Raw genomic sequence first — 55,329 nt, 5'->3', positions numbered from 1 at the left:
GCAGATGCAGGCGATCACCTGCATCCGGGCGATGAAGATCTTCGACGACACCGACGTCGCCTTCCTGACCGCGCCCTTCTTCCACATCGCGGGCCTGGGGTCGATCGTGGCGAACTTCCTGGTCGGCGGCGTGGTCGTGATCCACCCGCTGGGCGCCTTCGATCCGCGCGCGGTGCTCGACGCCTACGAGCGCGAAGGCGCAACCGTGGTGTTCAACGTTCCCCAGCAATGGGATCTGATCTGCGCCCAGCCGGATATCGCCGAGCGTGACCTGAAACTACGAATCATCAGCTGGGGTGCGGCTCCCGCGACCAGGGCGACACTCCTCGCCATGGCCGAAAGGTTCCCCGGCGCCCTCAACGTGGCCGTGTTCGGCCAGACCGAGACATCCCCGATCACGTGCGTCCTCAGCGGCGAGGACTCGATCCGCAAACTCGGTTCCGTCGGCAAACCGATCCCGACCCTCCAGTACCGCGTCGTGGACGACGACATGAACGACGTCGCACCGGGCGAGGTGGGAGAGATCGTCTATCGCGGTCCGACGGTGACCAAGGGGTACTGGAGGAAACCGCGGGAGACCGCGGAAGCCTTTTCCGGTGGCTGGTTCCACTCCGGCGATTTGGTTTCCCAGGACGAAGACGGCTTCATCTGGGTGGTCGACCGCAAAAAGGACATGATCATCAGCGGCGGCGAGAACATCTATTGCGCCGAACTGGAGAACGCGATCTCCGCGCATCCATCGGTACGGGAGGTCGCCGTGATCGGCCGGGCCGACGAGCGCTGGGGCCAGGTGCCGGTCGTGTTCGTCACCACCCCGCCGGACGCCGCACCGTCCTTGGCGGAACTGAACGAATTCCTCGACGGCAGGCTCGCGTCCTTCAAAATGCCCAAGGACCTCGTGGTGGTCCCCGAACTCCCGCGCAACGCGGGCGGGAAAGTGGTCAAGGGTTCGCTTCGCGACCTGGACGGGAAACGCGCACATCACTAGCGAATCACTCATCGGATGCCTACCAAGGAAGTTAGGTCAGTAAATGAGCGATCTCAGCAGGAGGAATGTTCTGTCCCTCGGCGTCGCCTTGGGGCTGGTCGGCGCCGCGAGTGTGGCGCCGGCTTGGGGCGCGACACAGACCGGTCCGGCGGCCGACCCGTGGTGGGTCTGGGACGACGAAATCGACCGCATCATGGCGAGGACGCTCGAAGCGGGCCAGGTTCCGGCGGTCAACACCGCGATGAAATCCTGGGTGGACAACAACGATCCGCTGCCCGGCGGCCTGCCCGCCGATCTGGCGGGCTTCCTCCAGGGCGTCCACAAGCTGCCGTCCTGGGCCGATCCCGCGAAGTTGCGCCGCGCGGCCGATTTCAACCGGCGCAAGGACACCTACCTGTTCATGCTGTACGGGCTCGGCAGCGGCATCATGAGCACCGTCATCCCACGTGAGGCCAAATCGGTCTACTGGTCCGCCGGTGGGGCAGACATGCAGGACCGCGCGGCCAAGACGTTCACCTTCGGCTACGACCTGAGCGATCTGAACGCTTTCGAGCCCGACGGCCAGTTCGTGGTCACCGCCAACAAGACCCGGCTCGTGCACGCCGCGGTGCGGCATCTGCTGCCGCAGTCGGCGCACTGGAAGGCCGTCGCGGACGAGCGGATCCCGATCAGCAACGGCGACATCCTGGTCACCTTCCACAGCCTCGGCACCTACGTGCACCGGAAGCTGCGCGAGTGGAAGGTCCCGATGTCGGCCGCCGACGAGGACGCCTTCCTCCACATGTGGCAGGTCGCCATCCACCTGCTCGGCGTACGGGAGGAGTTCATCCCGAAGACGTGGGCCGCCGCGCACGCGCAGTCGGCGCAGGTGCTCACCCCGATCCTTTCCCCGTCGCACGAAGGAAAAGAGCTCGCCGAAGACCTGCTCGGGCTGACCGCGCAGATCGATCTGGGCGTCACTCGCGGATTCCTCAACGAATTCGTGCGCTACGTGCTGAGCGACGCGATCGGCGACTGGCTCGGACTGCGCCGCGACTACGCGTCCGCCGCCCTCATCCGCACCGCGTGGCCCGCCTACATCGCCTTCCGCGAGGGGCTGATCCCCGTCATGCCCGCAGGGTTTTACATGTTCGACCAGCTGGTGCGCGCGCTGGCGATGTTGTTCCTCAACAAGGGCACCTCGCCGACGACCACCCCCATCACGATCCCCACCGGGAACCGGCCGGGCGCCTGACCGCACCGCCGCCTCGTGAGTGGTAAGGACGGTTCTAACCGTCCTTACCACTCACGAGCCCGAAATCCACCTTGGCGTGACAATTTTCCGCGTCTCAGTAGTTTCCACGACGCGCGCCCCGACGGGGTCCCGCTATATCTGGGAATCCGTTCCGGCCTCGGAACGGTTCTCCCGAGAGGACATGCGCGATGAAGCGTGGATCACAGTGGGGCGCCGCGGTTCTCAGTGCGGTGACCGCACTTGTCGTGGCGGCGGTACCGGCCGCCGCCGAAGAGAGTCCCTATGCCCGCGGCCCGGCACCGACGAAAGCCAGTATCGAAGCGGATCGTGGCTCGTTCCAGACCGCCACCGAGAAAGTCCCCGCCGGGCAGGGTTTCGGGGGCGGGACGATCCACTACCCGACCGACACCGGCCAGGGCACGTTCGGCGCGATCGCGATCGCGCCCGGCTTCCTGGAGTCGGAGGCGGCGATCGCCTGGTACGGCCCGCGGCTGGCTTCCCAGGGTTTCGTCGTCATCACGTTCTCGACCAAGAGCACCTGGGACACCCCGGACAAGCGATCCGACCAGCTGCTCGCGGCGCTGCGTTACGTCACCGACTCGAGCCAGGCCAAGAGCCGCGTGGACCGCGACAGGCTGGCCGTCATGGGGCATTCGATGGGCGGCGGCGGAGCGTTGATCGCGTCGCAGAAGGCGCCCACGTTGAAAGCGGCCATCCCGCTGACGGGCTGGAATCCGAACACGACGTTCTCCGACCTGAAGGTCCCCACCTTCGTCGTCAGTGCCCAGAACGACTTCATCGCCCCGGACGGCTCCCACTCCCGGCCGTTCTACCAAAGCCTTCCCGCGTCGCTGGACAAGGCGTACATGCTGCTGGCCGGGGCAGGCCACATGGCGCCCACGAACCCGAACGTGACCATCGCGAAGTACAGCCTTTCGTGGCTGAAACGCTTCGTGGACCAGGACACCAGGTACGACCAGTTCCTGTGCCCGCTTCCGGCGAACGACCCGAAGATCGCCGTATACCAGGGAACCTGCCCGATCGGCTGACACTCCGTCCCGCGGCCGCTGTGCTCCCCCGAGGTCACAGCGGCCCGCGGGCGGCGTCACGCTGCTCGACCCAGACGGCCAGCTGGGTCCGGTTGACGAAGTCGAGCTTGTGCGAGATGTGCTGCAGATGCGTCTCCACCGTGCGCCGGGCGATGACCAGCCTCGCCGCGATCTCCCGGTTGCTCAGCCCGGCCGCCACGAGCCGCGCGATCTCCGATTCGCGGGGCGTCAGCGGCGCGAGCACGGCCGGTTCGCCTACGGGCACGGACGGCGGACCGCTCAAGGCGTCATGTGGGTTCCGCCGCCGCCCCTCGGCGAACGCGGCGTCGAACCGCCCCTCCCCCAAGGCATCCCGGGTGGCCTGGTGGAACATCCGGTGGCTCATGGTGACGGCTACGTCGGGCTCGGCACCGCAGCGGCCCCAAAGCGTGGCGGCCGTCCCGAACAGTTCCGCCGCACGCACCCAATCCTCGCGCCGTGCGGCCACCCAGGCCAGGCCGTCCACCCGGTATGCCGCGGACAGCACGTCGGAGGCGCGGAGGTCGATCTCCAGCGCGGCGCGGATGCAGCGGTCCCCTTCGTCGAGGTCTCCGCCGAAACAGACCTCGGCGACCCCCAGCCCGAACAAGGCCATGGAGCGATACCGGTACTCCCCCGCTTCCTCGCACAGACGGCGCATCGAGCCCAGCAGCGCCCGCGCTCCCGGAAGATCCCCTCGGTAGGCCAGAGCGACCCCCTGGATGAACATCGGGTGCATCTGACGTCGTACGTCGCCTCGCTCACCGAACAGCCGCACGGCCTCAGCCGCACGGAACATGCTGTTCGGTTCGGTCGACAGCATTCTCACGAAGGCACTCGCGTGTGCGATGTAGGGAGCCGCGTCTTCGTCCTCGATCGCCTCGGCGGCGGCCAGCCGCCGCCGGGCACGCGGCAGGTCCGCGTGCAGCGCGGCGCACAGGGCCGCGATCGCCAGCCCCCTGGCCCGGCCGGGGGTCTCCGGCGGCGCCACGTCGAGCGCGCGATCGATCCAGTCCCGCAGTTCCCAAGCCGCACCGCGGGCCACCCAGTATTCGATCGTGCCGGTGGCCATCTCCAGCGCCACCGGGCTTTCACCGGGAGTGCGAAGCGACCACGACAGCGCTTCGCGGATGTCGGCGTGGGCGGCTGTCAGGCGGTCGTACGTCTCGTCCTGCCCCGGCCCGAACCAGGTGTCGGCGGCCTGGGCGATAAGCCGGGCATAGTGGTCACGGTGCTTCCTCGCCACGGCGAGCTCGTCTCCGGAATCGGCGAGCTGTCGTCCGCCGTATTCACGGAGGAGCCGGAGCATCCGGTAGTGGACCTTGTCCGTGCCGTCGATCCGGCCCAGCACCGATTTGTCGACCAAACCGTCCACCGCGTCCAGTACGGCCAGGGAGCCCAGACCGCCGTCCTCGGCACAGACGGCCTCGACCGCGGACAGGTCGAACTGCCCCGCGAACACCGAACAGCGTGCCCAGACGAGCCGCTCGGTCTCGGTGCAGAGGGAGTGACTCCACTCGATCGTGGCGCGAAGCGTCCGATGCCGCTCGACGGGCATCCGGAGGCCGCTGGCCAGCACCCCCGAGTTCTTCTCGACCCGATCGGCGATCTGCGACGGCGACAAGGCACGGATCCGGGCCGCCGCCAATTCGATCGCCAGCGGCAATCCGTCGAGGCCACGGCAGAGGCGCACGACATCCGCGACATTGCCTTCGGTGACCTCGAACGCGGGCAGGACATTGGCGGCACGCTCCGCGAACAGCCGTACCGCGCCGAACGTGAGCGCCGCTTCAGCTGTGGTGATCTCGTCGTCGGGGGGCACGGCCAAGGGCGGGAGCGTCAGAACCTGCTCACCGGCGAGCCCCAGGGAGCAGCGGCTGGTGGCCAGGACCACGAGGTCCCGGCAGTCGCGCAGCAACGCCGTCACCAGGTCCACGCTGCCGTCGCGGAGATGCTCGCAGTTGTCCAGCAACAGCAACGACCGCCGGGGACGCAGATACGCGACGACGGCGTCCAGGTCGGTGTGGCCCGCCGTGTCGTGCAGGCCGAGGCTGTCGGCGACCGCGCGCGGGACGAGCCGTTCGTCTCGCAACTCCCCCAGCCCGGCGACGGCGACGCCGCCGGGGAAGTCCCGGGTGAGCGAACTGGCCACCTGTGCGGCCAGCCGGGTCTTGCCCACCCCGCCGGCGCCGGTCAAGGTCACCAGACGTCCCGCGCCGAGCAGCCGCCGGACCTCGTTCTCGTCGACCGCACGGCTGACGTAACTCGTCAGGGGCCGCCGCCGGACCTCACTGTCGCTCGTCATGTCGTCATCACCCGCCGAACCGTTGATCCCCTATCGAAGCATGCCTGCCGGGGAGGCGTGGGCTGTTCACACCACAGCCCGGACCCTGCCGCATAATGCCGCGGTGACGACCTGACACTTGGGGGCAGTCCATGAACGACCGGCTGGCCATCTCCAGGGAGCAGGCCGAACGCACGCTCGGCCCGAGGGTCGCAAAACGACTCGACGCGTTCGACAACGGGACCCTCTACGTCTCGGCGGGCGGGTGGGCCGAGTTGCTGGCCTGGCTCGTGGACTTCGCCGTCTACCTGCTGGGCGCGGGAGCCGGTTTCGTGGTTTTCGCGGTCGCCACCCGGAACAGTGCGATCCCCGACAGCGCGGCCCTGCTGACCCTGCTCGGCCTGCTGATCGGTGTCCCGGTGCTTTACGGCCTGTTCTTCGGTAACGGCCGCGTTGTCGGCGCCGCGCTCACCGGGACCCGGCTCGTCCGGGTCAAGGACGGCGGGCGGATCGGCGCGGCGGCCTGCTGGGCCATGCTCGTGCGCACCCTGCTGTTCCCCCTCCTGCTCGTCGCGATGGTGCTGGCCGGATCGGGCGGTGTCGGTTCGGTCAGGAGGGTCAGCATCGACGAGGAGGCCACCCGGCGGCTCCGTAGCGGCTAGGCGATGTCCCACTCCGGCGCGTCGACGAAGTGGACGTCGTACCGCTCGTGCAGGCGCTCGACCTCCTCCGGCGCGACGTTCCCGCGCAGGATCTCGGGCAGGACGCGGAAGTAGCCGAACCGGTCGACCCCCGGCGCCAGCGTGATGAGGACATCCGCGGCCCGCTCCGGCGGCGCGGCGAACGCGTGCCGCACCCCCGGCGGGATCACCACGTATCCACCGCGCTCGATTGTGACCGTTTCCGCGCCGACCAACATGCGCAGTGCTCCTTCCAGCACGTAGAAGGCTTCCGCGGATTTCTTGTGATAATGCGGTCTCGTGCCGGGTTCACCGGCTTGGAGGGACAACCGGTTCGCGCCGAGAAAACCGCCCGTGTGCTCGCCGTCGGCCAGCAACCACAACGCGGGCTTCTCGATGACCTCCGCGTCCTTCTCCTGCATCACCCAGGCTTCGTTCGCCATCGCGTTCCCCATCTAGTTGAAGTCTTCAACCAAAGCTAGACCGAAGTGGTTGAAGCCGTCAACTGTTACCGTGTGTGCCGTGACCGACTGGCTCGACACGGAACAGCAGCGCGACTGGCGGGCGTTCATCGAAGGCTCCGTGCGCTTCATCGACCTGCTCGACCGGCGGCTGCGCGAGGAGCACGGCCTTTCCCTGGCCGAGTACGAACTCCTGGTGCGGCTGTCCGAAGCCACCGGCCGGTCGATGCGCATGGCGGACCTCGCGAAATCGGCGTACTACTCGCGCAGCCGGCTGTCGCACCGCGTCAGCGGGCTGGAAACCCGCGGGCTGGTCCGGCGGGAATCGGCCGCCGACGACGGCCGTGGTGTGCGGGCGCGGCTCACCGACAAGGGACACGAGACCCTGCTGCGCGCGGCGCCGGACAATCTCCGCACTGTCCGCGAACACTTCGTGGACGTGATCGCGCCGGAAGACCTCCAGGCCGTCGGCCGCGCCATGCGCGCCGTCACCGCGCGACTCGATCAGTGACGCGTCGCCGAAGGAAGCTCACCGAACCGCGCGCGGTACTCCCCCGCGAACCGGCCGAGATGGGTCATGCCCCAGCGATGGGCTATGTCGCCGATCAGGTCGCCGGTCGACAGGATGTCGTGGCGGATCCGGTCCAGCCTCAGGTCGCGGACGTAGCCCATCGGTGTCGTCCCGAGTTTCTCCCGGAACGCGTCGCCGATCGTCCGCGCGCCGCACCCGGCCGCCTGCGCGATCCGGCCGAGGGACATCGGCTCCGGCAGGTTCGCTTCGATGTACGCCACGGCGGCGCGCAGCGCCCTGGGCTGCGGCGTCCGGGAAGCGCCTCGCAGCACGGCGGTGTGGTTATGCGGCTGGGCCAGCAGAAGCGCGGTCACGACGCACCGCATCTGACTCCGCCGCAATTCCTCCCGCTGGAAGAGCGGATCGGCCGAGTCGAGTTGTGCGATCAAGGAGCCGATCAGCAGTCTCACCGTCCTCCCCCGCGGCCCGGACAGGTCCAGGGGAAGGTCGAACCGCACGGCGGAACCGGTCGGGCGCCCGGCGAGCGCCGCGAGTTCCCGCTGGACCAGCCCGGCGTCGATGCGCAGGGCCAGGAATTTCGTCCCCGGCCCTTTCGGGCGTAGTTCCTGGACGTCGCCCGGGTTGACCACCCCGGCCTTCGTCCGGCCGAGGACGGCTTGACGGCCGCCGCGGCTCGCGGAGATCTCCCCGGCCAGCCCCAGATTGACGAAGTACGAGTCCCCGCCGGGCAGCGGGCCGACCCGCACCGCGAGCGAGGAGGCGAAGTACCCGACCGCGAAATCCTCCACGACGACTCCCCGTACCTCGTGCTCGCTGCCGTCGAAGGGACCAAGTGGGCTGGTGGCGACCGCCCCGCCGAAGAGCCGAGCCGCAGAACGGAGCAGGTTCACCGGATTTCCGGACTTCGTGAGGACGAAGTCGCAGAGCGGGCTCGACAACGCCGATCACCTCCTTGTCGACGAGTCGATCATGTCACCGATCGCCCGCCGGATCCGGACAACGGCCGCCGGAAGCGGACAGGACGGCCTGGACAACCGGCTTAACTTGGCCGCATACAACGGCTTGGAGGGTCCATGGACGACAAGGACGGCACCCGTTCGGCACTGATCACCGGCGCGGGGATCGCGGGCTTGACGGCGGCGAGCGCGCTGGCTCGGCGAGGCTGGCGTGTCGAGGTCATCGAGGCGGGCGACGAGGCCGCCACCGCCGGCTGGGGGCTGAGCCTGACCGGCCCGTCGCTTCGGGCACTCGACGCGCTGGGGCTGGCCGAGCGGTGCCTCGCCCGCGGGTACGGCATGAGCGTGATCACCAACGTGGACCTGGACGGAGCGGAGACCACGATCGATCTCCCGCGCCTGATCGGCCGCGATCGTCCGGCCATGGCGGGGATCGCGCGCCCGGAACTGCATCGGATCCTGCGCGCGGAGGCACTGCGACTCGGCGCGCGAATCCACTATGGACTCGGTGTTTCCCGCCTGCTCCCGGGAAACGGAGGGGCGCGAGCCGAACTGACCGACTCGACGACGCGAACCGTCGACCTGCTCGTCGGCGCCGATGGCATCCGGTCCGTCGTCCGCGATCTCCTCGGCCGCTCCGCCCCGATCCGGTACCACGGCCAGATGGTGTGGCGGGCGCTCGTGCCCCGCCCGGGCTGGGCCACCGGCATCCACACCTTCGCCGGTGGCCGCCATCAGACCGGCGTCGTGCCGATCTCGGCGAGCCGCGCCTACGTCTTCCTCACCGAGAACGGGGTGCGGCCGGGCGTGCTCCCGGACGCCGTCCTCGCCTCGCGGATGGGGGAACTGCTGGCACCGTTCACCGGCCGGGTCGCCGAGATCCGGCCTCACGTGGCACGGTCCGATTCGCTCGTTCGCCGTCCCGTGCGGACCGCCTTCGTCGACGCGCCGTGGTCCGACGGGCCCAGCGTCCTCATCGGCGACGCCGCGCACGCTCCCTCACCGCAGATGGCCGGCGGGGCCGCGCTCGCCATCGAGGACGGCGTGGTCCTGGCCGAGGAGCTGGATCGCCGCCAGGACATCCGGAAGGCGCTGAAGGCCTTTGTGGACCGCCGCCGGGAACGCTGCGCGCTCCTGGTCGAGACCTCGGTCACGATCGCCGCCCTCGAGCAGGAGCAGCGGCATCGTGACGCGTATCCGCTCATCGAGGCATGTCACCGGCGGATGGCGCGACCGGCGTGATGCCCGTCTTGGCGGCAACCGGTAATGTCCGGATCATGAGCGACGCGCCGCCGACCCCTTCCGAGGCCTTCGACCTTCTGCTCTCCGGTAACCGACGCTTCGTCGCCGGCACCCCGGAACACCCGAACCAGGACGCGGTACGCCGCGCCGAAACCGCTCCTGAACAGAGCCCCTTCGCCGTCCTCTTCGGCTGTTCCGACTCGCGACTGGCCGCCGAGATCATCTTCGACCGCGGGCTGGGCGACCTGTTCGTCGTCCGCACCGCGGGCCACGTCGCCGGTTCGGAGGTGCTGGGCAGCATCGAGTACGCCGTCAGCATCCTCAAGGCTCCCCTGGTCGTCGTCCTCGGCCACGACTCCTGCGGCGCCGTCGCCGCGACCCGCGCGGCGCTGACCGACGGACTCGGCACGAACAGCTTCGTCCGCGACGTCATCGAGCGGGTCACCCCGAGTGTCCTCGCCGCCCAGGCCGCCGGGCTCACCGAGAACGACGACATCATCGACGAGCACATCCGCCACACCGTCGACCTCCTCGTCGACCGCTCCAGGCTGCTCGCCGACAAGATCGAGGCCGGCGAGACCGCCATCGCCGGGCTGTCGTACCACCTGGCCGACGGCAACGCGCGGGTCGTCACCACCCGGGGGTTGGAGTAGGCGCTGTCCTGTAAGTCTGTTCGATGGGCTTCGTGATCCAGGCGGTTCCTGGCGATGCGGGCGGTTCGGCCTCGTACCGGGTTGTACTCGGCTGAGCCCCCGTGCCGTCAGGGGCCGCTTGGGCGCGAAGACCGCGGACATGACTTGCAGGACAGTGCCTAACTCGGCAGGAGCGCTCCGGCCAGCGCGAGGACGGTTCCGGCACCGGCCGCGATCAGGATCGTGGTCACCACTCCGCGCCGTAACACGAACAGCAGGACCCCGGCGCCGGCGAGTACGGCGTACTGCCATGCCTGGGTCAGGCTGAGCGCGAGCGGGATCGCCGAGCCGAGGATGGCGCCGACGGCGGCCGGTCCGGCGCCGTCGAGGAACGCCCGCACGTTCGGGTTGCCGCGCAGCCGGTCGAAATGCTTGGCACCGAAGAGAATGAAGAGGAACGACGGGGTGAAGGCGACCAGCGAGGCGAGGATGCCGCCGGCGAGCCCCGCCGCGGCGTAGCCGACGACGGCGACCGTCTGCACCACAGGGCCCGGGGTGACCTGGCCGAGCGCGACCGCGTTGAGGAACTCCCCCGCGGTCATCCAGTGGTAGGTGTTCACCGCGTCGTCCTGCATGAGCGGGATGATCACGAAACCGCCGCCGTAGGACAGCATCCCGACCTTGAGCGCCACCCACGCCACCGACGCGAAGACGCCGACGCCCGCTGCCGCGGCGGCCAAGGATTGGACGGGGACGGCGAACAGGGCGGCCGTGGACTCGCCGCGGCGTGAGCGGTTCACGGTCAGCTCGATCAGGCCGCAGCCCAGCAGGACGAGCACCAGCCACGGACCGAGCAAGGCGGCCGACGCGACACCCGCGACGACGTACAGAGCCCAGCGCACGCGCCCCGTCGTGGCCGCACGCCGCCATCCCGCCGGGATCAGGCCGACACCCGCGTGCACCGCGACGGCGGCGACCGCCGCACCCGCTCCCGCACCGGCGCCACGGACCCACGCCGGCGGCGATCCGGTGAGGAACAGCGCGGCCAGCGCCAAGATCACGATGAGACCGGGCACGATGAACGCCGCGCCGCCGATGAGCGCCCCCGCGCGGCCGCGCACCCGCCACGCCGTGAAGATCGCCAGCTGGGTCGAAGCCGGGCCGGGCAACAGGTTGCAGGCGGCGATCGCGTCCTCGAACTCCTGATCCGAGAGCCAGCCCCGGCGCTGCACGCACAGCTTGCGGAGCAGGGCGATATGGGTGGGCGGACCGCCGAAACCGATGCAGCCGATCCGGCCCCATTCCCGCAGGACGGTTCCCAGGCCAGGTGTGGCGACGGCGTCCTGAGTGGACTCGTCCGGCATCGCGGGCTCCTGCTCGCCGTGCGGGGTCAACGGGCCGTGGGCTGGAACAGTTCGACCGGATTGCCCGCCGGGTCGTCGAACACGATCTGGCGGCCGCCCGGACCGGTCACGACGTCACTGCGGAACCGGACGCCCGCCGCACGCAGCCTGGCGACTTCGGCGTCGATGTCGCCGACGACGAGATGGATGCGGTTCCAGCCGCCCGGCGCCGGTTTGGTCCCGTCCGGCATCGGACGGCCCGCCGAACTCTCCGGACCGCTGAGCAGCAGCCGGAGATTTCCGCGCACCACGTCCGCGAACGCGGGCAGCACACTCGAGCGCACGGTGAATTCCAGGTGCCCGGTGTAGAACTCGACGGCCGCCGCGACGTCGTCGACCAGGTAACGCACACTCACCAGATCCGAAGTCATGTCCACTTCACCTCATCGTTCAGGTTCTTCAGCTGGGCGGTCAGGAACCCGATCCGCCGGTCCAGTTCGGCGGCGAGGCGACGGAACGCCGGATAGGTCTCGCCCGCGTCGTCGATTTCCCGTGCCGGGTCCGGCAGGCTCCAATGGACGACGCGCGGATGCCCGGGGAACTCCGGGCAGACCTCGCGGACCCGGTCGCAAAGGCTGATCACCCAATGGAATCGTCTGTTCCGTAGACCATCCACATGGGACGGCTCGTGGTCGAGGGCGATGCCGCGCTCGGCCATGGCGCGCACGGCGTCCGGATGCAGCGGTTTCGGATGGCTGCCCGCACTGGCCACCTCGACCGTCGAACCGGCCCGGTGCCGCAGCAGCGCCTCGGCCATCGGGGACCGTCCGCTGTTGCCGGTGCACACGAAGAGCACCTTGAGCCGGGAACCGGCGCTGTTCACGTCCGCCGGGTTCGGCACGAGCGCGGGATGCAGCGAACTCCCCGCCTCAGCAAGCGCGTCCGCGCACCGCCCGAGGTCCAGGTGGTAGTAGGTGTCACGACCGTCGAAACTGCTTCTCCGCCCCCTGACCAGCTCCGCCGCTCGCAGCTTGCGCAGGTGATAGGACACCAGGTTCTGCGGCTGCCCGACCAGTTCCACCAGTTCGCGCACCCGGCGGTCGCCGTGGGACAACTCGCGCAGCAGCCGCCAGCGCAGCGGATCACTCGCCAGCCGCACGAACGGCGGCGGCTCGGACATCTCAACGGTCGCCACGTGCCCAAGTTACATCAATACAGGTTGATATATCTAGACCTCGGCGCCCGGGAACGTTATCGTCGCGTGGTGCCGTCTCCCGAGATCGTGGAGTTGTCATGACCGCAGACCCGCCACACCTCCCACCCAGCGACGAAAACCTCGAGAAACTGATCGACGCGCTGACCGAACGCTTTCCCGCCCGACGCGAGGAGGTCGAAGCGATCGTCCACCGGCACTTCACCGAACTCAGCTCCCACGCCCCGGTGGACGCCTATCTCCTCCAGCTGACCGAAGGCAAGACCGCGGACGAACTTCGCACCCGCTACCCGGCGCATTGAGCTTCCGCATCACGATGGGTACTCGGCTGAAGGTGCTGCCGGTACGCGGGTGGCCGTTTCGCGTGCGCTGGGGCTCGTGAGTGGTAAGGACGGTTCTAACCGTCCTTACCACTCACGAGACCGCTCCCTCCCCGAAGAGTGTCCCTTGTGGACAGTCGAGACGGCGCGACGGGCACGTGACAGGGCAAGCCAGCCGAGGATCGCGGCGAGCGACCCGATCACCAGCGCGACGAAACCGCCGACGATTCCGTAGCCGGTGCCGGGCCCGCCCTCGGCGGCGGCCACGACGAAACCACCGCCCGCCATGCCGGACAGCCCCGCCGTCAGTGCCACGATGGCCGCGCGCCGGGTGGTGCCGGAGCGGAGACGGGCGAGGGCGAACCCTCCGGCGATCACCCCGATCACCCCCGCCAGCGCGGCCACCAAGGACCAGAGACGCCCGGGAGTCAGGTAGGCGGCGGCGAGCGGCTCGGACAGCAGATGGACCGACATGGGGCATTCCTTCGTTCGATGGCCGGATGTCCCTTGATGGTGTCCGCCGGGGCCGCCGAGGGCGTCCGGTGAACGCAGGCAATCCGGGCTGCCGCCGATGCGGCAGGAACGCCGGGACTACCGCGTGCGCGGTAGACCGCGGATGGTCCGCGTGGAGGAGTCGCCAGGGCGGGCAGCTGGCTAGGGTGCACGCGTGAGCAGGGTGTGGGACTGGGTGATCGCCGCCGGGGTGACGGCGGTCCTGCTCGTCACGGGACTGTCCGGTGTGGACTCCACGACGAGCCTCGACCCGCTGGGCCACGTGGTGCTGGTCGCCAGTGGCCTGGCGCTCGTCGCCCACCGCCGGGCGCCGGTCACGGTGCTGGCCGTGACCGGGGTGTGCGCCTTGGGATACCAGGCCCTCGGCTTCGAGGTTCCTGTCGTCGCTTACCTGGTCGCGGTCTACGCCGCCGTCCGGGCCGGTCACCGGGTCGTCGCCGTCGCGGGATCGCTGCTCATGGTCGCCGCGCTCCCGCTCTTCCTCCTGGCCTCCGCCAACGCCGTCACCGTGAGCGAGGCACTCGCACAGAGCCGGGACGCGCTTCAGCTGGCCTGGCTGATCGCCGCCGGAGCGGCGGGTGAGGCGATGCGCCAGGCAGAACGGCGGGCCGACGAGGCCGAACGCACCCGCGAAGAGACTGCGCGGCGCCGGGCCGACGAGGAACGCCTGCACATCGCGCGGGAGCTGCACGATTCGCTCACCCACCAGATCTCCGTCATCAAGGTGCAGGCCGAAGTCGCCGTCCACCTGGCGACCAAACGGGGTGAGCCGGTGCCGGAATCCTTGCTGGCGATCCGGGAAGCCGGTCGTGAGGCGTCCCGGGAACTGCGGGCGACCCTGGAAGCCCTGCGTGACGAGGGAACGAATGCGCCGCACGGGCTCGACCGGATCCCCGACCTGGTGGAACGCGCGAAGGCGACCGGCCTGGACGCGACGCTCGTCGTCGAAGGGCGGCGGCCCGGCCTGCCCGTGGCGGTGGACCGCACCGCGTACCGGATCGTCCAGGAATCGCTGACCAACATCGCCCGGCACGCCGCGGCCACGACCGCGTCCGTCCGGATCGACCACCGCCCCGGCGCTCTCGCCATCCGGGTCGACGACGACGGCTGGGCCGCTCCGGACACCGCACCGGTGCCCGGCGTCGGACTGCTGGGGATGCGTGAACGGGTCACCGCCCTGGGCGGCAGTCTCCACGCCGGACCGCGAAACTCGGGCGGTTTCTCCGTCCGGGCCGAACTGCCCGTTGAGCGAACCGCATGATCCGTGTCCTGCTGGTCGACGATCAGCCGCTTCTCCGCAGCGGCTTCCGCGCGCTGCTCGACGTCGAGGAAGACATCGAGGTCGTGGCCGAAGCCTCCGACGGGAGCGACGGCGTGGCGCTCGCCAGGAAGCACCTGCCCGACATCGCGCTCATCGACATCCAGATGCCCGTCGTCGACGGCATCGAGGCGACCCGGCGCATCGCCGCCGATCCGGCCCTGTCCGGCGTACACGTCGTCATCCTGACCAACTACGGCCTGGACGAGTACGTCTTCGACGCGCTGCGGGCGGGCGCGGCGGGATTCCTGGTCAAGGACATCGAACCCGAAGACTTCCTGCACGCCGTCCGCGTGGCCGCACGTGGCGACGCGCTGCTCGCGCCATCGATCACCCGCAAGCTGATCGACCGGTACGTCACCCTGCCGCCGGGCGCCGGCACGGGCACTGGGCTGAAGGAGCTGACCAACCGCGAACGCGAAGCCGTCACCCTGGTCGCTCGGGGCCTGTCCAACGACGAAATCGCCGACCGCATGGTGATCAGCCCGCTGACCGCGAAGACCCACGTCAACCGCGCCATGACCAAACTCCACGCCCGCGACCGCGCGCAGCTCGTCGTGCTCGCCTACGAATCCGGCCTGGTAGTGCCAGGCGACCCGGCTCCGGGCTAGCCCGATCAGGGCCAGCTGCCCGAGCCTCCCCGGGCGGACCGGACCGCTTTGCCGGTGCCGCGCGGAAAACCGTGTTTGCCGAGCCGGACCTCGGCCAGTTCGTCCGCGCTGGTCATCGTGAAGAACAGCGCGAGGAACAGGCTCAGCACGAGCGCGCCCAGCACCGGCGCCACCGGCAACGGCGTCAGCGTCACCAGGAGCACGAACGCGGCCACGAGCCACGGCAGCGCCTCGAAACAGATCCGGACGGCGAAGCGCAGCAGCCACGTGCGCGCCGTCGCGTCGTGCAGGACCCAGTCCCGGTATCGCTCGGGCAGCCGCCGTCCGTAGACGTACTGCATCCAGCGGATCGGACCTGGTCGTTCCATACGAATCACCTCCTGGTGATTACCCCTTTTCGCCTCGATTCATGTACGCGGCCGTGATTGCCGGAGAACCGAGCCGGGTAGCCCATCGACATGGCTGACGCGCGCACTCCGGCCCGCTCGTTCGCCAGGACTACGCTGTCGGCCCCCGGCCGGCTCGAAGCCGTCCTCGCCGGTGGCCGGATCCCTTTGCTCGCCGAGAAATGAACACCGAACCGGAGGAGGAAGCCCCGATGGCCACCTGCGAAGTCTGCGGAAACGACTACGAGAAGACGTTCGAGATCCAGACCGTCGAAGGAGCGAGGCATACCTTCGACTCCTTCGAATGCGCGATCCACCAGCTGGCGCCGAGCTGCGAACACTGCGGATGCCGCGTCATCGGGCACGGAATCCAGGTGGAGGACCGGTTCTTCTGCTGCGCCCACTGCGCGCGGGAAAGCGCGGTCGCCGGCGGCGAGAAGGCACGCGACGCCGTCGCCACGTCCTGAGCATTATGTCGTTCGGGTGACAAGGGCTCCTCGGGGGCATGGCGAAACCGAGCCAGGATATGCGGCAGGGCCACCGCCCGCCCTCCGAGGAGACAACGGTGGTGAGGTCGGGCAGACCCTCGTGTGCACGTTCTGCCGTCCTCACCGCGCGGACCGGGCCAGCCGCGAGGAACGCGACGGCACCGGCGCGCGCTGAAATCAGACCGCGAACCTCAGGATCGCGCCGACGCCCTCGGCCAGGCCCTCACCGCTGACGGGGACGAGATCCGCGCCTTCGGCCAGCACGGCCGCCGGAAGCGTTTCGTCCGCGCGACACCGCGTGAGAGCTTCCGCGCCGGTCCCCGACAGTTCGAGATCCTCCTTCGTGGTCGCGACCTGCGTCGGGTCGCCCGCGACCCAGACGAGCCGGTCGGCCAGCGACTCGCCGTCGATCAGCAGCGTCTCGACGGCGGCCGACCGCAGGGCCGCCGTCGTTCGCGCGAGCCCGTCCACCGCCGGCCCGCCGTCGCGCCCCTGTTCGGCGCGGAACCGGTCGATCACGTCCTGGCGACGGCGTTCCGCGTGCTCCGCCAGCACCCGCCGCACCTCGGCTTCGAGCGCCTCGGGCGCGCTCCCGTCCGCCCGGCCGCCTTCTTCGAGCTCGACGACCTTCGCCGTCCCCCGCGGCGGGAGTTCGTCACGTACCAGCGCCCGCGCCTGCACTTCGCCCGCGAGCACCAGCACCTCGGCGCCGACTGTGTCCGCGAGCTTGACCGCCTCCCGCGCGACCTCCGCGGCGTTGCGTTCCGCGACGGCTTCGACGCGATGCTGGATGTTCCAGTAGGCCGAGCCACCGCCGCGCACCTTGTGCACCGGGTGGTCCTCGCCCTCGACGGTCCGCTCCTCGGCACCGTCCTCGCCGACCGCGTACAGATCGGCGCCCGTCTTGTCCACGACCACCACCACATGCGGCACGACCGCCGGGGAAAGCCGCAGAAGCGGGAGCAGATACGGCTGCGGCGCGACCCGGACGACCTCACGGAGCGGCGGCTCCACGAGCTCCTCGTCGAGCACGATCTCCCCGCCCTCGGCGACCAGGGCACGCCCGGCCCTGCCTTCGGATGGCGGCGCGGCAGTCACGGCCGCGTCGAGCGCGCTGAGTGTCCGTTCCTCGGCGCCTTCGTCGGCCAGCTGCTTGCGGATCGACCGCCAGCGCAGGTCCAGTCGCGCGGCGGCGTCCTCGGTGTCGTGCGAGTTGTCGAAATAGACCGACGCGAACGGTCCTTCGCGCACGGTGACCTGCCGGAGCGTTGAAGTGTGCACGGTATCTCCTGTCTCGTCGGTTCCGCTTTCGATCTTCGGGTACCCGGGAGAAGGCCGGTGAATCATGGCTCTGGCGTCGGGCGGGAAGTCCGTGAAGGCCTCCTTGCCTACCCTGACGGTAGGGAAGGAGGCCTTCACGGACTTAAGAACGGCGAATTCTTCTTTCCGTCACAAGGGGGTCTGCCCGTAGAATGGGGCGATGTCGGGGGACGAGTCGAAGAAGACCGATGACGAGCCGGACTACAAGAAGTGGGGCGTCATCGTCGGCACGATCAGTGGGGTCTTCGCCATTCTGGCGGCCGTCAATACGCTGACCGGGTTCAATCCGTTGAAGGGCCTCGCGCCCTCCCCCACCAGCCAGACGTCGGCTTCACGGCCGCTCGCCGCGGCCACGAGCGTGCCGCGGACCACCGTGTCGCGGCCGATCCGGGAACCGGCGCGGACCACGGCGGAAGCGCCCGCCACCCGGGCCGCCCGGACGACGCCACCGGCACGACCCGATTTCCAGGTCCGCTCCTCGCAGTGGAACGGACCGTGCAACGACAACGCCTGCTCGATGAGCGCCGTCTTCCGCAACAACGGCGGCACGGGTTCCGGAACCGCGACGTTCTTCGTGCTGTGGCCGGACAAGTTCAGCTATCTCGCGCAATGTTCCGTCGTACTTCCCAGAACGGGCGAGAACGATTTCACCAGTGCCGGATGCGTCGCGAGCAGCGCGCAGTTGCAGAACTATTTCCGCACCCATCGCGGCGGAACCGTGCGCCTGTACGTCAAGGCCGAAAGCTGACCTGTCCGTGAAGGCCTCCTTGCCTACCCTGAAGGTAGTGAAGGAGGCCTTCACGGGCATCACGGGCGGCTAGGACGTCTTCGGCGTCGCACGCACGCCGTAGTGCATGTACTGCTCCCCGGTCGGCAGCGTGTAGAAGGTGACCGGCATCCACGTCCGCGTCCCGGGCTCTCGGCAGAGGAAAAGCGAGTCGGTCACCGGGACCAGATCGAACTCCTGCGTCTTCTCCGCCAGGAGTTCGGCGAGCGGTCCGGTGGCGGTCTGCCGCAGCCGCAGCCCCTCCCCCGCCGCCAGCACGTCCATCCGCGCGCCTGCCCGTTCGTAGCCGCCCACATGCCTCGACCCGTCGACGGTGACCGGAGTCGCGGGCGGTTCGAGCGGCCGCGGCATCGCCACGTCGGCGAGTTCGGCGACGATCTCCCGGTACAGCTCGACATACAGGTCCCGGGTGTTGCCCCCGTTGGTGAGCAACGTGATGGCGAGCCCCTGGTCGGGCAGGAGCCGGAGGAACGCCGACTGGCCGATCGTGTTGCCGTCGTGGCCGATGACGCGCTGCCCGCTCCAGGTGTCACGGATCCAGCCGAGCCCCCACGAGTCGCCGAGCGAATGCTTGTCGGGGATGTCGGTCTGCTTCTCGGCCATCGCGGTGGCCGAGTCCGTCGTCAGGATCCGTTCCCCCGCCGGGGTCAGCCCGCCGGTGAGGTGCAGCCGTGCGAAGCCGAGCACGTCCTTCGCAGTGGCGGTGATCAGCCCGGCGGGCCCCATGCTCCGGGGCAGTCCCCAGACGGGCGCCGGCGCCGGATCCTCGTCTCCGTTGGCGACGTGACCGACGGCCGCCCGGAAGAGCAAGGCCTCCTCGGGAAGGGTCACGGTGTGGGTGAGACCGAGTGGGGCGAACAGTTTCTCGCGCATCGCCGCGTCCCAGGTCAGCCCGGTGAGCTTCTCGATCACCCGGCCCATGACCACGAAACCCGAGTTGCAGTAGGAGAACGTCTCGCCGAGAGGATGGTTCTGCGCGGCCTGGTCGAGGATCTCGACGTAGCGTTCGAGACAGTCGTCGCCGCGGCCGGTGTCGGTGAAGACGTCGCCGTCGATACCGCTGGTGTGCGTCAGCAGGTGCCGCATGGTGACTTTCCCGGCCACACCGGGATCGGCCAGCCGCAGTTCCGGCAGGACGTCCGCGATCGGCGCGTCCAGTTCGAGGAGACCTTCGTCGACCAGCCGCATCACCACGGTCGCGGTCCATACCTTGGAGATCGAGCCGATCTGGAACACCGAGTCGTCGGTGACCTCGACCCCCGTCTTCGTGTTCAGCACGCCATAGGAGGCGAGCACCTCGGTGTCATCACCGATCCGGGCGATGCCGAGCGCCGCGCCGGGAACGCGGTGCTTGCGGGCCAGTTCGGCCAGCCGTCGCCGCCAGTGCGCCGCCTCGATCGGCACCCGTGAAGGCCCGTCGGCCGGCGCCGTGTACTGCTCGACCCAGCCGAGGACACGCCGGTTGAAGTCGAGCCGGTGCGACGGCGGCCCGTCGAGGATGAACAGGTGCGAGGCGTCCGGGTACAGCACCAGCCGGGACGGGACGCCCCGTGCGCGCAGGGCACCGAACCACTGCTCGGCCTGCCCGACCGGGCACCGGTCGTCCTTCGCGCCCTGGATGACGAGCGTGGGCGTTCGCACCCGCTCGACCTGGGCGAACGGCGAGAACCGCTCGTTGGCCTTGTCCCACGCCGGACCACCGAGTTCGCCGACGGCGAGGTAGTGCCCGGCGTCGGACGTGCCGCCCATGCTGGTCAGGTCGCTGACCACCCCACCGGCGACGGCGGCGGCGAAACGGCTGTCGCGGCTGGTCAGGTAACAGGTCATGAAGCCGCCGTAGCTGTAACCCGCCACGGCCAGCCGGTCGGCGTCGGCGATCCCTTCGGCGACAAGGTGATCCAGCGGTTCGAGGAAGTCCGCCGCGTCGGCGACACCCCATCCGCCGACGGCGGCGGTGTAGAAGTCCTCGCCGTAGCCGTCGCTGCCCCGCGGGTTGATCAGCAGTACCGCCCAGCCCCGCGCGACGAGCGCCTGGTGATAGAGATGGATCGAGTCGGCGGCGCCGTTCCAGGCGTTGTGCGGTCCGCCGTGGATGTCGAGCAGCAGTGGCGCGGCGCCGGATCGCGCCGGGTCCCGCAGCAGCCAGCCGTGGACGACGGTGCCGTCGCCAATGGTGAATTCCCTCTCCTCGTGGCGGAAAAGCTCGACCTCGGCCACGGAGGCGCCGTGCTTCGTGCGCACGTCGACGGCGCCGGTGGCCCGGTCGACGACGGCGACTTCGCCGAACGAATCTCCGGTGGCCATGACGACCACGACCCGCCCGGCCGCGATGTCCATTCCGGACACCACGCGATCCGCGCCCGCCAGTACCGCACGCGAGCTCTCACCGTCCACTTCGTACAGATGGGTGCAGCCGCGGTCCCGGACGCCGAACAACACGGCGCCGTCCTCCGTCAGCTGCGGCAGGGCTCCCGGATAGCCGGGGCCACCGGGCATCACGTTGCGGTCCAGGGACGCGGTCAGCTCGACCGGGGCCCCGCCGTCGAGCGGGACACGCCACAACCCGAGATGACCGACCTGGGTGTCGGCCCGGCCCACCACCAGCAGCGCGGCACCATCGGCGGACCAGCCGACCGTGCCCGCCATGCCCTCACCGGAGCCGATCAGCCGCGGCTCGGCGGTCCTGGCGGTCACGTCGACCACATAGGCACCGGAACGGAAGGTCAAGTCTGCGTCGCCGTCCTGCCCGGACGAGAAGGCGAGGTGCGTGCCGTCGGGCGACCAGGCCGGATCACTGGCGTGCCAGTCGCCGGAGGTGACCTGCCGGACTTCGCGCGTGGCGACGTCGAGGACGTGCAGATGCTTGCGGACGGTCTTGATCAGCCCGGCGCCGTCGGCCTTGAAGTCCAGCCGATCGGCCGCCACCGGGGCGTTCGGCGCGGCTTCTCCGCCGGCCAGGTCGACCGCGGCCGAGAAGGCGATCTTGCCGCCGTCCGGACTCCAGACCGGGGCGCCCGCCCCGAGCGGGAGTTCGGTGACCTGCTCGGCCTCCCCGCCCGACGACGGCAGGAACCACACCTGCGGCGGCCCGTCCTGGGCGCGGAGGAACGCGATCCGCGTGCCGTCCGGCGCCCATTTCGGCGCCATGTCGGCGGTTCCGCGGGTGAGCCGCCAGGCTTCGCCGTCGGTCGCGCCGACCTCCCAGAGCGTGCTCACGTTCCGGTCTTCGTCACGGTCCGCGGTGCGCAGGACGTAGACGATCCGGTCACCGTCCGGGGACAGCGAAGGCTGGCTGGGGACGGCGATGTCGTACAGGTCGTCGAGACCGAGACGTCGGGTCATGATGCGCTTGCTCCTCTGGAGGTCGTGAGCTCGTTGTCGCTGAAGTGGCAGGCCGCCGAATGACGCCGGTGTGCCGCGCCGTCGGCGGGATCCGCCTGGAGGCAAAGGTCGCGGTCGGCCCGCACGAGCGGGCCGACCGGGCAGCGTGGGTGATACCGGCATCCGCCGGGCGGATGGTGCGGGTCGGCGGGCTCGGCGTCGGCGGTCGCCTCGTCCGCGCCGGTGCCGAGCAGCGAAGCGGTCGCCGACGGCGCCGCGGCGAGCAGGTCACGCGTGTACGGATGCCGCGGATCCGTGAGCACCTGTTCGGCCGGGCCGACCTCGACGATCCGGCCGAGGTACATCACGGCGACGATGTCGCTGAGATAGCGGATCACCGCGAGGTTGTGCGAGATGAACAGCATCGACAGGCCGAGCCGCCGTTGCACGGACCGGACGAGGTTGAGCACCGCGCCCTGCACCGAGACGTCGAGCGCGGAGGTGATCTCGTCCGCGATCAGCACCTCGGGCCGCCCGGCCAGCGCACGGGCGAGCGCCACCCGTTGCCGCTGGCCGCCGGAAAGCCGCCCCGGCAGGTGGACGGCGCGTTCGGGATCGAGGTTGACCAGCTCCAGCAGCCGGGCGACCTCGTCGCGGCGTGCCGCGCGCCCGGGGAGGACGCCGCGCGGGATCGCTTCGATGATCGATTCCCCGATGCTCATCCGGGGGTCCAAAGAGGAATACGGATCCTGGAACACCATCTGCAACGGCGGGCGGCGGGGCAGTTCGCGGACGTCCACGCCACCCAGCAGAACCCGTCCGGCGCTGATCGGCGAGAGCCCGACGGCGGCGCGGGCCAGCGTCGACTTCCCCGATCCCGATTCGCCGACCAGTCCCACGACCTGTCCGGAAGGGACGGTCAGCCCGACCCGGTCGACGGCGGTGAGCCCGCGCCGTCCACCGTAGCGCACGCTCACCGCGTCGAAGACGAGATCGCTCACTCCGCACCTCCGGCGGTCACGGTTTCCTTGACAGGCTGGGAAAGCGGCGCCGGATACCAGCAAGCGACGCGATGCCCGGGTTCCACGCGCTCCAGCACCGGGTCCTCGAGACGGCACCGATCGGTCACCGCCGGGCACCGGTCGGCGAAAGCGCAGCCGTTCGGCACACGGTCCGGTTCCGGCGGGCGGCCGGGGATCACCGCGAGCGGCGCGTCACGATCGGTCTCGAGGTCGAGCGTCGCGGCCAGCAAGGCCCGCGTGTACGGATGCCGCGGTGTCCCGGCGGTCGGCAGGTCCTCCACCACCCGGCCCGCGTACATGACCAGCATCCGTTCGCAAGTCTGCGAAACGACCGCGATGTCGTGGCTGATCAGAACGATCGCCGTGTCCCGTTCGGACCTGGTCCGCGCCAGCAGGCGCAGCAGCTGCCGCTGCACAGTGACGTCCAGCGCCGTGGTCGGCTCGTCGGCGATGATGAGCTTCGGGTCGCCCATCAGGCCCATGCCGATCATGGCGCGCTGCCGCATCCCGCCGGAGAACTCGTGCGGATACTGCCGCGCCCGCCGTTCGGCGGCGGGGATCCGCACCGCGCGCAACCGGTCCACGGCCCGCTCGAAGGCCTTGGCCCGCGGCAGTCCCTGATGCTGTTCGGCGACTTCGGCCAATTGGCGGCCGATCCGCCTGGTCGGGTTGAACGAGGTCATCGGATCCTGGAAGACCATCGCCAGTGACGTGCCGAGCAGGCCGCGCAGCTCCCGTTCCGGGCTCGTCAGCAGCGGTTTCCCGGCGAATTCGAGTCTGTCCGCGGTGACCACGGCCGGCGCTTCGACCAGCCGCGACACCGCCAGCCCCGTCAGGCTCTTCCCCGAGCCGGACTCGCCGACGACACCGATCGCCTCACCGGCGCGGACGGTGAAACCCACCCCGCGCACCGGAACGGTCCAGCCCGCCGGGTTCGGGAACGCGACCTGGAGGTTCTCCACCACCAGCACGGCGTCGTCGCGACTCTCGGCGGCGTCTTCCCTGGCCGGAGCGACCGGCCGCGGTGCGAGCTTGCGCAGCCCGGTGCGCACACCGATCACCCCGGCGACGGTCTCCCCCACCAGATTGAAGGCGAGCCCCGCGAGGACGACCGCGACACCCGGCGCCAGCGCCGCCGCCGGATTGACGTAGATGCCGTTGAGTCCTTCGCCGAGGATCCGCCCCCAGTCGTATTCGGGGGCCTGCACACCGATGCCGAGGAACGACAAACCGGCGAAAGCGAGCAGTGCCCCGCCCGCGCCGATGGTCGCGTTGACCACCAGCGGTTCGCCGATGTTGGGCAGGATGTGCCGGAACAGCAACCGGATCCGGCCGACACCGGAGATCCTGGCCGCCGCGACGAAATCCCGTCCCGCCACCGAAGCGGCCATCGTCTGCGCCAGCCGCGCGAACGCCGGAGCCAGCGCGAAACCGACCGCCAGCACCGCGCCGTGCGTCCCGACACCGAAGATGACCGAGAAGAACAACACCAGCAGCAGCCCGGGAAAGGCGACCGCGATGTTGACCGCCGCGATCACCAGCCGGGCGAGCGGACGCGGCAGCACCGAGGGCAGTGTGCCGAGCACGAGCCCGGTCACCACCCCGATCACCGTGGCGAGCAACGCCAGCACGATCGACAGCCTGGTCGCCACCAGCACGCGGTAGAGGATGTCGCGGCCGAGGTCGTCGGTGCCCAGCCAATGCGCCGCCGACGGTCCTTGGCCGATCGCGTTCGTGTCGATCTCGAAAGCCTTGTCGTGCCACAGGATCGGGGCCAGCACCGCGAGCACGATCACCAGTGCCAGCAGTGCGGCCGAGCACGCGCCCAGCGGTGTGCGCAGCGCCCCGAGCCATTTCGCTCCGCGCGGATTCGCCATCTCAGTTCTCCCGGATCGTCGAACGCGGATCGAGGACGGCCAGCAGCACGTCCACCGTCAGGTTCACCAGCAGCACACCGATGCCGTAGACGAGCACGATTCCCTGCACCTGCGGGTAGTCCTTCTGCAGGATCGACTGCGCGATGGTGGAACCGAGCCCCGGCCAGGCGAACACGTTCTCGACCAGGACGGTTCCCGCCACCATCCCGGTCAGCATCAGCCCGCCCATGGTGAGGGTCGCGGTCACCGCGTTGGGCAACGCGTGCCGCAGGTACACCAGCCGCGCGGGCAACCGTTTCGCCCGCGCCGTGCGGATGAAGTCGTTGCCCAGTACGGAAAGTGTTTCCACACGGACGATGCGGGCGAGGACCGACGCCGGACCGAGCGCCAGCGCGATCACCGGGAGCACTAGCGCGCCCGGACCCTCGCTGCCCGCCACCGGGAACCAACCCAGCTGGACCGCGAAGAACGCCACCAGTGCCACCGCGACCAGGAACTCCGGGATCGCGGCCAGCAGGACCGTCGTCGAGGTGAACGCCAGTTCCCCGCCGCGACGGCGGCCGCCCCGGGTCAGCACGGCGAACAGCAGGCCCAGCGGGATCGCGATCGCGATGACCACCACGAAGGCGGGCAACGCCAGCTCCAGGGTCGCGGGGAGCCGGTCGCCGATGACGTCCGCGACCGGCACCCCGGTGGTCATCGACGTACCCCAGTCGCCCGAGAAGAGACCGGCGAGATAGTCGACATACTGCTTCCACAGCGGGTCGTCGAGGCCGAGCGCGGCCCGCCGGGCGTTCACCAGCTCGGCGGGCGCGGTCAGCCCGAGCGCCGCGCGGACCGGATCGCCGGGGATCAGCTGGATCATCAGGAACGCCGTGGTGACCAGCACCCACAGCGAAACCGCGAACCGGCCGAGGCGGCGGATCCCGAACGACAGCCAAGGACTGCTCCGCGGGCCTGCCGTCGCGACGGCGCTCGTCATCAGGAGTACATCCGGATCGACGACGGCAGGATCTGGCCTTGGTTCATCTCGAACCGCGCACCGTTCGCGAAGGTCGGGATGGTCGAATTCACGAACGGCACCACGTCGAGTCGTTCGAACAGCGCGGATTCGGCGGCCAGCCAGTCCCCGCAACCGGATTCGCCCGCCTGCGCCGACGCCTTGCCCACGAGCTCGGTGTACCGGGGATTCTCGATATGCGCGAAATTCGTGCCCTCCGGCGGTTTCGCGCCGGAGGCGAACGGAACGGCCTGGCTGGGCAGGACGAAGCCCAGCGGTGCCAGCGACACCTCCCAGTCACCGGTGCCGAACAGCACCTGGCTGGTACCGGGACCGTCGACGGCCTTGATCGTGGCCTCGACCCCGATGTTCTTCCAGGACTGCAGGACCAGCTCCGCGGCCGAGACCATCGTCGGCCCGACCTGGGTGCCGTAGACGACGGTGAGGGCGAGCCGCTTGCCGTTCTTGGTCCGCACTCCGTCCGGGCCGGGCGTCCAGCCCGCGGCGTCGAGCCCGGACTTCGCCGCGGCGACGTCGAAGGCGGGCAGCTTGCCGTTGATCGAATCACCCGGGCACGCCAAGGGTTCTCCGGTGACGAGTCCCTTGGCGGGCTGCCCGTTGCCGGTGGTGAGCACCTTGCCGATCTGGCCGAAATCGAGCGCCTGGGTCAGCGCCCGGCGCACCGCCTGGTCCTGACCGGGCCTGCCGGGTGCCTGGTTGAAGAAGATCTCCCCCATCGGCACGACGATGTCGGCGTGGAACAGCTTCTGCGACCGCAACCGCTGCTGGTCCTGTCCGGTCACTTGCGCGGCGCTGAGCTCCCCGGACAGCAGCAGGTTCGCCGTCGTCGTCATGTTCGGCACGACCCGGAAGACCACTTTTTCGGGCAGGCCCTGCTGTTCGCTCTTCCAGTCACCGGGGCCCCAGGTGTAGTCCTTGCGCCGGGTGAGGGTGTAGTGGTCGTTCGGCACGATCTCGGTCATGGTGAACATGCCGGTGCCGTGCTGTCCCTTCGCGACGGACGCCCGGTCCGCCATCCCCTTGGCGCAGACGATCGGCACGGCCGCCACGTTGCGCAACAGGAACGAATCCGGTGCCCCGCTGGTGACCGTGACGGTCCTGGCGGCGTCGTCGACGACCGCCTTCGTCCCCGCTTTGACACTGACGCCGGTCAGCGGGGACTTGGTCGCCGGATCGCCGACGTGGTTGATGTTCGCGGCCACGTCCCGTGCGGTCAGCGGTGAACCGTCCGCGCATTTCACCCCGTCGCGCAGGGTGAAGTTCGCCGTGGTCGTCGTGGCCTCCCACTTCTCCGCCAGCCCCGCCACCGGCTTGCCCGCGGAATCGAGGTGGATCAGGCCGTCGTAGAGGAACCGGCCGATCTGCCGGGCGATCGACAGCACGGTGACGGCCGGGTCGAGCGTCCCCGGATCGGTCGGAAGGCCCATCGTGAAGGTCTTGCCGTCGGTCAGTTTCTGGTTCGCGGTCCGGTCCTCCCCGGATTGCGACGTCCCCCCGCACGCGCTCACGGTCAAGGCCACCACGCCCGCCATGGCGGCGGTGAGCCGAGCTGTCTTCATGCGGTTCTCCTACGGTTTGACGGAAAGGGCGCGAAGGTGGTCCACGGCAAGGCGCGCCGCCGTGCCGATCGAGGCGTCGACCGCGGGCAGGCGGTCGGCGAGGGATTCGGCGCGGGTGAACACCGCGACGGCGTACCGACGACCGTCCACATCGGACACGACACCCGCTTCGTTGCGGACGGCGGGAAGCGTCCCGGTCTTGGCCGCGACCGCCACGCCGGCGGGGAATCCGGACGACATCCGGTGCGGCCAGATCTGCTGGGCCATGATCCTCCGCACGCGTTCACAGGCGGCCGGGTCACCCGCGCGGTCGGTCCAGAGCGCGTCCAGCAGCGCGGTGATCTCCCGCGGGGTCGACGACGTCGTGCGTTCCGGGTCGAGTACCGAGAGCTTCCACAGCTGTTCGGGCGTGGCGGCGGCGAAGACGGCTTCCAGATCGTCGTCCGGTTTCGCGCCGAGATCGGCGATCACCGACGCGAAGAGGTCCTCGCAGCAGCCGATCAACCGTGTCCTGGCGAGCCCGAGATCGGCGAGCACTCGGTCGACGGCCTTCTGCCCGACCCGGTGGTAGACGAGGTCGGTCGCGGCGTTGTCGCTCATCGTCAGCATGAAATGGGCCAGGTCGCGCCAGCTCATCTCGACGTCGTCCGCACAGCCCGCGGTGCCGATCCCCCCGATCCGGTACCGGGCGGTGACCCGGGTCCGCTCGGTCTCGTCCAGCCGCCCGGCCACCACTTCCCTGGCGTAGGCGAGGGCGACCGGGATCTTGAACACCGACGCGAGCACGACCGGATCGTCCGCGCCCACGGCGACTTCGGGTCCGTCGGAGACGCCGACCTCCCGCGCGTGCACGAATCCCCGCGCCCCGGCGGCCGCGAAGACCGCCTCGATCTCGTCGGCGATCCGGCTCACCGGCTCACCCGCCGGTCGGCGCGCCCGGTGTGGAGGTACAGCGCCCGGCCGTTGCCGTCGTCGCCGACGAACGCGTGCGGCATGTGCAGGCCGGGCAGCGTCTTGTAGGCCGCGACGAGCGTGTCGTCCTTGTAGGCCAGCAACTCCGTCTTCTCGGCTTCCCCGCCCGTAGCGGCCATGACCCCCTTCGGAACACGCTCGATCCACAGCTTGCCCTCGTCGTCCTGGCTGACCACGGTGTCGGCCACCCGCGACGAGTACTCGCCGACGTACCGGGACGGATGGGCCGGGGCCGCCGCCGCGTTCGGCTCCGGCAGGGCGGGGACCTCGACGCCGGCGAGGTCGCCCAGCACCTTCCGGAAGATGTCCGCGTACAGGTGGAGCGGACGGCCGCCGTTGGTCAGCAGGGCGACCGCGACGTTGCGGCCCGGGACCACCCGCAGGAAGGCCGACTGGCCGATGGTGCCGCCGTCGTGGCCGATCACCGGGCCTCCCGGCCAGTCGAAGAGCATCCAGCCGAGACCCCATGCGCCGCCCAGCAGGCCGAGGTCGGGCAGCTCGACCTGGCGCTCCCACATCGATCGCACGGTTTCCGGCCGGAGCACCTGGGTGCCGTCGTCGGCCCTGCCTTCGGACAGGTGCATCCGCGTGAAGGTGAGCAGGTCGCGCGGGCGCATCGAGAGCATCGATCCGGCGGGGGCGTTCGACCGGGCCAGTGCCCAGACTCCGGCGGGCCGCGGTTCGTCGCCGGGCGACGGCGCGAGATGCCCGATCGCGGCGCGGTACCGGATCGCGTCGTACGGCCCGGCGGCCGCGTGCGTCAGTCCCAGCGGGGCGAAGAGATGGTCACGCAGGCAGTCGTCGTAGGACTTGCCCCGCAGCACCTCGACGACGCGGCCGAGCACGCAGTAGGCGGCGTTGTTGTACGAGAACATCTCCCCCGGCGGGAACAACTGGGGCACGTCGGACAGCGTCGCGACCAGCTTCTCCACGCAGTCGTCGCCCACGCCGGTGTCGGTGAAGATGTCGCCTTCGAAACCGGACGTGTGGCAGGTCAGCTGCCGGACGGTGATCCGCGACGCCGCGTCGTCGTCGGCGAGGACGAACTCCGGCAGGTAGCTCCGGACCGGCTTGTCGAGGTCGAGGAGGCCTTCGTCGACGAGCTGCATCGCCAGCGTCGTCGTCCACACCTTCGTGATCGAGCCGATCTGGAACACCGAATCCACTGTGGACTCGACACCGGCGTCCTTGTTCAGCACGCCCGCCGCGTGGTCGATCACCTCGCCGCCGGCGAGGACCGCGACGGCCGCGCCGGGAACCCCGTGTTCGGCCAGCAGGGCGGAAAGGTTCTCTTCCAACCAGGCGTCGATTTCGGAAAGTTTCGCCATGTTCCACCTCGTGTCCGGGAAAGCGTCGGCCGCAGTTCCCGGGATGCTATGCCGGTGACCGGCGTCACCGATTCGTGCGGAACGACGAGAGCGGCGGAAAAGTTCATCCGGGCATACGAATCAATCCGGCCAGGTCCAATGACCGGAACCGCCCCAAGTCCTAAAAGGACGGTTCGCGACGGGCGGCCACTCACGTCCACCCAACCTGACCTATGCTGCGATTGATAACCGCTGTTTATCAATAGACCGGAACCAAGTCTTTGTCTTCGATGAGTCCGCTTCGTACCGTGAACGGATCGGCGGCAGAGGCAACGGAGGGAGGCATCTCATGGAACTTCGTCACCTGCGCTACTTCGTCACCGTCGCCGAGACCTGTCACTTCGGCCGGGCGGCCGAGCGGCTGCACGTCGCGCAGCCCGCGCTCTCGCACACCATCCGTCAGTTGGAGGAGGAACTCGGCGTCGTCCTCCTGGCTCGGACGACCCGGCAGGTCCGCGTGACACCGGCGGGCGAGTTCTTCCTGGCCGAAGCCCGGCGCGTCCTCGCGGGGCTGGACGTGGGAGTGCGCGGTGTCCGCCGGATCGGCGAGGGCAAACGGGGCCTGCTCCGGGTCGGGTTCACCGGTACCGCGGCGTTCTCCCATCTGCCGCGGCTGGCCAGGGCGCTCGCCCAGCGGGTGCCGGACGTGGAGCTGGAGATCCGCGCCGATCTCCTGACCGCCGAGCAGTGCGAGCGCCTGCGCACGGGGACGCTGGGGATCGGGGTGCTCCGCCCGCCGGTCACCGGGGACGACATCGGCTTCCGGGTGATCGAGCGCGAGCCGCTGGTCCTCGCCGTCCCCGCCGACCACCGGCTGGCCGCCGAACCCGTCGTCGCGATGGCGGAGCTGCGGACCGAACCGCTCGTGACCTACGACCGGCGCAACTCCGTCGTGTACGACGCCGTCGCCCGCAGCTGCCGGGAGGCGGGGCTCACGCCCCCTCAGCTGCACGAGGCCTCCGGGACCGCGGTCCTGCTGGCGCTGGTCGCCGGCGGCCTGGGGGTCGGCGTGGTGCCCGCTTCGGCCCGAGCGCTCCCTTTGGCCGGTGTCGTGTTCCGAGACCTCGCCGGAGCGGCGACCGTGGAGCTGGCACTGGCCTGGCACCGCGAAACTCCGTCCCCGCTCGTCACGACCGTCCTCGACGCGCTCAAGGACGTCTTTCCCACCACCGAGGGCACCTGATGAAGATCACGCGAGTCGAGGCGATCCCGTTCGCCATCCCGTACCGGAAGCCGTTGAAATTCGCGTCGGGCGAGGTGCACGTCGCCGAGCACGTCCTCGTGCGGGTGCACGCCGACAACGGCGTCGTCGGCGTGGCCGAAGCGCCCCCGCGGCCGTTCACCTACGGCGAGACCCAGGCGGGGATCGTCGCGGTGATCGACTCCCTGTTCGCCCCGCAGGTGGTCGGCCTCAGCCTGCTCGACCGCGAAACGGTGCACACCCGGCTCGCCCGCACGGTCGGCAATCCGACCGCGAAATCCGCGATCGACATGGCGATCTGGGACGCGCTCGGCCGCAGCCTCGACGTGTCGGTCACCGAACTGCTCGGCGGCTACACCGACCGCATGCGCGTGTCCCACATGCTCGGCTTCGACGAGCCTTCCGCGATGGTCGCCGAGGCCGAGCGGATGCGGGAGACCCACGGCATCACCACCTTCAAGGTCAAGGTCGGCCGTCGTCCGGCATCGCTCGACACCGCCGTCGTGCGCGCGCTGCGGGAGCACTTCGGCGACGCCGTCGACCTCTACGTCGACGGCAACCGCGGCTGGACCGCCGCCGAATCGGCTCGGGCGATGCGGGAGATGGCCGATCTCGGGCTGCTCTTCGCCGAGGAACTGTGCCCCGCCGACGACGTCCTCGGCAGGCGCTGGCTCGTGCGGCAGCTCGACGTGCCGTTCATCGCCGACGAATCCGCGGTGACCCCGGCCGACGTCACCCGCGAGATCCTCGGCGGCTCCGCCACCGCGATCAGCATCAAGACCGCCCGCACCGGCTTCACTCGCTCGCAGCGCACCCACCACCTCGCCGAAGGACTCGGCCTCGAAGTCGTGATGGGCAACCAGATCGACGGCCAGCTCGGTTCACTGTGCACGGTCGCGTTCGGCTCGGCCTACGAGCTGACGTCCCGCCGCCCCGGCGAACTCTCGAACTTCCTCGACATGAGCGACGACCTGCTCACCGAGCCGTTGCGTGTCGTCGATGGCGAACTCACCGTCCGCCCCGGCGCCGGCCTCGGTGCCGAAATCGATCCCGGGAAGCTCCGGAACTACCGCCAGGACCACTGACGCCCACCACGAATCAAGGAGGATTCATGACCGCCATCCCCGAGACGGCCACCGCGGCCGCGTCCGGTGCCAACGCGACCGAACGGTTCAAGAGCGACAAGTTCGCCGGCGTCGCCGGAACGCCGAAGGAGCGGGTCAGCCTGCTGGCCCGCGAGGTGCTGGAAGCCGTGCACGGCACGATCCGGAAGCACAAGGTCACCTACGACGAGTACAACGCGCTCAAGTCGTGGCTGATCGGCGTCGGCGAGGACGGCGAGTGGCCGCTGTTCCTCGACGTCTGGGTGGAGCACGTCGTCGAAGAGGTCGCCACCGAGCACCGTGAGGGCAACAAGGGCACCATCGAGGGGCCGTACTACGTGCCCGGCGCGCCCGAGCAGGGTGCTCACGGTTCGGTCCCGATGCGGGACGACGAACCCGGTACGCCGCTCGTCTGGACCGGTCAGGTCACCTCCACCGACGGCACGGCGCTGGGCGGGGCGAAGGTCGAGCTGTGGCACGCCGACGCGGACGGCTTCTACTCCCAGTTCGCGCCGGGCATCCCGGAGTGGAACCTGCGCGCGAGCTTCACCGCCGACGCCGATGGCAGGTTCGAGATCCACACCGTGCGCCCGGCGCCGTACCAGATCCCGACCGACGGCTCCTGCGGCAAGCTCATCGCCGCGGCGGGCTGGCACGCGTGGCGTCCGGCGCATCTGCACGTCAAGGTCTCGGCCCCGGGGCACGAGCTGCTCACCGCCCAGCTGTACTTCCCCGGCGACGAGCACAACGACGACGACATCGCTTCGGCGGTCAAACCGGAACTGGTGCTCGACCCGCGCCCGTCAGGCCATGGCGAGACCGTCGAGTACGGCTTCGTCCTCGACCCCGAACGTTCCTGACCAGTGTCCCTTTTGGAGTGACCGATGCTCTACCACGTGCGCATGGACGTTCGCCTGCCGCCGGATCTCGATCCGGTGGAGCGGGCCGACCTCGTCACGCGCGAAAAGGCGTACAGCCAAAAGCTTCAGCGCGAAGGCAAGTGGCCGCAGCTGTGGCGGATCGCGGGCGAGTACGCGAACTTTTCGATCCTGGACGTCGCCGACCACGACGAGCTGCACACGCTGCTGTCCGGTCTGCCGTTGTTCCCGTACATGGACATCGCGGTCACGCCGCTGGCTACGCACCCGTCCAAGGTCGAGGCCGGTCTCTGAGGATCACTCGGCTCTCTTCGCGAAGAGGGGCCCCTTCGAAGCGATCATCCCGATGCCGAAGCCCAGCACCGAAATCCCGAACATGATAAGTATGAAGCCGCCGATCTTCGCCTCGGCGTCGGTGTCCGGGCTGCGCGCCGACTTCGAGGAACGGGCGACCACGGCGTCCGGATCGGCGATCGCGTCGACCCCGACGTAGAACAACGCGATCGAGGCGAGGATCAGGAAGATGCCGCCGGCGATGCGCTTGCCGGACCGGCGCGGTGGAGCGGCGCCTTGGCTGTCCTCAGTGGAGTTGGACTCTGACATGGGCTGCAAGGTATCAGCGGCCGCCGACGAACGTGAGGTGAGAACGGCGACGCAGGCGGAACCCCGACGCGAGGGCCACCGTGGCGAGCAGGAGCACGAAGGCCGCCACGCCGTGCGCGACACCTCGGGTCAGGTAGCCGATGTCCGTGTGGTCGATGGCGTAGGTGCCGATCTCACGGCTCGACCAGAACGGCAGCAAGCGCGCGATCAGGCTCGACGGATCGGCCATCATCTGGAGACCGACGACCGCCAGCAGCACGAGCGTGCCTTCGAGTTCCCTGGGCAGCACCGCACTGAGCAAAAGCCCGAACGGCGCCGACACGGCGACCGTCAGCACCATGACCAAGGCGACCGAGCCGTACCGGACGTCGTGCTGGTCGACGAGGATCAGCACGAAGTACGGCGCGGACAACAGGAACCCGACCGTCCACAGTGCACTCAAACGACCGAGGTACAGGTCGTGGGAACGGTAACCCGAAAGCCGCAGCCGAGGCTCCATGGCACGGCTCGCGCTGCCCGCGAACAGCGCGGCGGTGCTCAACGCCCAGCCGAGGCCGAGGCAGACGAAGCGGATCGACTGTCCGAGGTGGTCACCACGCCTGCTCAAGTAGAACACCAACGGCAGCAGCAGGAGGATCAGCAGGACCGACCGGCGGCGCAGCAGTTCGCGCAGCGACATCTCGGCGACCGTCAGGATCTTCTTCACGCGACAGCCTTCCTGGCCGGGGAAAGTTCGAGCACGGTGTCGACGCGGTCCAGCTGGTTCAGCAGGTGGGTCACCACCACGATCGCCTTGCCTGCCTCGCGCCACTGCCAGACCTGATGCCAGAAGTCGAGGTACGTGCCCTTGTCGAAACCCTGATAGGGCTCGTCGAGCAGCAGCACGTCCGGGTCGCCGAGCCCGGCGAGCACGAGGTTCAGTTTCTGCCTGGTCCCACCGGAAAGGTGCCGGGCCTGCGTGCCGCGTCCGGGCGTCCAGTCCAGCGCCGCGGCGCGGGCGGCGCCGATCCGTGCCGACTCTTCGCGGGCCATCCCGCGCCCGGCGCCGATCAGCACGAAATGCTCACCCGCGTCGAGGAAATCCGCCGTGCCACCGTCCTGCGGGCAGTAGCCGAGTGAACCGCGCACGCGGACCTCGCCCTTGTCCGGGCCGGTGATCCCGGCGCAGATACTCAGGAACGTGCTCTTGCCACAGCCGTTCGCCCCGATCACCGCGGCGATCTCGCCCGAGCGCACCACGAGGTCGACACCGTCCAGCACCGTCCGCCTGCCGTATTTCTTCGTGATACCCCTGGCTTCCAGCAGCACTTCGCCCGGCCGACGCCGGGGACGTCCCACACTGTCGGCCACGGCCGAGGCGTACGCGGCGGGCGGCCCGAAGACCCGGATCGGGTCTCCGCCGCTTTCCCGCAGATGCACGGCCGCCTCCGCGACCACTTGCCGCGCCGCGTCCCCGCCGACGCCCCGGCGACGCAGTTCGTGCGTCAGCGCGGAAAGCCATCCGTCGTGGTTCATCTTCCCTCCCGCAAGATCGAGGCCACCCCGGCGGAGAACTCCTGCCAGTCGGAGGTGGCGTGCCGCAGTGTTTCCCGGCCTTTCGCGGTGATCCGGTAGTACTTGCGCGCGGGCCCGGCCGTCCCTTCCCGCCAGCTCGCGGTGACCAGGCCGAACCGCTGCAACCGCAGCAGTACCGGATACAGCGTGCCGCCCTGGATGGGGCCCAGCCCGGCGGCGTCGAGCGACTGGGCCAGCTCGTAGCCGTAGGACTCGCGCTCGGCGACCAGCGCCAGCACGCACGGCGCCAGCACCCCCCTCAGCCACTGGCCTCGCCGGTCCTGATCCACGTCGAGCAATGTAGCAGTCCTACCTAGATAGCACTACAAGCTAGTTCTGTCTCTGTGCTTGGAGCCGGATCTCGCGTGTCTCGGGACGGATGACACGGAGGGTGCGAGTTCCGCTTCCAAGCACGCGAGATCCGTCTCCAGTCACGCGAGATCCGTCTCCGATCACGCGACTTCGGCCGCGAGGCGAGGCAGTGGTTTCGTTTGCGCGGCACCAAGCCCGGGTATGCGGCGCCATGCCGGAAACCAACGCCGTCGCCGCGGAGATCGACCTCGAAATCATGGGATCCATCCCCGAACCACGCCACCGTCTGCGAGGAAAACGGCCGGAACGAGCGTCGTCGTGAACCGGGCGGCAGTACTGCTGGGGCTGGGTCTCGGCGGCTTCGTCGACGGTATCTTCGCCCATCAGATCCTGGGCTGGCATCACCTGCTCTCGAGCTGGTATCCCCCGGTCACCCCCGCGAACCTGCATCTCAACATGGTGGGTGACGGGTTGTTCCACCTGCTGTGCTTGATCTTCGTGGTCCTCGGTGTGGTGCTGCTGAACCAGGGTGATCGCCTGGCTCCCCGGAGGCTCTGGGGTGGGCTGGCGGTCGGCTGGGGCGTGTTCAACCTCGTCGAGGGCACCGTCGACCATCTGATCCTCGGCGTGCACCACGTCCGCGCCGGTCCCGGCCAGCTGGCGTACGACCTCGGTTTCCTGCTGCTCGGCGTCTTCCTGGTGGTGATCGGTGTACTGCTTTCCCGATCGGCTCCCTCGCTCGCGCGCGACTGATCCGGGTTCGAGCCGTGGGCGCGGGGTACCCGGTGGCATGGACAGATTCCTGAGCATCTACCTCAACGACCAGCTCGCGATGGGCGTCGCCTGGCGGGAACTGGCTCGCCGGTCCCGGAAGGCGAATCAGGGCACCGAAGTCGGTGAGGCACTGACCCGCGTCGCGTCGGGCATCGCCGAAGACGTCGAGACCTTCCGGGACATCATGCGCGAACTGGGAATCCGGCGGAATCCCGTCAAGAGCACGCTGACCGCGCTGGCGGAGCGCGCCGGTCGACTCAAGCCCAACGGACGGCTGAGGAGCTATTCCCCGTTGAGCCGCTTCGAAGAACTCGAATTCCTGATCATGGGTATCGAGGGCAAGAAGCAGTTGTGGGAAACGCTGGACCGCCTCGCGGGACTGCGCTCGCGCCTGCCCGGCGTCGACTTCGCGCGGCTGATCGAGCGGGCGGGGGAACAGCGCGCCCTTCTCGAGCCGCACCGCGTCCGGGCGGGAACCGAGGTCCTCCAAGGCTGAGGTCGCACGCCGGCCACGTTTTCCCGTGCGGAGCGGGTCCGAGCTCACCGGCGAGCGGCCCGGCGGACCAAGGCGGTGAATCTCCTCGAGGAAGCCGGGCGGTCGGTACCACCGCCGACGGACGGCTGGAGTACCTCGATTCCGGCCTCCCGCCCGAGCAGGCGGTTCAGCAGGGGTGTCGAGGTGGCCGAGCGGCATCAGCGCCTGGTCCGCTCGCGTATCGACATGGTCCGCGGCTATGCCGAGACCTTGGGATGCCGTCGCCGGTACCTGCTCGGCTATTTCGGCGCACAGCTGCCCGAGCTCTGCGGGAACATTCGCCGTCCCGCACCCCGAACGGGGGCGAGGCATGGTGATGTCGGTGGACCGGGACCGGCTACAAGACCCTTGCCCGGTCCGCCGTCGACGAGCACGATCTGCTCTCCACCGACGAGACCTCTTGACACACTTCGCGAATAGGAAATGGACATCGTGGGTATTCAGTGCCATGACGCCGGCGGCCATGGGGCGCTGTCGACGAGGAAGGAGTAGATCGTGTATCGACATACTCCAGACCCGAGCATGGAAAGGAGCGACTCCGACGCCGACGTGGCTGATACGGAGTCCGGAGCCGTCCTGGGCGCACCGATCGACACCGCCGTGAGGTCGGCTTTCGAGGAGCTCGTTCCGGCGCAGGCAGGCGAAGCCGCCCTGCTCCGCCGGAAACTGAGGGACTGGCTGGACGCGTTGCCCATCGACGCGAACAGCAAGTACGACATCACCATCGCCACGTACGAGGCGATGGCCAACACGGCGGTGCACGCCTACCCCGGCAGGCGAGGCTGGGTCCGCCTTTACGCCGACTGGGCGGGTGACGCGATCACGGTCACGGTGACCGATACGGGGGACGGCATTCCCGCGGCGCGGTCGCGTACGGACAAGCCCGCTTCCGGTGGCCGTGGCCTGAGCCTGATCGACGAGGTCACCGACCAGATGACCATCGACACCGGTGCGCACGGCACGCGGGTGGCCATGGTGTGGCGGCCTGCCGCGCTCCGCCAGAACACGGCGTCCTGACCGGACCGCCCTAGCGCGCCCCCACCGAGACGGCGGGACTCGGACCCGGGCCCGAAAGCGGAGTCGGCCCGAACCAGTCGAGGCACACCACCATCGCGTCGTCTTCGGCCTGCTCGCCGTGGCGGCGGGTGGTGAGTTCCCTCAGCACGGAGCCCGGGACGTGGGCGGCGGGCAGATCGGCGGTCGCGACGACCGCCTCGGCGAGTTCGCGTTCCCCGTAGCGTTCACCGTGTGGCCCGGCCGCGTCGTAGACGCCGTCGCTGACGAACACGAACCGGTCTCCGTCGACGGCCTGGAATCGCTGGGCGGTGTAGAGCGTGTCCTCGAACGTGCCGAGCGGCAGCTGTTCGTCGAAGTGGACCTGCTCGGCTTTTCCGTCCCGCAGCCGCCACAAGCGCGGCGATCCCGCGTCGACGACGTCGGCCGTTCCGGTGGCGAGGTCGAACTCCAGCAGCAACGCCGAGACGTGCTGGGCGCCGCGATAGTGCGCGTAGAGTGCTTGGTCGGCGAGTTCGGCCTGGGCGTCGAGGGCGACTCCGGCGCGGCGGGCGTTGCGCAGCGCGTTGACGGCGAGATTGGTCAGCAGCGCGGCTTCACTGCCCTCCCCCATGCCGTTGATGAGCGTGACGGCGAGTTTGTGGGCGGAGGCGGACCAGTCGAAGCAGTCGCCGTAGATGGCGTACGCGGGTTCGAGCTGGCCGCCCAGCGCGAACTCGGCGCGTGTGCAGGCCCGGCCGGGCAGGAGCTGCCATTGCATCTCCGCGGCCAGCGTCAGCCGGGAGGAACGCCGGGCCTGGATGTAGAGATCGGTGTCGCGGTCGGCGACGAACAGTTCGTGCGCCAGCGCTTCGGCGAACCGCTCGAGTTCGGCCCACACCGGTGGTTCCGGCTCCTCGGGCAGGGTCACCGCGAGGATCCCGAGCCGGTCACCGCGGACGCTGACCGGCAGGTACCCGGTCACGCTCGCGCCGTCGTGGCCGAACGTGGCGGCCTGCGTGACGAAGGCCGCCCCCGGCGTCGTGCCCTCGACCGGGATCGGGTCCGACGTGTAGGGCAGCGTGCTCACCCGGCACAGCTCGGTGAGGGCGTAATCGGCCATCAGCAGCTCGACCGCCCGCGCCCCGAAATGCTCGGAAAGCGCCGAGCGCAGGGCGGCGGGCAGGTCGTGAGGAGGGACGTCCCGCAAAAGACGCTCCACCGCCAGGGATCTGTCCAACGCCCCGCCTCCCGCTCACCGGATCGCGCACCGGGCAGGCACACGTTGAGTCTGTTGAGTCTGCGCCGTCCCGGCGTGCCGGTCTACGGCGATTCGCGCGAGCTGTGCTGCAGGAACGAGCATAAGGATGCCAGAGTGGACACCGTGGATCGGTCCCGCGAGCAGCCAACCCCGGACGGGACGGCTGCGGTGTTCGACCTGCCCGGCCTCGTCGAGCTCGTGGTCGAGCGGATGCAGGACGTCTCTCCGCGGCCGCTGTCCACCGCCCAGCTGCGCGCGGTGATCGCCCTGGACCACCACGACGGGCTGAACCTGCGCACCCTGGCCGAGTTGCTCGGCTCGACCCCGCCACTGGTGAGCCGTCTCTGCGACCGGCTCGAAGCGGTCGGTTTCCTCGAACGCCTGCCGAGCACCCGCAGCCGCCGCGAACTCATGTTGCGGTTGAGCGAGCGCGGGCGCGGGTACCTGCGGGAGATCCGCGCCCGGCGGCGGGAGAACGTCGAGGCGGTACTCGACAAGATGACCCCCGCCGGGAGGGCCGCGCTGGCCGCCGGACTGCGGGAATACCACGCCGCCGGCACCGGGGACGAGGTCGGCCGCGGGGCGCCGTGAGGCCCCGCTATTGCGGGGGTACTCTCTCAACTGTTGTCATATGACAATAGTTCACCGGCGTACAGCAGAGCGCGCCCCAAACCGCAGGAGGACAACGGTGCTGGGGACGGACGATGCCCCCGTTCGGGAGCTGCTGACGCGGGCCCTCGACGACGACCACGCCACGCTGGTGGGCGAATGGGTCCATCGGCAGCTCGAGCCGCCCGCCGTGGCGCACACCGAGCAGGATCTCCGCCGCGAGGCCGCCGAACTGCTGGAAGCGCTGCGTGCCGCACTGGGCACGACGATGCCCGCCGACCGGATCGTGGCGCGGGACGGCGCGGTCCGTGACGCGCTGACTTCGCTGTCGGAGCGCCGGGCTCGCGCGGGCGCCGAACCGTCGGCCACCGCCATGGCGATCCTGTCGCTCAAACGCATGATGCTGGCCGCCGTCGAGCGGCACACCGATGACGCGGAACTGCGCTACCGGGCGGCGCTGCTGGTCAGCGAACTGCTCGACAGCGCCGGCATGCTGACCTTCGCGGTCTACGCCACCGGGCGCGAACAGATCATTCGCCAGCAGCACCACCAGATGCTCGAACTGTCCACCCCGGTCGTGCGGCTGTGGCGGCACGTGCTGGCGGTGCCGCTGATCGGCACCCTCGACAGCGCGCGCACGCAGGTCGTGATGAACAACCTCCTCGAGGCGATCCAGACCCACGAAGCCCGGGTCGCGATCATCGACATCACCGGCGTGCCGACCGTCGACACCGCGGTGGCCCAGCACCTGTTGCAGACCGTCAGCGCGGTCCGGCTCATGGGCGCGGAATGCGTCGTCAGCGGCATCCGGCCGTCGATCGCGCAGACCATCACCCAGCTGGGCATCGACCTGTCGCATATCGTCACCCGCGGCTCCCTCGCCGACGCGCTGGCCACCGCGATGCGGCTCATCGGCGACAGCACCCACGCGGGCGCGGTGACGGAGTGAGCGCCGAGGCGGGACTGCCGATCCTGCGGCTCGGCGACATCCTGCTCACCGGCCTGCTCAGCGACCTGGACGACAAGACCGCCCTGCGGTTCACCGAAGAGCTCACCACCCGCATCTCCGACGAAGGCATCCGCGGCGTCATCATCGACATCTCACGGCTGGAGATCATCGACTCCTTCGTCGCGCGGGTCCTGATGCAGCTCGCCGACACCGGACGCCTGCTCGGCGCCACGATGATCGTCGCCGGGATGCGCCCCGCGGTCGCGATCACGCTGTCCGAACTAGGGCTCCAGCTCACCGGCGTCCGGACCGCGCTCAACGCGGAACAGGCGATGGAACTGCTGGGCTGGCGCCGCCCCGCCGAGGCGCCTCATGCTCCCTGACGAACTCACCGACCCCGGACGCGACGTTCCGCCCCTCGAACACGCCGTCCGCGCCGAAGAGGATCTGCTCACCGCCCGGCACGCCGTGCGGTCCAGCGCGGTCGCCGCGGGGTTCTCCATCGTCGACCAGACGAAGATCGTCACCGCGGCCAGCGAACTGGTCCGCAACGCCTACATCCACGGTGGCGGTGGAACCATGACGATCACCGTGCTCCGCGACGACCGCGGCCGGATCGGGTTGCGGCTGCGCGTCCGGGACGACGGGCCCGGCATCGCCGACGTCGACCAGGCGATGACCGACGGCTTCAGCACCGGCGCCGGGCTCGGGCACGGCCTCGGCGGCACACGCCGCCTCGTCGACGAATTCACCATCGACACCGCCCCTGGCCGCGGCACGACCATCACGATCACGCGCTGGAAGCCATGACCGGCATCGTGGTTCCCCCGCCCTCGCGCCACCTGCGCGTCGACCACGCCAGCGCCGTCTACGCCGCCGCACGGACCGCCCGTGAGACCGGGCGGGCAGGCGGGCTGCCCTCGGTGCTCACCGAACGCGCGGCCGTCGTGACCTCCGAGCTGGCGGGGAACCTCGACCGGCACGCGATCAACGGTTCGATCGTCGTGCAGCGGCCCGCGATCGGGCTCGGCATCGACGTCCTTGCCGCCGACGACGGCCCGGGGATGGCCGACGTCGGACATTGGCTGCTCGACGGCAACACCACCACCGGCACGCTCGGCACCGGCCTCGGCGCGGTCGGCAGGATGGCCACCGTCTTCCGGATCCGCTCGGCGCCCCGGTCCGGCACCCTCGCCGCGGCCCGGATCCTCCTCCCCGGGACACCGGCCGGACCCGCCGCCGCGGTCGGGCATTTCTGCCTCCCCCGCGACGGGGAAGACCACTGCGGCGACGCCATCGCCCTCGCCGAACTGACCGGCGGCTGGGCCGCGGTCGTCGTCGACGGCCTCGGGCACGGGCCCGACGCCGCCGAAGCCGCCGACACGGCGATCCGCGTGTTCCGCCAGAACCCCGACCGCCCGTTCCCCCATCAGCTGGCGACCATGCACCGCGCCCTGCGCACCACCCGCGGCGCCGCCGTCGCGCTCGCCCGGATCGCGGCGGGCAGGCTCGAATTCTGCGGAGTCGGCAACGTCAGCGGCACGACGATCAGCGGGGACGGCCGGTCGCGACTGCTGCTCAGCATCCCCGGTGTCGTCGGCTACGCCCTGCCCGCCGCTCAAGTCCGGCACACCGCGCTCACCGCCGGCGACCTCGTCGTGCTGCACACCGACGGCGTCGACCACACCTGGCGCACACCGGCGAGCGCGACGCAGCCGTCGAACGCGCTGCTTCTCGCCGCCGATCTCTCCCACCGTCACCGCAACCCCCGCGACGACGCCGCCATGATCGCCCTCCACCCGGACCAGCTCGGCTGATGCATCCACACCTCGCCCGGCTCCGCCGCCGCCTCCGCGCCGCCTGCGCCGTAGCCGGCGTCCCCGTCGAAGACCGCGCCCGTCTCGTCATGGCCGCGACGCTGCTCGCCGAACCGGCCTTCGGCACGGGCACGGAAGTCACGCTCGAAACCACCACCACCGACGGCCTCCTCGCGGTCACCGTCCGGCTCCCCCACCCGGTCGAACGACCGCGGCGCAACACCCTCCCGCTGCTGCCCGACGCCGAAGACGACACGAGCCTCACCTGGCACCTCCCCACGGGAACCGTCCGGCATCCCGTCCCGGCCGGCGACGACCAGGCCACCGATGAGGAAACCCTCGCGCTCATCGCCCGCGCCGACGCGCTCGCGCAGGAACAGCGGGAACTCAAACACGAACTCGCCGAAACCAACAGCGGCGTGCTGGCCATGTACATCGAACTCGAACAGCGCGACGAACAACTCCGCCGCGCGCATTCCGTCATCTTCCGCGAACTCGAAGACGCGCTACGGCCCGGCCCGCCCGCCGTGCCGGGGCTCGAACTGGCCGTCCACTACTCGCCGACCGACCAGGACTCCCCCACCGGCGGCGACCTCTACGACTGGTTCGTCCTTCCCGGCGGTCAGCTGCACATCACCCTCGTCGACGCAGTCGGGCACGGTGTCACCTCTACCCGCCATGCCCTCACCGTCACCCACGCGATCCGCACCCTCGCGCTGGAAGGCCACCCCTTCCGCGACCTCATCGCCCGTACCGCGCGCACCCTCGCCACGATCGAGCCCGACCTCATGGCGACCGTGATCCTCGCCAGGATCGACCCCGCGACCGGCGAACTGACCCTCGCCAACGGCAGCCACCCCGCCCCCGTACTGGCCACTGTGGACGGTCGAGCGCGGCTGCTGCGCTCCCCGGTCGTCGGCCGCGGGATCGGCTTCCCCGATCCCGGCAGCCCCGAACTCCGCCACCACACCCTCGACCACGGGGACACCCTGCTCCTCTACACCGACGGCCTCGTCGAAAGCCGCAAGGACTATCTCGAAGGCCAAGACCGGCTCCTGGATCTCGCCCCCGCGTACGCCACCCTCCCCATCACCGAGCTTCCCCGGGAACTGGCCGGCCGGATGCACGACGTCGTCCTGCACGCCGACGACACCGTCGTCCTCGCCGTCCGACGGCCACTTCCCGGGGGGAGCCTCAGCAGGCAGGCGGAGTGAACGTCCCGTTCTGCGCGACGACGTCACCGATATCCGCGAAGCCCACGTGATTGTTCTGATGGCTGAGGAGAAGAACCCAGTTCCCGCCCCGGGGACTCTTCCATCCCGGGAACTGGCAGATGGCCGCCACGTCGTCGGCGGGCAGGGGAAGCCATCGTTTACTTGAGGGGAAGGTCAAATGTGGCGTGCTGCGTGCTGGAGGCACGGCCTGCCGGGCCGATCGCGACCCCACTGTCCACAAGGGACACAAAGACACCCCTGCATGCCTGATTTGGGCGTTTTGCGTGGGGGTCGCGAGTGGCAATGATCGTTCTTACCGTCTTTGCCACTCACGACCCGGGCGAGAAGCGGACATCATGACATCAATCGGGCGCACAATCGTCGTGAAGCGTCCCAGGCGTTCTCCTGAACTGCCTTCTCTGCCGGAATCGCACGACCCCGGGCGGACCGTCCCTGTGCCGCAAGGCACGTCGTGGAAGTCGCCGGCGCCGCTCAGTGACCACAGTGGACAGTGGGTGGCGACGCGGGACATCGTCGTGGCGGCCACGGTGCCGCTCCGCGGAGACGCCGAGGTGCCCGAAAAGACAGGGTAGGGCTCAGTCTGCCGCGAGGATTTCGGCCAGCCGGAGAGTGTCCCGGAGATAGCGCTCGTAAGGAAAGCCGGCCGCGATGAGCCCTTCACGCAACTCGTCATAAAGTGGCTTTCCCGCGGCATGGAAGGCTTTCCGGCCGAGGTCGGTGATCCGGACCAGCCGGCGCCGCGCGTGTTCGGGGTCGACGGTGATCCGCACCAGCCCGTCCGCTTCGAGTGGTCGCAGGGCCCGGCTGATCGCCGGGTCGGAGACCGACAGCGCCTTGGCGAGCCGGTGCTGCGTCGTCGGCTCGATGTCCTCGAGCGTGCCCAAAAGCCGTATCTGACTATAAGTCAAACCATCGGGGCCGTCAGCGCGCCGCCGGGCCGCTTCGCCCATCAGCATGACCACCCGGTGCAGCAAGTCCGCGAGTCCGTCGTCCACGATCTCACCATACCAGAGTGTTGACGAGTTAATATTAACTAGGTAAGACTGAAGCCATGGACACCTTCGCTTACCTCGCCCAATCCGCCTTCCCGCTGGTCTGGATCGTCGTGCCCGCCGTCGGAGCCTTCCTCCGTGCCCGCCACTCGACGTCGCCTCAGGAACGACTCGAAATCTGGCAGCGCTGGTGGGCCATCGGCGCCTTCGGCTGCGGCAGCCTGTGGATGACGGTCGCCTTTCTCGCCTTCCCGGAGGTCATGGCCACGGCGATCGGCTTCGACCGGACGCCGTTCATGTTCGAGATCGCCTTCGCGAACCTCGCGCTGGCCGTGATGGGCTTCCGGGCCGCCTCGGCGTCCGCGCGCGAACGCGTCACCATCGGCATCGGCGGCGGGATGTTCCTCTGGGGAGCCGCGATCGGCCACGTTCACCAGTGGTTCGCCAACGGTGACCACTCCCCCGGCAACACCGGCGGAGTCCTCGTCAACGACATCCTGATCCCGGCGGTCATGATCATCCTTGCCGTGCGATCCCGGCGGCTCGCGACCGTCCCGCGGCCCGCCGCGGAACTCGCCGCCTGAGCCCGCGGGAGCTGTCCTCATGACGACGACACAGACCGACCAAGCGACCGGAAAGGCCGCCGCCGAGCGGCTCAGCGTCTTCGTCGACGCGGTGATCGCGATCGCGCTCACCTTGCTGGCGCTGGATCTCCCGATCCCCCACGGCGACACCACCGGCGCCATGCTGAGCTCGATCTCGGACCACGGCAAGGAATACTTCGCCTTCACGCTCGGCTTCGCGGTGATCTCCGCCCACTGGCGCGCGCACCACGAGATCTTCCCCTACGTCCGCTCGCTGAGCGGCCGCCTGATCAGCCTCACCCTGGTCTGGCTGTTCATGCAGGTTCTGATGCCGTTCGCGACGCGGGTCATCACCGCCGAGGGAGCGTTCCCGCTCCGGTTCAGCCTGTACGCGATGGTGCAGGTCCTGGCCTCCGCGTCGTTCGCGCTGATCATCAGGGAGATCCGGCGCGAACACCTGTACGTGACCGACGGACCGCCCCGGGTGTTCGCCCAGAGCCTGACGCGCAGCGTCTGCTTGGCCGCGGTGTTCGGGATCTCCGTGCCCGTCTCGTTCCTGACGGACGACGCCGTCGCCTACCTGTGCTGGCTCGCGGCGCCTGTCACGCTCGCCGTCGCCCGCCGCGTCCAGGACCGCAGGTCGTCCGGCACCTGAGCGGCCTGACCGGACCGGGTCAGCGCAGCGCCGTCAGGACGTAGTCGTCGCCGGACTGCCACACCGGCGCCACTTCGGCGAAGCCCGCTTCCCGGAGCAGCCTGGTGTGTTCCTGCGGGCTCAGCCGGTTGCCGTAGCCGGTCGAGATGCCGCGCAACTCGTCGGCCGTGAACCGCTCCCGCAGCGCGGGATCGGCGGCGACCGCCGCCCACCAGGCCTTCCATTCCTCGTTGGCGCCGACCCCGGCACGGACCGCCCGCCGGTTCTTGACCACCTCGGCGAGGTCGCGGACACCGGGTTGTTCGTCGTAGAGGTGGTCGCCGTTGACGAGCGCTCCGCCCTCCCTCAGCGCTCCGGCGAGGTCACGGTAGACGTCGGCGAGCCGCTCGGGACGCAGCCAGTGCAACGCGGTCGTCGAGACTGCGGCGTCGACCGGCCCCCATTTCAGCCAGCCGCTCTCGGCGAGGTCGGCTTGGAGGTACTCGATGTCCGCCTGCCGCGGCCGGGTGGCCCGGGCGAGGGCGAGCAGGAACGGGTCGTTGTCCACGCCGATGACCCGTGCGCGAGGCAGCCGCCCCGCGAGCCTCGTGGCCAGCGATCCCGGGCCGCAGCCGAGGTCCAGCACCAGCGGCTCGGCGACGTCACGGCATACGTGCTCGACGACGTCGATCAGCACGGCGAAGCGTTCTTCGCGGTCCGCGACGTAGCGTTCCTGCTGGATGTCCCACCGGCGCACCCAGTCCGCCGCGAGCTTCTCGTCCACCGGCCTCCCCTTCGTGATCTTGATCCTGTGTAGCACACCCCTGGCATGGGTTACCGTGGGCGCCACAACGCAAGAAGGTGCCCGTCGGGGGAAGCCGGTGTGAATCCGGCGCTGACCCGCAACCGTGAACGGCCTGGGAAGACGTCTCAGCGCCGTGAGCCGGACTGCCCGCCGGGTACCGCCAGCCCCAACTGTCGTGGAGTACGGAGCGGGGTCCCGTTCACGTGCGGCCGCGCGCCCGGGACAGTGCTCGATGTCCCGGAGGTTCCTATGACGCGCCATCCGCTCACCCGCCGGCGGCTGCTCGCCCTGGCCGCTCTCACGCCGCTGGCCGCGTGCGGGACCGCGCCGGCGGATACCGGCCGGTTGAGGGTCGCGTTCGCCGCGGGCGGCTCGAAGGAGACCCTGGACCCGTCTCAGGTCTCCCTTTTCGTCGACCAAGCGCGGGCCAAGGCGCTCTTCGACACGCTGGTCGCCTACAACGCCGACACCTCGTTGCGGCCGCGGCTGGCCGAGTCCTGGGAAAGCGACGATTCCGGCACACGCTGGCGGATCCGGCTGCGGCGGGCGGCCTTCCACGACGGCCGTCCGGTCACGGCGGACGACGTGCTCTACACCTTCCGGCGGATCGCCGATCCCGCACTGGCGTCCTCATCACGGCAGTACTTCGCGAAGGTGGACTTCGGCCGCAGCAAAGCGGTTTCCCCTGCCGAAATCGAGCTGACACTGACGGCTTCCGACTTCGAGTTCCCGTCTGGCTGGGGCGCTCCCGGCGCGGAGATCGTGCCCGCCGGGACGATGGATTTCACGGCACCGGTCGGCTCCGGTCCGTTCCGTTTCGTCTCGTTCACCCCCGGCGGGCCGGCGGTGTTCCGCAAGAACGAGTCCCATTGGGACGGCGCGCCGGGCATCGACGAGCTGGAATTCGTACCGGTCAACGAGGAAGCCGCACGCGTCAACGCCTTGCTGTCCGGGCAGGTCGACTACGCCCACGATCTCGCGGCCGGTACCGCGGCCCGCTTGGCCGGTGACGGGCGCGTCTCGTTGCTCGAAGCCAAGGGAACGACGATGCAGGGCATGATGCTGCGCGTGACGCGGCCGCCGTTCGCCGATCCGAGGCTGGTGCGCGCCGTACTGTCCGGAGTGGACAGAGAAGCGCTGAACCGCGTCGCACTGGCCGGACGCGGCGAGATCGGCAACGACCTGTTCGGCAAAGGACTCCGCGGGTACGCCACCGGCATCCCCCAGCGCGGCCGCGATGTCGAGGCGGCCCGCTCACTCGTCCGGGAGGCGGGCGCGGAGGGGCTGGCCTTCGCCGTCGAAACCAGCGACGTCGATCCGGGCTTCGCCACCGCGGCCACCCTGATTTCCCAGCAGCTCGGGGAAATCGGGCTGAAGGTCACACCGAACACTCGCGCGTCGAGCACCTATTTCAGCGAGATCAAGACCAAGGGGGTCGCCGCGCTCACCCGTACGGCGACCCTGCCGGTGCCGACGTTCCTCAATCAGCGCTTCCGGACCGGCGGTTCGAACAACGTCAACGGTTTCGCCTCGCCGGAGTTCGACGCCCTCATGGACCGGGCCGCGGCCACCCCGGACGAGAGTGCCCGGCTGGCGCTGTTCGGTGACGCCCAGCGGATCGTGCACGAATCCGGAGGTCTGCTCGCCTGGGGGTTCAGCACCTGGACGATCGGCGTGTCGAAGCGGGTGTCCGGATTGGTGTCCGCGCCGCCGAACACCTTCGACTGGGCGAGGTTCGACCGCGCCCGGCTGTCCTGACGTGCCGGGTTACGCCGCCCGGCGGCTGGGCTTCGCCGTTCTGCAGGCGATGTTCGTGCTGATCGCGACGTTCGCCGTGACCGCGCTGCTCCCCGGCGACGCGGCGTCGGTCGTGCTCGGCGAGCAGGCCACCGACGAGCAGGTGGCGACCGTGCGCCACCGGCTCGGCCTCGACCAGCCGATCCTCGACCGGTTCGGGCACTGGTTTTCCGGGCTGCTCACCGGTGATCTCGGCCGGTCGCTCGTGACCGGCGCCCCGGTGACCGAGGAGATCGCCCGCCGCTTCGCCGCCACCGCCCTGCTCGCCGGGGTGACCCTGCTCGTGCTCGTACCGCTCGCGCTGGGCATCGGGGTGACCTGTGGGCTGCGCGAAGGGTCGAGGATCGACCGGGTGCTCACCTCGGTCACGCTGTTCCTGCACGCGATTCCCGAGTTCGTCCTCGGTCTGCTGCTGGTCGCCGGATTCGCCGTCTACACCGGTTTGCTCCCGGCGACCGCGGCCGGAACCGAGCCGGCCGCGCGCCCCGAAGTGCTCGTACTGCCGGTGATCGTGCTGGTCGCCCGGCAGCTGTGCGATGTCGCCCGGCAGCTCCGGATCGGGATCGCCGAGCAGACCCGGGGTCAGGTGGCCGGGCATCTGCGCCTGCTCGGCCTGTCCGAACGCACAGTGGTGCTGCGGCATCTCCTGCCCGCCGCCGCGGCCCCCGCCGTGCAGCAACTCGCCCGCGCCGTCGAAGGGCTGCTGACCGGCACGGTGATCGTCGAATCCCTGTTCGCGATCACCGGTCTCGGCACAGGTTTCGTCGAAGCCGTGCAGAACCGGGACATCCCGCAGGTGCAGGGATACGTGCTGACGTTCGCCGTCGTGGTCGTGCTCGGGAACCTGGTCGCCGACCTCGTGGCGCATCGGCTCACGCCGCAGCGGGAGCCCGCGACATGGTGAAGCGGACGTTCGGATGGTCCCTCCTCGCGGTGCCGCTGGTGCTCGCGATGGCCGGGCCGGTGATCGCGGGCCCCGTGGAGTCCGTCGGCGCGCCGTGGCAGGCACCGGACGCCGCTCATCCGCTCGGCACCGACGTCCTCGGCCGCGACGCGCTCACGGTGATCCTCGCGGGCGGGTTCCCCGTGATCGGCATGACGGCCGCCGCACTCGGGCTCGCCTACCTGATCGGGGTGCCGCTCGGTCTCGTCGCGGCCGGGCGGGGACGGCTGGCCGACGAGGCCGTGATGCGGTCCCTCGATCTCGTACTGGCCTTCCCGTCGCTGCTGGTGCTCATGGTGCTCGCCGCGACCGGGCACCGTGGGCCCGGCGTGCTCATTCCCGTCGTCGCCGTACTCCAGTTGCCCGCGATCACCCGCGTGGTGCGGGCCGCGGCCTTGGCGCCTGGCTGCCGCACAGCCGTGGAAGCCCTCACCTTGCAAGGACAACCGTGGTGGCGCGTCCAGCTCGGGTACGTCGCCCGGCACCTCGCCGGCCCCGTCGCGACCGACGCCGGCACACGGCTCGGCGTGGTGCTCTACCTGCTGGCGTCGGCGAACTTCCTCGGACTCGGCCTGCCCGCCGATTCCCCGGACTGGGCCGTGGTCATCGAACGCAACAGCGAAGCCCTCTACACCTCGCCCGCGGTCGTCCTCGTTCCCGCCGCGCTGCTGATGGCGTTGTGCGTCGGCACGAACCTCGTCACCGACCGGCTGCTCGCCGCCCGGCGGGTGATCCCGTGACCGTCCTGGAGATCACCGGCCTGTCCGCCCGCGCCGGCGAGACCGTTCTGCTCGACGACGTCTCACTGTCCCTCGAACCGGGCCGGGTACTCGTCGTGCTCGGCGCGTCCGGCACGGGAAAGACCACTCTGGGTCTCGCCGCGACCGGACAGGCCCGCCCGGGGATCACGCTGTCCGGGTCGGTGATGCTGGCGGGGTCCCCGCTGCTGGGCCGAACCGCTTCCGAACTGCGACGGGCCCGGGCCGGCGTCGTCGGCCACCTGCCGCAGCAGCCGTCGGCGGTACTGGACCCGGTCCGCCGCTGCGGTCCGGTGCTGGCCGAACTCGCCGCCCTCCGCCACCGCGGCCGTGCCGCGCGCCTGGCGGCGGCCCGCACCGCGCTGGCGGAATCGGGACTCGAACAGACGTTGTGGCGCCGGTTCCCGCACCAGCTGTCCGGCGGGCAGCAGCAGCGCATGGCCCTCGCCACCACTCTCGTGAACCGGCCACGGGTGCTGGTCCTCGACGAGCCGACCAGTGGTCTCGACGCGGCGAACAGGGCCGTGCTCACCGCCCGGCTCGCGGAGCTTTCCCAGGCCGGGACGGCATTGCTGATCCTGACCCACGACCTCACGCTGGCCCGTGCCCTGGCCGGCGAAGTCGCCGAACTCCGCGACCACCGCTTGGTGCCGTCCCCGACGGTCCCCGAACCCGTTCGCATCGATGGCCCGCCGCCCCCGTCGCCGTCCTCGCCGGTGCTCGTCGTTCGCGGGCTCACCGTGCGCGCCGGGCGGACGACGCTCGTCGAGGACTTCGACCTGGAGCTGGCGGCGGGCAGCCGGACCACGCTCGCCGGCACGTCGGGCGCGGGCAAGACGACCCTCGCCCGCGCGCTCGCCGGATTGACCCCACCGAGCGCGGGCACGATCGAAATCGACGGTTTCCGGCTTCCCCGCCTCGCCCGTCGTCGCACTCGCGCGCACCTGCGCGCGGTCCAATACGTCCACCAGGACAGCCGCGCGTCCTTCGACGAATTCCGCGACGTGCTCGACCAGGTGGCCGACACCGCCCGTCTCCTTCGCGGCCTCAGCCGCGCGGACGCCCGGCTCGAAGCGACGGAGACCCTGCGCTCCCTCGGTATCGAAGCGGCCGACCGCCGCCCCGGCCTGCTCTCCGGCGGCCAGCTCCAGCGCTGCGCCGTGGCCCGTGCGCTTCTCGCCCATCCCAGGGTGCTGATCTGCGACGAAGTGACCTCGGCGCTCGACGCGGCCAACCGCACGCGGCTACTGGACGTTCTCGCCGCCGCTGCGAGTCGGCACGGCATCGCGCTGCTCATGATCAGCCATGGCGACGCCTCGGCTCCGCTCACGATCACGATGAGGGCTATGCCGTGATTCACCGGCTGATCATGGCGCCTCTCGACTGTCCATAAGGGACAGTTTCGGGGCGGCGCACTTTCTCATGTCGCGAAAGCCACTTTCAGGACACCCAGCCCGCCGACCACCCGCCCCCGACGTTGCCGCCCGATTGGCCCGGTTTGAGCGATTTCACTGTTGTGAGCGATAAAGACGGTTATTGAGGGAAGGTCAAATGTGGCGTGCTGCGTACCGAAGGCCCGACCTGCCGGGCTGATCGCGACCCCACTGTCTACAAAGGACATAAAGACACCCCCGCGTGCCCGATTTGGGCGCTTTGCGTGGGGGTCGTGAGTGGCAATGATCGTTCTAACCGTCTTTACCACTCACGACACTTCACGCCGGAGTCGGCCGGCAAGTCAGTCCGGAACCCTGCTGTCCAGGGCGGCGATCTCATCACGAAGTCGGCGAAGACGGCCCGCGTGACAAGGAGTCGATCACGCCACGCTTGCCCTTCCCCTCGATAGAACCACCCTTATCACTCACGACCCGACTTGAAAGCCGTACATATAAGCATCAAGCGGACATCCGGCCGACAAAAGCGTCCTTTGTGGACACTCGGGGAAGGCGGTCGGACGTTCCTGGGCCCTTCGCGAGCGTCGCGGCTGTCCGTGAAGGCCTCCTTCCCTACCTTGAGGGTAGGGAAGGAGGCCTTCACGGATCCGCGGGCATAACGGATCGTCCGCAACGACAGCCCGGTGCGTTCGGCCACCTCGCCGATCTGCATCCGCTCGCCCACACCGGTTCCTTCCTCAGCGCACCCACCACCCTCTCACGTAACAGTACTGTCGCCTCTCCCGCCGGATCAGCCGCTCAGGTCCCGGCGGTGATAGCCGAGGACCCCGAGTGCCAACAACGCTCCGGTGATGAGCAGGAGAAGAACGGTCGCGACCCAGTCGGGTGGCACCTCGGGCACGGCGGCCAGGTGGGAGTACGGGGAGAAGTACGTGAGCCACTCGGGCGCGTGAGTGCTCTGCAGGATCACGGTGAACAGGAACCCGCCGGCTACGGGAAGCGCCCCCACTGCCGCGACCGCGCGCGGTGCCCAGCCGAGCGCTAGAGCGGCGGCACCGAGCGAGAGCAAGGCGACCGGCGCGGCGTTCCCCGCTCCGGCGAGGGCCGCCGTGACGGACAGCGGTGCATCCACGATGGCCGCACCGCACCAGATCATCGATCCCGCGGCGGCCAGCAGGCCCAGCACACCCAGCCCGGTGACCAGGAGTTCGGTGAGCACGATGCGATGCCGGGAAAGGGACAGAGCCAGCAGCGGGGTCAGCCGCCGATCGGTCTCCGCCGCGGCGAAGGCGGCGATCCGCGTCGCGGCGTAGAGACCGACGGGGATCGTGAGCAGGCTGAACATCGCCGCCGCGAATCCCTCGGCGGTGCCGAGGCCTCCGAACCCCGCGGCCGCCGCCAATTCGGCGAACCGCGGATTCTCCCCCAGGAAGCGCAGAATCGACGCGATGAGCACGCCGACGAGCAGGAAGTAGGCCCCGATCGCCAGCGACCAGGCCGCGATGGGGCGCACCGCGCGCCGGACGGCGAAGCCGGTGACCGAACCCAGCAGCCGTATCCTCGGCCGCCGCCTGCCGCTCGAAGGGTTCAGCACTCCCCGGCCGACGTCCCGGCGCGAGCAGGCGAGCACCGCAGCCGTGGTGAGCAGCACCGGGAGCACGGCGAGGACGAGCAACGGAGTAATCCTGTCGTCCGCGTAGGGCGCGGCCAGAGCGGTCAAGCCGAAGGGCGTGCCCCACGAGGCCCAAGACAGCGCGCCGACCCCGTCAGCGAGCATGCGCAGGAACAAGCCGCCGCCGAGCGCCGCGACAGCGAGCCCGGTGGCGGTGGAGCGGGCGGGCATGAGCTGCGCGGCGAGGACGCCCGCCGCGGCGAAGGTCATGGTCACGCCGAAAAGTCCCGCGGCGTGGATGAGCGCTCCCACGGGCCGGGTACCGGTGACCAGAAGCGCCAAGGCCACCGCCGCGGCGATCGCGGCCGCCGCGGCACCCAGTACGACCAGAACCCGCCTGACCTGATCGACCGCGCGCAGACGGCCCGCGAGCAGCAGATCAGCGCGGCCGGCATCCTCCTCGCCGCGGGTGAGCCGGGTGGCGGTCAGCAACGCCCACACCCCGGTCAGGATCTGGACGGGTGTGCCCGTGCGCCAGACGGTGAATCCGCCCGGATCGTCCAGCGCGACCGGCGGCCCGAACAGAATCCGGATGGCGGGGTTCTCCGCCAGTGCCCGCAGCGCCGCACCGTTGAGCTCGCCGGCGAAGGTGGCTTGATACTGGCCTGCCACGACGGCCGACATCCCCGCGGCCGCGAGGCCGACGAACAGTGCCCCTCGCCGGGTCCGCCGAGCGAAGTGCCGCGTGACGGCTCCGCCCGCACTCCCCCGTGCCGCGATCTCCCGTTCCGACCGCGGCCTCATCGTTTCCGCTGGTGTCGTGGTCATCGCGCGGTCTCACCGTAGTAGTCGAGGAAGATCTCCTCGAGCGTCGGTTCACGCATCGTGAGCATGGTGACCTCGGCGGCGGCGAGCGCTCGCAAGGCCGGGCCCGGTGGCCCGGACAGGGTGAACCGCAGGCGCCCCTCGTCCAGTCGCTCGATGTCCATCACCCCTGGAACGTCCACAAGAGACGGTTCCGGGCCCCGATGGCCGATCTCCACCGAAGTACGGTGCAGACGGCGCAACTCGGCGATTCCCGAGATCTCCACCAGCCGTCCGGCCCGGAGTATCCCGACCCGGTCACAGACGGCCTCGACCTCGGCGAGCTGATGGGAAGAAAGGAACACCGTCTGCCCCCGCTCTCGCGCCTCGGCCACGCATCGCCGGAAAACCTGTTCCATCAACGGATCGAGTCCGCTGGTCGGCTCGTCCAGCACGAGCAACGGCGCCCGGCGGGCGAAGGCGGCGACCAGAGCAACTTTCCGGCGGTTGCCGGTCGAGTAGGTCTTGGCGGGCTTTCCGAGATCCAACTCGAAGCGGCGCACGAGTTCGGTGCGATAGCCCGGATCGACGCCCGGCCCGACCCTGGCCAGCAATTCGAGGATCTCGCCGCCGGTCAGGTCGGGCCATAACGCGACATCGCCTGGCACGTATCCCAGCAGGCGATGTGCCCGCCGGACATCGGCGGCGGGAACGCCGAACACCGTCGCCGTCCCCGCGGACGGGCGGATCAGGCCGAGCAGCAGCCGGATGGTGGTGGACTTGCCCGCGCCGTTCGGACCGAGGAAGCCGAACACCTCGCCGGGAGGCACGGTCAACGAGAGATCGTCGACGGCGAGCGTGCGGCCGAACCGTTTGGTCAAGCCATCGACGCGGACCGCTGGGGGACGTGACGGTGCGGCGGAAGACATGGGAAGCCTTTCGTGGTCGGCGAATTCCGTTGCCGACCAGACTTCCCGGCGCACCTGCGGGAAATGTACTCCCGCAGGTGCGCGGGCACCAGAGGAATCGTCAGGCAGTCGTCAGGTTCGGTCCCGCGCGAAACCGGAAGAACGACCGGAGGTCGAGTGCACGCGAGGCATGGATCAACGGCCGAGTCCTCGCAGAGCCGTTTCGATCTCCGCGCCGGTGAGGCGCCGGGGGCTGACGTAGTAGAGCACTGAGCCTGCCGGGAGATCATCGTCCCACGAAGGGTTGACCACCAGGTCGTCGTCGGTCCGTGCGGCCAGAACCGTGGCACCGAAAGCACGGCCCAGCGCCAGCCGGCATTTCTCGGTGCTCAGCCGCCCCAGCGACTCGGGCAAGACGACCGAGTACGTCCCCGCCCCGCCTGCCGTCATCAGCTCGGAGTAGACCTCGGCGATTCCCGGGGAGGTCAGTTCTTCCGTGACCATCCGCGGTGTGTGCCACTGCACGCACTTGATCCGGGGGTCCACGTAGCGGACCAGCTCGGACTTCTCCATGTCCCGCAACGTCACCACGACATGCGCCGACCGGTTCGCGTGGTCAACGGTCACCGCGACGGCCAAGGCCTCGTTGTCGTCGCCCATGTCGACCAGGATGGTGCCCGCCTGCGCGACGGCGGCCCGAGCGAGCACGTCGGCCGCCGTCGGCTCACCACGGACGAAGTCCACCGGCTGCGACGGCATGGGG

The 55,329-nt window shown here is 69.8% G+C and carries 58 protein-coding genes and 1 riboswitch (2 of these 59 cut by a window edge); of the genes, 32 read left to right on the top strand and 26 right to left on the bottom strand.

What is annotated here, in order from left to right; all coding sequences use genetic code 11:
* From AC069I_RS31015 to AC069I_RS31005, 3 genes are all read left to right on the top strand, one after another.
* On the top strand, positions 1-988 hold the 3' portion of the coding sequence (locus AC069I_RS31015; protein ID WP_478267018.1) for an AMP-binding protein. It extends 557 nt beyond the left edge of the window; 988 of the gene's 1,545 nt are visible here — the last part of the coding sequence; the start codon falls outside the window, past its left edge; its stop codon occupies positions 986-988.
* A gap of 43 nt (positions 989-1,031) precedes the next feature.
* A complete protein-coding gene (locus tag AC069I_RS31010) occupies positions 1,032-2,222 on the top strand; it encodes an oxygenase MpaB family protein (RefSeq protein ID WP_478267017.1) in 1,191 nt (396 codons plus the stop codon).
* Between the two features lie 188 nt (positions 2,223-2,410).
* Positions 2,411-3,271, top strand: a complete 861-nt coding sequence (locus AC069I_RS31005) for a dienelactone hydrolase family protein (RefSeq protein ID WP_478227958.1) — start codon at positions 2,411-2,413, stop codon at positions 3,269-3,271.
* 34 nt (positions 3,272-3,305) lie between these two features.
* On the opposite strand, the gene AC069I_RS31000 is transcribed toward AC069I_RS31005, so the two are convergent.
* Positions 3,306-5,594, bottom strand: a complete 2,289-nt coding sequence (locus tag AC069I_RS31000) for an ATP-binding protein (protein ID WP_478267016.1) — start codon at positions 5,592-5,594, stop codon at positions 3,306-3,308.
* 131 nt (positions 5,595-5,725) lie between these two features.
* Here AC069I_RS31000 and AC069I_RS30995 point away from each other — a divergent pair, with 131 nt between their 5' ends.
* On the top strand, positions 5,726-6,235 hold the full coding sequence (locus AC069I_RS30995) for a hypothetical protein (protein ID WP_478227960.1): 510 nt from the start codon (positions 5,726-5,728) through the stop codon (positions 6,233-6,235).
* Here the strand turns inward: AC069I_RS30995 and AC069I_RS30990 are convergent.
* Entirely contained in the window at positions 6,232-6,696 is a 465-nt protein-coding gene (locus tag AC069I_RS30990; protein ID WP_478227961.1) for a cupin domain-containing protein, read from the bottom strand. The genes AC069I_RS30995 and AC069I_RS30990 overlap by 4 nt on opposite strands.
* 79 nt (positions 6,697-6,775) lie before the next feature.
* Between AC069I_RS30990 and AC069I_RS30985 the strand changes: the two genes are divergently transcribed.
* Positions 6,776-7,225: a MarR family winged helix-turn-helix transcriptional regulator gene (locus AC069I_RS30985; protein ID WP_478227962.1), complete on the top strand. Its 450-nt coding sequence runs from the start codon at positions 6,776-6,778 to the stop codon at positions 7,223-7,225.
* Here AC069I_RS30985 and AC069I_RS30980 read toward each other — a convergent pair.
* On the bottom strand, positions 7,219-8,184 hold the full coding sequence (locus tag AC069I_RS30980; RefSeq protein ID WP_478267015.1) for an AraC family transcriptional regulator: 966 nt from the start codon (positions 8,182-8,184) through the stop codon (positions 7,219-7,221). The genes AC069I_RS30985 and AC069I_RS30980 overlap by 7 nt on opposite strands.
* 135 nt (positions 8,185-8,319) lie before the next feature.
* Here AC069I_RS30980 and AC069I_RS30975 point away from each other — a divergent pair, with 135 nt between their 5' ends.
* On the top strand, positions 8,320-9,444 hold the full coding sequence (locus AC069I_RS30975) for an FAD-dependent monooxygenase (RefSeq protein WP_478227964.1): 1,125 nt from the start codon (positions 8,320-8,322) through the stop codon (positions 9,442-9,444).
* Between the two features lie 35 nt (positions 9,445-9,479).
* On the top strand, positions 9,480-10,097 hold the full coding sequence (locus AC069I_RS30970) for a carbonic anhydrase (RefSeq protein ID WP_478227965.1): 618 nt from the start codon (positions 9,480-9,482) through the stop codon (positions 10,095-10,097).
* A 158-nt stretch (positions 10,098-10,255) separates the two neighbouring features.
* On the opposite strand, the gene chrA is transcribed toward AC069I_RS30970, so the two are convergent.
* Genes chrA through AC069I_RS30955 form a run of 3 tightly spaced genes read right to left on the bottom strand, consistent with a single transcriptional unit; the run spans position 10,256 to position 12,599 of the window.
* Positions 10,256-11,440 (bottom strand): chromate efflux transporter, encoded by a 1,185-nt coding sequence (gene chrA, locus AC069I_RS30965; protein WP_478227966.1) that lies wholly within the window; start codon positions 11,438-11,440, stop codon positions 10,256-10,258.
* Between the two features lie 26 nt (positions 11,441-11,466).
* A complete protein-coding gene (locus AC069I_RS30960; protein ID WP_478227967.1) occupies positions 11,467-11,850 on the bottom strand; it encodes a VOC family protein in 384 nt (127 codons plus the stop codon).
* Entirely contained in the window at positions 11,847-12,599 is a 753-nt protein-coding gene (locus tag AC069I_RS30955) for an arsenate reductase/protein-tyrosine-phosphatase family protein (protein ID WP_478228103.1), read from the bottom strand. Before AC069I_RS30955 ends, AC069I_RS30960 begins: the two co-directional genes overlap by 4 nt.
* 113 nt (positions 12,600-12,712) lie before the next feature.
* Here AC069I_RS30955 and AC069I_RS30950 point away from each other — a divergent pair, with 113 nt between their 5' ends.
* Positions 12,713-12,934: a three-helix bundle dimerization domain-containing protein gene (locus tag AC069I_RS30950; RefSeq protein WP_478227968.1), complete on the top strand. Its 222-nt coding sequence runs from the start codon at positions 12,713-12,715 to the stop codon at positions 12,932-12,934.
* Positions 12,935-13,039: 105 nt separating this feature from the next.
* Here AC069I_RS30950 and AC069I_RS30945 read toward each other — a convergent pair whose 3' ends face one another.
* Complete coding sequence (locus AC069I_RS30945; protein ID WP_478227969.1) at positions 13,040-13,426, bottom strand: DUF6223 family protein; 387 nt, start codon at positions 13,424-13,426, stop codon at positions 13,040-13,042.
* Positions 13,427-13,619: 193 nt separating this feature from the next.
* Here AC069I_RS30945 and AC069I_RS30940 point away from each other — a divergent pair, with 193 nt between their 5' ends.
* Both AC069I_RS30940 and AC069I_RS30935 read left to right on the top strand, forming a co-directional pair.
* On the top strand, positions 13,620-14,726 hold the full coding sequence (locus tag AC069I_RS30940) for a sensor histidine kinase (protein ID WP_478267014.1): 1,107 nt from the start codon (positions 13,620-13,622) through the stop codon (positions 14,724-14,726).
* Positions 14,723-15,394 (top strand): response regulator, encoded by a 672-nt coding sequence (locus AC069I_RS30935; RefSeq protein WP_478233084.1) that lies wholly within the window; start codon positions 14,723-14,725, stop codon positions 15,392-15,394. The genes AC069I_RS30940 and AC069I_RS30935 overlap by 4 nt, the downstream gene beginning before the upstream one ends.
* A 5-nt stretch (positions 15,395-15,399) precedes the next feature.
* On the opposite strand, the gene AC069I_RS30930 is transcribed toward AC069I_RS30935, so the two are convergent.
* On the bottom strand, positions 15,400-15,762 hold the full coding sequence (locus tag AC069I_RS30930; protein ID WP_478227972.1) for a DUF5313 family protein: 363 nt from the start codon (positions 15,760-15,762) through the stop codon (positions 15,400-15,402).
* A gap of 230 nt (positions 15,763-15,992) precedes the next feature.
* Here AC069I_RS30930 and AC069I_RS30925 point away from each other — a divergent pair, with 230 nt between their 5' ends.
* On the top strand, positions 15,993-16,247 hold the full coding sequence (locus AC069I_RS30925; RefSeq protein ID WP_478227973.1) for a Prokaryotic metallothionein: 255 nt from the start codon (positions 15,993-15,995) through the stop codon (positions 16,245-16,247).
* Positions 16,248-16,445: 198 nt separating this feature from the next.
* Here the strand turns inward: AC069I_RS30925 and AC069I_RS30920 are convergent, their stop codons facing one another.
* On the bottom strand, positions 16,446-17,549 hold the full coding sequence (locus AC069I_RS30920) for an Rv2629 family ribosome hibernation factor (protein ID WP_478267013.1): 1,104 nt from the start codon (positions 17,547-17,549) through the stop codon (positions 16,446-16,448).
* 199 nt (positions 17,550-17,748) lie between these two features.
* Here AC069I_RS30920 and AC069I_RS30915 point away from each other — a divergent pair, with 199 nt between their 5' ends.
* Positions 17,749-18,336, top strand: a complete 588-nt coding sequence (locus AC069I_RS30915; RefSeq protein WP_478227975.1) for a hypothetical protein — start codon at positions 17,749-17,751, stop codon at positions 18,334-18,336.
* 69 nt (positions 18,337-18,405) lie between these two features.
* On the opposite strand, the gene AC069I_RS30910 is transcribed toward AC069I_RS30915, so the two are convergent.
* From AC069I_RS30910 to AC069I_RS30880, 7 genes are read right to left on the bottom strand one after another with little or no spacing between them, the layout of a single operon-like run.
* Complete coding sequence (locus AC069I_RS30910) at positions 18,406-21,717, bottom strand: serine hydrolase (RefSeq protein ID WP_478267012.1); 3,312 nt, start codon at positions 21,715-21,717, stop codon at positions 18,406-18,408.
* The gene (locus AC069I_RS30905; protein ID WP_478267011.1) at positions 21,714-22,697 is read right to left on the bottom strand and encodes an ABC transporter ATP-binding protein; all 984 of its coding nucleotides are present in this window, start codon (positions 22,695-22,697) and stop codon (positions 21,714-21,716) included. Before AC069I_RS30905 ends, AC069I_RS30910 begins: the two co-directional genes overlap by 4 nt.
* On the bottom strand, positions 22,694-24,595 hold the full coding sequence (locus AC069I_RS30900; RefSeq protein WP_478267010.1) for a dipeptide/oligopeptide/nickel ABC transporter permease/ATP-binding protein: 1,902 nt from the start codon (positions 24,593-24,595) through the stop codon (positions 22,694-22,696). The genes AC069I_RS30905 and AC069I_RS30900 overlap by 4 nt, the downstream gene beginning before the upstream one ends.
* Before the next feature lies 1 nt (position 24,596).
* Positions 24,597-25,577: an ABC transporter permease gene (locus AC069I_RS30895; protein ID WP_478227979.1), complete on the bottom strand. Its 981-nt coding sequence runs from the start codon at positions 25,575-25,577 to the stop codon at positions 24,597-24,599.
* The gene (locus AC069I_RS30890) at positions 25,577-27,175 is read right to left on the bottom strand and encodes an ABC transporter substrate-binding protein (protein ID WP_478267009.1); all 1,599 of its coding nucleotides are present in this window, start codon (positions 27,173-27,175) and stop codon (positions 25,577-25,579) included. Before AC069I_RS30890 ends, AC069I_RS30895 begins: the two co-directional genes overlap by 1 nt.
* Positions 27,176-27,184: 9 nt before the next feature.
* Entirely contained in the window at positions 27,185-28,087 is a 903-nt protein-coding gene (locus AC069I_RS30885) for a serine hydrolase (RefSeq protein WP_478267008.1), read from the bottom strand.
* Positions 28,084-29,475: a serine hydrolase domain-containing protein gene (locus AC069I_RS30880; protein WP_478267007.1), complete on the bottom strand. Its 1,392-nt coding sequence runs from the start codon at positions 29,473-29,475 to the stop codon at positions 28,084-28,086. The genes AC069I_RS30885 and AC069I_RS30880 overlap by 4 nt, the downstream gene beginning before the upstream one ends.
* A 328-nt stretch (positions 29,476-29,803) precedes the next feature.
* Here AC069I_RS30880 and AC069I_RS30875 point away from each other — a divergent pair, with 328 nt between their 5' ends.
* The 4 genes from AC069I_RS30875 to catC are packed head-to-tail and all read left to right on the top strand — an operon-like array spanning position 29,804 to position 32,990.
* Positions 29,804-30,697, top strand: coding sequence for a LysR substrate-binding domain-containing protein (locus tag AC069I_RS30875; RefSeq protein ID WP_478227983.1), 894 nt, complete (start codon positions 29,804-29,806; stop codon positions 30,695-30,697).
* A complete protein-coding gene (locus AC069I_RS30870; protein ID WP_478227984.1) occupies positions 30,697-31,800 on the top strand; it encodes a mandelate racemase/muconate lactonizing enzyme family protein in 1,104 nt (367 codons plus the stop codon). Before AC069I_RS30875 ends, AC069I_RS30870 begins: the two co-directional genes overlap by 1 nt.
* Positions 31,801-31,826: 26 nt before the next feature.
* Positions 31,827-32,678 carry a catechol 1,2-dioxygenase gene (gene catA / locus AC069I_RS30865; RefSeq protein ID WP_478227985.1) on the top strand — a complete coding sequence of 284 codons (852 nt, stop codon included), beginning with the start codon at positions 31,827-31,829 and terminating at the stop codon, positions 32,676-32,678.
* 24 nt (positions 32,679-32,702) lie between these two features.
* Positions 32,703-32,990 carry a muconolactone Delta-isomerase gene (gene catC / locus AC069I_RS30860; protein ID WP_478233095.1) on the top strand — a complete coding sequence of 96 codons (288 nt, stop codon included), beginning with the start codon at positions 32,703-32,705 and terminating at the stop codon, positions 32,988-32,990.
* Between the two features lie 3 nt (positions 32,991-32,993).
* Here catC and AC069I_RS30855 read toward each other — a convergent pair whose 3' ends face one another.
* From AC069I_RS30855 to AC069I_RS30840, 4 genes are read right to left on the bottom strand one after another with little or no spacing between them, the layout of a single operon-like run.
* Complete coding sequence (locus AC069I_RS30855) at positions 32,994-33,299, bottom strand: hypothetical protein (protein ID WP_478227987.1); 306 nt, start codon at positions 33,297-33,299, stop codon at positions 32,994-32,996.
* A gap of 13 nt (positions 33,300-33,312) precedes the next feature.
* Entirely contained in the window at positions 33,313-34,005 is a 693-nt protein-coding gene (locus AC069I_RS30850) for an ABC transporter permease (RefSeq protein WP_478233096.1), read from the bottom strand.
* Positions 34,002-34,814 carry an ATP-binding cassette domain-containing protein gene (locus AC069I_RS30845; RefSeq protein ID WP_478227989.1) on the bottom strand — a complete coding sequence of 271 codons (813 nt, stop codon included), beginning with the start codon at positions 34,812-34,814 and terminating at the stop codon, positions 34,002-34,004. Before AC069I_RS30845 ends, AC069I_RS30850 begins: the two co-directional genes overlap by 4 nt.
* Positions 34,811-35,143: a PadR family transcriptional regulator gene (locus tag AC069I_RS30840; protein ID WP_478267006.1), complete on the bottom strand. Its 333-nt coding sequence runs from the start codon at positions 35,141-35,143 to the stop codon at positions 34,811-34,813. Before AC069I_RS30840 ends, AC069I_RS30845 begins: the two co-directional genes overlap by 4 nt.
* Before the next feature lie 340 nt (positions 35,144-35,483).
* Between AC069I_RS30840 and AC069I_RS30835 the strand changes: the two genes are divergently transcribed.
* The 4 genes from AC069I_RS30835 (at position 35,484) to AC069I_RS30820 (ending at position 37,491) form a co-directional block, all read left to right on the top strand.
* Positions 35,484-35,918: a DUF2243 domain-containing protein gene (locus AC069I_RS30835; protein ID WP_478227991.1), complete on the top strand. Its 435-nt coding sequence runs from the start codon at positions 35,484-35,486 to the stop codon at positions 35,916-35,918.
* 37 nt (positions 35,919-35,955) lie between these two features.
* A complete protein-coding gene (locus AC069I_RS30830) occupies positions 35,956-36,435 on the top strand; it encodes a hypothetical protein (protein ID WP_340688082.1) in 480 nt (159 codons plus the stop codon).
* Positions 36,436-36,510: 75 nt separating this feature from the next.
* Positions 36,511-36,894: a RecQ family zinc-binding domain-containing protein gene (locus AC069I_RS30825; protein ID WP_478267005.1), complete on the top strand. Its 384-nt coding sequence runs from the start codon at positions 36,511-36,513 to the stop codon at positions 36,892-36,894.
* Between the two features lie 102 nt (positions 36,895-36,996).
* Entirely contained in the window at positions 36,997-37,491 is a 495-nt protein-coding gene (locus AC069I_RS30820) for an ATP-binding protein (RefSeq protein ID WP_478267004.1), read from the top strand.
* A gap of 10 nt (positions 37,492-37,501) precedes the next feature.
* On the opposite strand, the gene AC069I_RS30815 is transcribed toward AC069I_RS30820, so the two are convergent.
* Entirely contained in the window at positions 37,502-38,707 is a 1,206-nt protein-coding gene (locus AC069I_RS30815) for a PP2C family protein-serine/threonine phosphatase (RefSeq protein WP_478227993.1), read from the bottom strand.
* A gap of 135 nt (positions 38,708-38,842) precedes the next feature.
* Between AC069I_RS30815 and AC069I_RS30810 the strand changes: the two genes are divergently transcribed.
* From AC069I_RS30810 to AC069I_RS30785, 6 genes are all read left to right on the top strand, one after another.
* The gene (locus AC069I_RS30810) at positions 38,843-39,319 is read left to right on the top strand and encodes a MarR family transcriptional regulator (protein WP_478227994.1); all 477 of its coding nucleotides are present in this window, start codon (positions 38,843-38,845) and stop codon (positions 39,317-39,319) included.
* A 97-nt stretch (positions 39,320-39,416) separates the two neighbouring features.
* Complete coding sequence (locus tag AC069I_RS30805; RefSeq protein WP_478227995.1) at positions 39,417-40,286, top strand: STAS domain-containing protein; 870 nt, start codon at positions 39,417-39,419, stop codon at positions 40,284-40,286.
* Complete coding sequence (locus AC069I_RS30800) at positions 40,283-40,669, top strand: STAS domain-containing protein (RefSeq protein ID WP_340688076.1); 387 nt, start codon at positions 40,283-40,285, stop codon at positions 40,667-40,669. The genes AC069I_RS30805 and AC069I_RS30800 overlap by 4 nt, the downstream gene beginning before the upstream one ends.
* The gene (locus AC069I_RS30795) at positions 40,659-41,096 is read left to right on the top strand and encodes an anti-sigma regulatory factor (protein ID WP_340688075.1); all 438 of its coding nucleotides are present in this window, start codon (positions 40,659-40,661) and stop codon (positions 41,094-41,096) included. The genes AC069I_RS30800 and AC069I_RS30795 overlap by 11 nt, the downstream gene beginning before the upstream one ends.
* Complete coding sequence (locus AC069I_RS30790; RefSeq protein ID WP_478227996.1) at positions 41,093-42,103, top strand: SpoIIE family protein phosphatase; 1,011 nt, start codon at positions 41,093-41,095, stop codon at positions 42,101-42,103. The genes AC069I_RS30795 and AC069I_RS30790 overlap by 4 nt, the downstream gene beginning before the upstream one ends.
* Positions 42,103-43,317 (top strand): PP2C family protein-serine/threonine phosphatase, encoded by a 1,215-nt coding sequence (locus AC069I_RS30785; protein ID WP_478227997.1) that lies wholly within the window; start codon positions 42,103-42,105, stop codon positions 43,315-43,317. The genes AC069I_RS30790 and AC069I_RS30785 overlap by 1 nt, the downstream gene beginning before the upstream one ends.
* Positions 43,318-43,913: 596 nt before the next feature.
* On the opposite strand, the gene AC069I_RS30780 is transcribed toward AC069I_RS30785, so the two are convergent.
* On the bottom strand, positions 43,914-44,333 hold the full coding sequence (locus AC069I_RS30780) for a MarR family winged helix-turn-helix transcriptional regulator (protein WP_478267003.1): 420 nt from the start codon (positions 44,331-44,333) through the stop codon (positions 43,914-43,916).
* A gap of 56 nt (positions 44,334-44,389) precedes the next feature.
* On the opposite strand from AC069I_RS30780, the gene AC069I_RS30775 reads away from it, so the two are divergent.
* A complete protein-coding gene (locus AC069I_RS30775; RefSeq protein ID WP_478267002.1) occupies positions 44,390-44,914 on the top strand; it encodes a DUF6790 family protein in 525 nt (174 codons plus the stop codon).
* 19 nt (positions 44,915-44,933) lie between these two features.
* Positions 44,934-45,569, top strand: coding sequence for a TMEM175 family protein (locus AC069I_RS30770; RefSeq protein WP_478267001.1), 636 nt, complete (start codon positions 44,934-44,936; stop codon positions 45,567-45,569).
* 19 nt (positions 45,570-45,588) lie between these two features.
* Here the strand turns inward: AC069I_RS30770 and AC069I_RS30765 are convergent, their stop codons facing one another.
* Positions 45,589-46,332 carry a class I SAM-dependent methyltransferase gene (locus AC069I_RS30765; protein WP_478228001.1) on the bottom strand — a complete coding sequence of 248 codons (744 nt, stop codon included), beginning with the start codon at positions 46,330-46,332 and terminating at the stop codon, positions 45,589-45,591.
* A gap of 38 nt (positions 46,333-46,370) precedes the next feature.
* A riboswitch (cobalamin riboswitch) is annotated at positions 46,371-46,522 on the top strand.
* An 80-nt stretch (positions 46,523-46,602) separates the two neighbouring features.
* Between AC069I_RS30765 and AC069I_RS30760 the strand changes: the two genes are divergently transcribed.
* From AC069I_RS30760 to AC069I_RS30745, 4 genes are read left to right on the top strand one after another with little or no spacing between them, the layout of a single operon-like run.
* Positions 46,603-48,111: an ABC transporter substrate-binding protein gene (locus tag AC069I_RS30760; protein WP_478267000.1), complete on the top strand. Its 1,509-nt coding sequence runs from the start codon at positions 46,603-46,605 to the stop codon at positions 48,109-48,111.
* A 1-nt stretch (position 48,112) separates the two neighbouring features.
* Positions 48,113-49,054: an ABC transporter permease gene (locus tag AC069I_RS30755; protein WP_478228003.1), complete on the top strand. Its 942-nt coding sequence runs from the start codon at positions 48,113-48,115 to the stop codon at positions 49,052-49,054.
* Positions 49,048-49,833, top strand: coding sequence for an ABC transporter permease (locus AC069I_RS30750; RefSeq protein WP_478228004.1), 786 nt, complete (start codon positions 49,048-49,050; stop codon positions 49,831-49,833). The genes AC069I_RS30755 and AC069I_RS30750 overlap by 7 nt, the downstream gene beginning before the upstream one ends.
* Entirely contained in the window at positions 49,830-51,206 is a 1,377-nt protein-coding gene (locus AC069I_RS30745) for an ABC transporter ATP-binding protein (protein WP_478266999.1), read from the top strand. Before AC069I_RS30750 ends, AC069I_RS30745 begins: the two co-directional genes overlap by 4 nt.
* Positions 51,207-52,032: 826 nt before the next feature.
* Here the strand turns inward: AC069I_RS30745 and AC069I_RS30740 are convergent.
* The 3 genes from AC069I_RS30740 to AC069I_RS30730 all read right to left on the bottom strand — a co-directional run.
* Positions 52,033-53,682, bottom strand: coding sequence for a polyketide antibiotic transporter (locus AC069I_RS30740; protein ID WP_478266998.1), 1,650 nt, complete (start codon positions 53,680-53,682; stop codon positions 52,033-52,035).
* On the bottom strand, positions 53,679-54,587 hold the full coding sequence (locus AC069I_RS30735) for an ABC transporter ATP-binding protein (protein ID WP_478266997.1): 909 nt from the start codon (positions 54,585-54,587) through the stop codon (positions 53,679-53,681). The genes AC069I_RS30740 and AC069I_RS30735 overlap by 4 nt, the downstream gene beginning before the upstream one ends.
* A 174-nt stretch (positions 54,588-54,761) precedes the next feature.
* Positions 54,762-55,329, bottom strand: partial view of an ion channel gene (locus AC069I_RS30730; RefSeq protein WP_478266996.1) — the 3' portion only. Its footprint extends 470 nt past the window's final position; 568 of the gene's 1,038 nt are visible here — the last part of the coding sequence; its start codon lies off the right edge, out of view; the stop codon is at positions 54,762-54,764.

The sequence above is a fragment of the Amycolatopsis sp. NPDC043885 genome (assembly GCF_056435685.1).
The sequence above is the reverse complement of the archived record's forward strand: the minus strand, read 5'-3'. Positions and strand labels throughout refer to the sequence as shown.

Coding starts and splice junctions, on each gene's coding strand:
- AC069I_RS30855 (WP_478227987.1), bottom strand. CDS start 33,299: ATGTCAGAGTCCAACTCCACTGAGGACAGCCAAGGCGCCGCTCCACCG.
- AC069I_RS30970 (WP_478227965.1), top strand. CDS start 9,480: ATGAGCGACGCGCCGCCGACCCCTTCCGAGGCCTTCGACCTTCTGCTC.
- catA (WP_478227985.1), top strand. CDS start 31,827: ATGACCGCCATCCCCGAGACGGCCACCGCGGCCGCGTCCGGTGCCAAC.
- AC069I_RS30880 (WP_478267007.1), bottom strand. CDS start 29,475: ATGGCGAAACTTTCCGAAATCGACGCCTGGTTGGAAGAGAACCTTTCC.
- AC069I_RS30740 (WP_478266998.1), bottom strand. CDS start 53,682: ATGACCACGACACCAGCGGAAACGATGAGGCCGCGGTCGGAACGGGAG.
- AC069I_RS30830 (WP_340688082.1), top strand. CDS start 35,956: ATGGACAGATTCCTGAGCATCTACCTCAACGACCAGCTCGCGATGGGC.
- AC069I_RS30770 (WP_478267001.1), top strand. CDS start 44,934: ATGACGACGACACAGACCGACCAAGCGACCGGAAAGGCCGCCGCCGAG.
- AC069I_RS30915 (WP_478227975.1), top strand. CDS start 17,749: ATGTCGGGGGACGAGTCGAAGAAGACCGATGACGAGCCGGACTACAAG.
- AC069I_RS30875 (WP_478227983.1), top strand. CDS start 29,804: ATGGAACTTCGTCACCTGCGCTACTTCGTCACCGTCGCCGAGACCTGT.
- AC069I_RS30845 (WP_478227989.1), bottom strand. CDS start 34,814: ATGAACCACGACGGATGGCTTTCCGCGCTGACGCACGAACTGCGTCGC.
- AC069I_RS30760 (WP_478267000.1), top strand. CDS start 46,603: ATGACGCGCCATCCGCTCACCCGCCGGCGGCTGCTCGCCCTGGCCGCT.
- AC069I_RS30960 (WP_478227967.1), bottom strand. CDS start 11,850: ATGACTTCGGATCTGGTGAGTGTGCGTTACCTGGTCGACGACGTCGCG.
- AC069I_RS30930 (WP_478227972.1), bottom strand. CDS start 15,762: ATGGAACGACCAGGTCCGATCCGCTGGATGCAGTACGTCTACGGACGG.
- AC069I_RS30775 (WP_478267002.1), top strand. CDS start 44,390: ATGGACACCTTCGCTTACCTCGCCCAATCCGCCTTCCCGCTGGTCTGG.
- AC069I_RS30955 (WP_478228103.1), bottom strand. CDS start 12,599: ATGTCCGAGCCGCCGCCGTTCGTGCGGCTGGCGAGTGATCCGCTGCGC.
- AC069I_RS30945 (WP_478227969.1), bottom strand. CDS start 13,426: ATGTCGGTCCATCTGCTGTCCGAGCCGCTCGCCGCCGCCTACCTGACT.
- AC069I_RS30895 (WP_478227979.1), bottom strand. CDS start 25,577: ATGACGAGCGCCGTCGCGACGGCAGGCCCGCGGAGCAGTCCTTGGCTG.
- AC069I_RS30735 (WP_478266997.1), bottom strand. CDS start 54,587: ATGTCTTCCGCCGCACCGTCACGTCCCCCAGCGGTCCGCGTCGATGGC.
- AC069I_RS31000 (WP_478267016.1), bottom strand. CDS start 5,594: ATGACGAGCGACAGTGAGGTCCGGCGGCGGCCCCTGACGAGTTACGTC.
- AC069I_RS31005 (WP_478227958.1), top strand. CDS start 2,411: ATGAAGCGTGGATCACAGTGGGGCGCCGCGGTTCTCAGTGCGGTGACC.
- AC069I_RS30950 (WP_478227968.1), top strand. CDS start 12,713: ATGACCGCAGACCCGCCACACCTCCCACCCAGCGACGAAAACCTCGAG.
- catC (WP_478233095.1), top strand. CDS start 32,703: ATGCTCTACCACGTGCGCATGGACGTTCGCCTGCCGCCGGATCTCGAT.
- AC069I_RS30750 (WP_478228004.1), top strand. CDS start 49,048: ATGGTGAAGCGGACGTTCGGATGGTCCCTCCTCGCGGTGCCGCTGGTG.
- AC069I_RS30795 (WP_340688075.1), top strand. CDS start 40,659: ATGCTCCCTGACGAACTCACCGACCCCGGACGCGACGTTCCGCCCCTC.
- AC069I_RS30925 (WP_478227973.1), top strand. CDS start 15,993: ATGGCCACCTGCGAAGTCTGCGGAAACGACTACGAGAAGACGTTCGAG.
- AC069I_RS30910 (WP_478267012.1), bottom strand. CDS start 21,717: ATGACCCGACGTCTCGGTCTCGACGACCTGTACGACATCGCCGTCCCC.
- AC069I_RS30870 (WP_478227984.1), top strand. CDS start 30,697: ATGAAGATCACGCGAGTCGAGGCGATCCCGTTCGCCATCCCGTACCGG.
- AC069I_RS30900 (WP_478267010.1), bottom strand. CDS start 24,595: ATGGCGAATCCGCGCGGAGCGAAATGGCTCGGGGCGCTGCGCACACCG.
- AC069I_RS30975 (WP_478227964.1), top strand. CDS start 8,320: ATGGACGACAAGGACGGCACCCGTTCGGCACTGATCACCGGCGCGGGG.
- chrA (WP_478227966.1), bottom strand. CDS start 11,440: ATGCCGGACGAGTCCACTCAGGACGCCGTCGCCACACCTGGCCTGGGA.
- AC069I_RS30935 (WP_478233084.1), top strand. CDS start 14,723: ATGATCCGTGTCCTGCTGGTCGACGATCAGCCGCTTCTCCGCAGCGGC.
- AC069I_RS30820 (WP_478267004.1), top strand. CDS start 36,997: ATGGAAAGGAGCGACTCCGACGCCGACGTGGCTGATACGGAGTCCGGA.
- AC069I_RS31010 (WP_478267017.1), top strand. CDS start 1,032: ATGAGCGATCTCAGCAGGAGGAATGTTCTGTCCCTCGGCGTCGCCTTG.
- AC069I_RS30785 (WP_478227997.1), top strand. CDS start 42,103: ATGCATCCACACCTCGCCCGGCTCCGCCGCCGCCTCCGCGCCGCCTGC.
- AC069I_RS30990 (WP_478227961.1), bottom strand. CDS start 6,696: ATGGCGAACGAAGCCTGGGTGATGCAGGAGAAGGACGCGGAGGTCATC.
- AC069I_RS30890 (WP_478267009.1), bottom strand. CDS start 27,175: ATGAAGACAGCTCGGCTCACCGCCGCCATGGCGGGCGTGGTGGCCTTG.
- AC069I_RS30995 (WP_478227960.1), top strand. CDS start 5,726: ATGAACGACCGGCTGGCCATCTCCAGGGAGCAGGCCGAACGCACGCTC.
- AC069I_RS30790 (WP_478227996.1), top strand. CDS start 41,093: ATGACCGGCATCGTGGTTCCCCCGCCCTCGCGCCACCTGCGCGTCGAC.